The sequence below is a fragment of the Pedobacter zeae genome (assembly GCF_014196715.1).
Classification (GTDB): Bacteria; Bacteroidota; Bacteroidia; order Sphingobacteriales; family Sphingobacteriaceae; genus Pedobacter; species Pedobacter zeae.
In genome coordinates this window covers 173,015-230,685 of record NZ_JACIEF010000002.1, presented here as the reverse complement: position 1 = coordinate 230,685, position 57,671 = coordinate 173,015, and the positions used below count along the sequence as shown (strand labels likewise).

34 protein-coding genes and 1 pseudogene (1 of these 35 cut by a window edge) are annotated in these 57,671 nt (G+C 42.4%); 6 read left to right on the top strand and 29 right to left on the bottom strand.

What is annotated here, in order from left to right; translation table 11 throughout:
• The 25 genes and pseudogenes from GGQ60_RS07470 to GGQ60_RS07350 form a co-directional block, all read right to left on the bottom strand.
• Nucleotides 1-449 carry the 5' portion of a glycoside hydrolase family 9 protein gene (locus GGQ60_RS07470; RefSeq protein WP_183761799.1) on the bottom strand. Its footprint begins 1,312 nt before the window's first position, so 449 of the gene's 1,761 nt are visible here — the first part of the coding sequence; its start codon is at nt 447-449; its stop codon lies off the left edge, out of view.
• Nucleotide 450: 1 nt separating this feature from the next.
• Entirely contained in the window at nt 451-999 is a 549-nt protein-coding gene (locus tag GGQ60_RS07465) for a carbohydrate binding domain-containing protein (RefSeq protein ID WP_183761796.1), read from the bottom strand.
• A gap of 176 nt (nt 1,000-1,175) precedes the next feature.
• Complete coding sequence (locus GGQ60_RS07460; protein WP_183761793.1) at nt 1,176-2,288, bottom strand: IPT/TIG domain-containing protein; 1,113 nt, start codon at nt 2,286-2,288, stop codon at nt 1,176-1,178.
• 6 nt (nt 2,289-2,294) lie between these two features.
• Nucleotides 2,295-3,872, bottom strand: a complete 1,578-nt coding sequence (locus GGQ60_RS07455; protein WP_183761788.1) for a RagB/SusD family nutrient uptake outer membrane protein — start codon at nt 3,870-3,872, stop codon at nt 2,295-2,297.
• A gap of 22 nt (nt 3,873-3,894) precedes the next feature.
• Nucleotides 3,895-7,269, bottom strand: a complete 3,375-nt coding sequence (locus GGQ60_RS07450) for a TonB-dependent receptor (RefSeq protein ID WP_183761786.1) — start codon at nt 7,267-7,269, stop codon at nt 3,895-3,897.
• A 299-nt stretch (nt 7,270-7,568) separates the two neighbouring features.
• Nucleotides 7,569-8,732 carry a FecR family protein gene (locus GGQ60_RS07445; protein WP_183761782.1) on the bottom strand — a complete coding sequence of 388 codons (1,164 nt, stop codon included), beginning with the start codon at nt 8,730-8,732 and terminating at the stop codon, nt 7,569-7,571.
• Between the two features lie 368 nt (nt 8,733-9,100).
• Nucleotides 9,101-9,685 carry an RNA polymerase sigma-70 factor gene (locus tag GGQ60_RS07440; RefSeq protein ID WP_183761779.1) on the bottom strand — a complete coding sequence of 195 codons (585 nt, stop codon included), beginning with the start codon at nt 9,683-9,685 and terminating at the stop codon, nt 9,101-9,103.
• A gap of 580 nt (nt 9,686-10,265) precedes the next feature.
• Entirely contained in the window at nt 10,266-11,669 is a 1,404-nt protein-coding gene (locus GGQ60_RS07435) for an alkaline phosphatase (RefSeq protein ID WP_183761776.1), read from the bottom strand.
• Nucleotides 11,670-11,677: 8 nt separating this feature from the next.
• Nucleotides 11,678-12,742: a phosphatidylinositol-specific phospholipase C1-like protein gene (locus GGQ60_RS07430; RefSeq protein WP_183761774.1), complete on the bottom strand. Its 1,065-nt coding sequence runs from the start codon at nt 12,740-12,742 to the stop codon at nt 11,678-11,680.
• Between the two features lie 20 nt (nt 12,743-12,762).
• The gene (locus tag GGQ60_RS07425) at nt 12,763-14,352 is read right to left on the bottom strand and encodes a RagB/SusD family nutrient uptake outer membrane protein (RefSeq protein ID WP_183761771.1); all 1,590 of its coding nucleotides are present in this window, start codon (nt 14,350-14,352) and stop codon (nt 12,763-12,765) included.
• Between the two features lie 11 nt (nt 14,353-14,363).
• Complete coding sequence (locus tag GGQ60_RS07420) at nt 14,364-17,351, bottom strand: SusC/RagA family TonB-linked outer membrane protein (protein WP_183761768.1); 2,988 nt, start codon at nt 17,349-17,351, stop codon at nt 14,364-14,366.
• Between the two features lie 421 nt (nt 17,352-17,772).
• Nucleotides 17,773-18,399, bottom strand: coding sequence for a DUF5110 domain-containing protein (locus tag GGQ60_RS23165; protein WP_375781484.1), 627 nt, complete (start codon nt 18,397-18,399; stop codon nt 17,773-17,775).
• Nucleotides 18,400-18,444: 45 nt separating this feature from the next.
• Nucleotides 18,445-20,259, bottom strand: a pseudogene (locus tag GGQ60_RS22970) (TIM-barrel domain-containing protein); the annotation flags it as partial.
• Nucleotides 20,260-20,646: 387 nt separating this feature from the next.
• On the bottom strand, nt 20,647-23,100 hold the full coding sequence (locus GGQ60_RS07405) for a glycoside hydrolase family 95 protein (protein WP_183761760.1): 2,454 nt from the start codon (nt 23,098-23,100) through the stop codon (nt 20,647-20,649).
• A 222-nt stretch (nt 23,101-23,322) separates the two neighbouring features.
• Nucleotides 23,323-24,933, bottom strand: coding sequence for a glycoside hydrolase family 43 protein (locus GGQ60_RS07400; protein WP_183761757.1), 1,611 nt, complete (start codon nt 24,931-24,933; stop codon nt 23,323-23,325).
• 103 nt (nt 24,934-25,036) lie between these two features.
• Entirely contained in the window at nt 25,037-26,614 is a 1,578-nt protein-coding gene (locus tag GGQ60_RS07395) for a DUF5013 domain-containing protein (RefSeq protein ID WP_183761754.1), read from the bottom strand.
• Nucleotides 26,615-26,625: 11 nt separating this feature from the next.
• A complete protein-coding gene (locus GGQ60_RS07390) occupies nt 26,626-28,500 on the bottom strand; it encodes a LamG-like jellyroll fold domain-containing protein (protein WP_183761751.1) in 1,875 nt (624 codons plus the stop codon).
• Between the two features lie 18 nt (nt 28,501-28,518).
• Complete coding sequence (locus tag GGQ60_RS07385) at nt 28,519-30,168, bottom strand: DUF5008 domain-containing protein (protein WP_183761749.1); 1,650 nt, start codon at nt 30,166-30,168, stop codon at nt 28,519-28,521.
• A 10-nt stretch (nt 30,169-30,178) separates the two neighbouring features.
• Nucleotides 30,179-30,883 carry a hypothetical protein gene (locus GGQ60_RS07380; protein ID WP_183761746.1) on the bottom strand — a complete coding sequence of 235 codons (705 nt, stop codon included), beginning with the start codon at nt 30,881-30,883 and terminating at the stop codon, nt 30,179-30,181.
• Between the two features lie 17 nt (nt 30,884-30,900).
• Complete coding sequence (locus tag GGQ60_RS07375) at nt 30,901-32,469, bottom strand: RagB/SusD family nutrient uptake outer membrane protein (RefSeq protein ID WP_183761743.1); 1,569 nt, start codon at nt 32,467-32,469, stop codon at nt 30,901-30,903.
• A 10-nt stretch (nt 32,470-32,479) separates the two neighbouring features.
• Entirely contained in the window at nt 32,480-35,608 is a 3,129-nt protein-coding gene (locus GGQ60_RS07370; protein ID WP_183761740.1) for a SusC/RagA family TonB-linked outer membrane protein, read from the bottom strand.
• Nucleotides 35,609-35,657: 49 nt separating this feature from the next.
• A complete protein-coding gene (locus tag GGQ60_RS07365; protein ID WP_183761737.1) occupies nt 35,658-36,722 on the bottom strand; it encodes a DUF5007 domain-containing protein in 1,065 nt (354 codons plus the stop codon).
• Between the two features lie 32 nt (nt 36,723-36,754).
• Nucleotides 36,755-37,945: a fasciclin domain-containing protein gene (locus GGQ60_RS07360; RefSeq protein ID WP_183761734.1), complete on the bottom strand. Its 1,191-nt coding sequence runs from the start codon at nt 37,943-37,945 to the stop codon at nt 36,755-36,757.
• Between the two features lie 19 nt (nt 37,946-37,964).
• Entirely contained in the window at nt 37,965-39,536 is a 1,572-nt protein-coding gene (locus GGQ60_RS07355; protein WP_183761731.1) for a RagB/SusD family nutrient uptake outer membrane protein, read from the bottom strand.
• A 9-nt stretch (nt 39,537-39,545) separates the two neighbouring features.
• Complete coding sequence (locus GGQ60_RS07350; protein WP_183761727.1) at nt 39,546-42,437, bottom strand: SusC/RagA family TonB-linked outer membrane protein; 2,892 nt, start codon at nt 42,435-42,437, stop codon at nt 39,546-39,548.
• Nucleotides 42,438-43,084: 647 nt separating this feature from the next.
• Between GGQ60_RS07350 and GGQ60_RS07345 the strand changes: the two genes are divergently transcribed.
• The 6 genes from GGQ60_RS07345 (at nt 43,085) to GGQ60_RS07320 (ending at nt 51,525) form a co-directional block, all read left to right on the top strand.
• Nucleotides 43,085-44,929, top strand: coding sequence for a beta-L-arabinofuranosidase domain-containing protein (locus GGQ60_RS07345; protein ID WP_183761724.1), 1,845 nt, complete (start codon nt 43,085-43,087; stop codon nt 44,927-44,929).
• Between the two features lie 555 nt (nt 44,930-45,484).
• A complete protein-coding gene (locus GGQ60_RS07340; protein WP_183761721.1) occupies nt 45,485-45,934 on the top strand; it encodes a protein-disulfide reductase DsbD domain-containing protein in 450 nt (149 codons plus the stop codon).
• A gap of 8 nt (nt 45,935-45,942) precedes the next feature.
• Nucleotides 45,943-47,586: a protein-disulfide reductase DsbD family protein gene (locus GGQ60_RS07335; RefSeq protein ID WP_183761717.1), complete on the top strand. Its 1,644-nt coding sequence runs from the start codon at nt 45,943-45,945 to the stop codon at nt 47,584-47,586.
• 568 nt (nt 47,587-48,154) lie between these two features.
• Nucleotides 48,155-49,309, top strand: a complete 1,155-nt coding sequence (locus GGQ60_RS07330) for a cysteine desulfurase family protein (protein ID WP_183761714.1) — start codon at nt 48,155-48,157, stop codon at nt 49,307-49,309.
• Nucleotides 49,310-49,334: 25 nt separating this feature from the next.
• Nucleotides 49,335-50,114 carry a sulfite exporter TauE/SafE family protein gene (locus tag GGQ60_RS07325; protein ID WP_183761711.1) on the top strand — a complete coding sequence of 260 codons (780 nt, stop codon included), beginning with the start codon at nt 49,335-49,337 and terminating at the stop codon, nt 50,112-50,114.
• Between the two features lie 16 nt (nt 50,115-50,130).
• Nucleotides 50,131-51,525 carry an MBL fold metallo-hydrolase gene (locus GGQ60_RS07320; protein ID WP_183761708.1) on the top strand — a complete coding sequence of 465 codons (1,395 nt, stop codon included), beginning with the start codon at nt 50,131-50,133 and terminating at the stop codon, nt 51,523-51,525.
• A 60-nt stretch (nt 51,526-51,585) separates the two neighbouring features.
• Here the strand turns inward: GGQ60_RS07320 and GGQ60_RS07315 are convergent, their stop codons facing one another.
• The 4 genes from GGQ60_RS07315 to GGQ60_RS07300 form a co-directional block, all read right to left on the bottom strand.
• Nucleotides 51,586-52,059, bottom strand: a complete 474-nt coding sequence (locus GGQ60_RS07315) for an Lrp/AsnC family transcriptional regulator (RefSeq protein WP_183761705.1) — start codon at nt 52,057-52,059, stop codon at nt 51,586-51,588.
• 416 nt (nt 52,060-52,475) lie between these two features.
• On the bottom strand, nt 52,476-52,904 hold the full coding sequence (locus GGQ60_RS07310) for a hypothetical protein (RefSeq protein WP_183761702.1): 429 nt from the start codon (nt 52,902-52,904) through the stop codon (nt 52,476-52,478).
• Between the two features lie 14 nt (nt 52,905-52,918).
• Nucleotides 52,919-54,367 carry a RagB/SusD family nutrient uptake outer membrane protein gene (locus GGQ60_RS07305; RefSeq protein WP_183761699.1) on the bottom strand — a complete coding sequence of 483 codons (1,449 nt, stop codon included), beginning with the start codon at nt 54,365-54,367 and terminating at the stop codon, nt 52,919-52,921.
• Between the two features lie 11 nt (nt 54,368-54,378).
• Nucleotides 54,379-57,369 carry a SusC/RagA family TonB-linked outer membrane protein gene (locus tag GGQ60_RS07300; protein WP_183761696.1) on the bottom strand — a complete coding sequence of 997 codons (2,991 nt, stop codon included), beginning with the start codon at nt 57,367-57,369 and terminating at the stop codon, nt 54,379-54,381.
• Between the last annotated feature and the right edge of the window lie 302 nt (nt 57,370-57,671).

The window sequence follows — 57,671 nt, the reverse complement described above, 5'->3', positions numbered from 1 at the left end:
CGATACCATTTGCCTGCATAGTCAGCATCCAGAGCAGAAGAGGCACGCTGGTAATAAAATGCTTTTAACGCGGCCACCGCAAGATCGTGGTGCACACCATCTGCAATTTTAAAAACTGGGGATTCAGAAAGCCCGGCGATCCGGATAATATATTGGCCAGGCCGGTCGAAAGTGCTAAAATCTGCAATTCTTGTGTTAATTTTCGAGTAGCCGGTAGTTTTAGGTTCAGATAATACACCAGTGTACACCGCCTTCCGGTCTGGCATGGATAACAACTCGAATTTACTTTCTGAAACTGCCCGCAGCACGACTGCACTTTTCTCCAGCTTTGGGTAATACCCCGACTGGTTCAGCACAATATCAGGAACCTTCATTTCCTGGGCAGTTGCCACAGAGGCAATTAGCGATAACCATATTAAAACCGACCTGTACAAGATGCTATTTATCATACTATAAATATTTTTCGAACTCAGATTGCGTAATTACTTTCAGACTTACATCATCCACGAACATCGTTCCGGTGACATAACCCAATGCAAATAACAACTTTATTTTTGTAATACCTGGTGGAACAATATATGCTTTTTCATACAGTTTCCAATCGGCATCTCCCGTAACTGAAGCAATGTTGATTCCCTCGCCTATTTTAGCTTCCTGTTTATTAAGGGTCTCAAAAAGGAATAATGCACCGTTCCAAGGGTTTTTCCCGGTACTCACCGCATCCGCTTTAATCTTTGCGCTCATGAGTATATACTGCGTATTTTTAGGTAAAGATACAACCTGATGCATACCGGTCCATTTAGAAGAATCTGCAGAAAATATAGCACTGCTCATTTTCCCTGAATGGTAGATATAAGGTGTTACCTTAGCCGAATAATCAACCCATCCCTCTAACTCATCTTCAAAGCCGCCATTCATAACCAGGTTTTTTTGTGCCAAAGCATGGGTAGTGGCTGCCAGGATAAGTATTCCGGCAACCATATATTTTATCACTTTCATTAATCAATTATTTTAAATTATAAATCAAGAAGAGGTTGGAGCATTAAGGCTAAATGTCATCCTGAGCTTGTCGAAGGACCTGTTTTAAATTTCTTAAAGGCGTTTCGACAGGCTCAACGTGACAAATTCGATTGAATTATTATTTATAATACAACCTCATTAAAATATCCTTTTATTTAGTATACCCCAATATCATCCAGATAAATGGTTTCCGGTGCATTGCCACTCAGCTCCTGAAAGCCGATCCAATTCAGGCTTGTAGGTTTCCCAGGCTGACTGGCATTCTGAAAGCGATCTATCGGAACCACATAATTGGTCCACTTGCCGGCATGCAGTACGACGCTCACATTACGGTTGTCGAAATCATTTAGGGCAACCTTTACAATTTTACCTTCAGTACCCGTTGTACCATAAATTGAAAATTTAACGTAGGTTTTGTCGGTTAAATCGACAGGGGTATTACTGCCTACGGCATATCCTGCGTAATTTCCGGTATAGGTAAGCTTGATCGAATGCGTACCCCGTTTTACCATTTCTGTATTGTTCACATCAGCATTGGCACCGCCGAAGTTGAAATCGTAGCCCGCTGTTATCTGATCATCATAAAATAAATGTCTGAATCCAAAAGGCAACAATATCGGAACCACAACGCCATCGTAAGATACATATGGCCCAGTACCCGTACCTCCCGGGGTAGTCACACTTACCGCACCCAGCGCTCCTACCGGAACCGTTACTTTCAGTTCCGTACTGGTTGAAGAAATTACCTGGGCTGCTGTTGTACCAAATTTAACGCTCGATACCTGATCAAACCGCAAGCCGGTAATGGTAATTACATCACCCGGGTTACCGGCAAACTGACTCACATCGGTAATTGCCGGAGCAGGTTGTTTAATACTAAAATTAAAGCTGGTGCTACCGTATGAATTGGTGAGTGTTAATTTCCCTGTTTGATTAATCCACGTAGCGGTGGTTGGGATCATTACCACAATGCTTTTATCACTGAAAAGAGCCGTATTAAGGTAGGCTGATGCTCCATTGAATTCTACCCGGTTGGTCGATTTCAGATTTTCTCCTTCTATCACATAAGTAACACCAACATCGCCCGACGTAACTGTTGAATCGAGTGGGCTAAGCTGACTATCTCCGGGTCTTACCAGTGTGCGAACCCTGGTAATGCTTGGTGCACCCTGCCCCTCTTTGTCTTTTTTGCATGAGGTGGCAAAGATCAGCATGCAAAAGATGCCAGTCAGATAAAGGGCTATAGTATTTTTATATAACGTTTTCATAATAGCTTATTTAAAATTGTAAGGCACAGGAGGCAATAGTAATTTAGGATTTAAAATAGTTTCTGTTGTAGGATAAGGCAAACGGAAATTTGCATCGGTTGGGGTATACTTTTGCCCCCAGATTACAACCGGTGTGGTGTTGCTGTAAATTCCCCTTTCCTGGTTGGAAATAATGGCAATTGCTTTAGGATGCGAGGTTACATTAAAACCATCTAAACGGCCCAGATCAAACCAATAATCAGCCTCAAATACAAATTCCATACGGCGTTCCTGGTAAATATCTGCAATAGTGATGGAGGTTTTAGGAATGAGGCCTGCCCTTCTTCTGATCTTGTTAAAAGGGATAAGCGCAGCATCATCAGCAGTACGCTCAGCACCGGCAAGAACTGCCTCTGCTTCGATTAGCAATACATCGGCATAACGCATCAGGTAAGTATTATTGCCTGTGGAAAATGCAGCACCTTTACCGCCATTATCGGCAGGGGTACCCACAACATATTTTTTAATAAAAGCCGGCATTCCCTGGGCAACTGCTCCGGCGGGTAAAGTGTAACCGCCTTTGGCCTGGTTAATTTCCGGATAAACATCGCCCTGCATCATCACCGTTGGTTTTCTCCTTAAATCGCCGGGCTCGAAAGCGGTAAGCAAATCAATCGAAGGTGTAACGCTTCCATAACCGTCGCCGGTACCCGTAATTTCAGAGTTGAATGCCAGGAAAGATTGTAATGCATTGCCATGGCCATAGGAAGAGCCACCCAGCCACTGAATGGCAGCAACACTTTCTTCATTATTATTATTGGCTGTTTTAAACAAATCAGCATAAGTTTTACCCGCTATATCTATCCCATACAATTTAAACTCGCCACTGTTAATCACCTGCTCTGCTTTTAAACGGGCATTGGAATAATCGCGCATGTACAGGTAAACCTTAGCCAATAATGCAGAAGCTGATCCACTGGATACTTTACCCTGGGAAACAGAACCCGTTCTGATCATTTTATCGCAGTTTTGTTCTGCATATTTAAGGTCGTTGATAATAAACTTATACACATCGGTTACCGGATTGGTATTAATCTGATAATTGCCTACATAATCCAGGCTATTTTCGATAATCGGCACGTCTCCCCATATCCGTACCAGATAAAAATAGGCCATGGCCCTCATAAATCTGGCTTCGCCAATTGCATTGTTAACTACCGGCGCGGGCACACTGGCCGGCACTTTGGTCTTAAGGTTGTTAATCAACGTATTAGACTGAGCAATTACACTGTATAGGGAATTCCAGGCAGATAATAATTGGGTATTATCTCCCGTTACAGAAAAATTCCCAAAATTGATCACATCGGGAGAATAAGTATGTGCATTGCCACTCAGTAATTCCGAAATACACCACGAAGCTTTGGCATTCCAATCAAACCATGGCGAATTATACAAAGCAATGGTACTGGCCTGGACCTGTTCGGTATTTTGGTAAAAATTATCGGCACTGAGTGCATCTTGTGGAGGAATATTAAAAAAGTCCTTTTTACAGCCAGTGCTAACAAGGGCTATAAAAATAAAGCTGTATATTAAATATGATTTCATTTTGTTCAATAATTGTAGGTCACTAAAACTGTGCATTTATTCCAAAAGTGATGGTCCTGGCAATCGGGTATCTGCCCAGGTCGATATTATTTAAAATGGCACTCTGGTTCATCGCCCCTATTTCAGGATCGTAGCCCTTATATTTTGTAAACGTATACAGGTTTTGTACGCTTGAGTAAATTTTTAAATTAGAGAATTTATATTTCCTGATCCATGAAACAGGTACCCTGTAACCAAGGCTAACATTCTGTATACGTAAAAAAGATCCACTTTCCACATAGCGGTCAGATACAAACAGGTTGGGGTTATCAATACCGATTTTAGGTGCAGGAATATTCGAATCAGGATTTTGCGGCGACCAGAAATTACTGTATGCCGCATATTGATTCTGGTATACAGCCGCCAGGTTACCCATGGTGTTGTTTAACAGGTTCATGATTTTGGAACCATAAGACCCGTTCAGAAACAAGGTAAAATCGAAAGCTTTGTAACTAAATGTGTTGGTAATGCCATAGGTGAATTTAGGATTTGGATTTCCAATTGCCGTACGGTCTTTCTCATTGATTACCCCATCGCCGTTTACATCTTCATACTGCACATCGCCCAGCCAGGTGCTATTGCTGTTATTGGCAATACTGCGCCCGAATTGAACCGGGGCCGATTGAAGTTGTGCTTGCGTTTTAAATATCCCCTTTACTTTATAACCGTAAAATTCGCCTACCGATCTGCCTACCACGGTACGGGTAACAGGGGTTTGCAGGTAAGCGCTCGTTATGGTTCCGAAGAGTTCGGTAAGGCCGTTACCAAGCTCTTTAACCTCATTATTATAATGCGAAAGCACCACATTTGTATTCCATTTAAAATCGCCCTTATCCATATTACGCGAGTTGATGTTCAGATCGAAACCTACGTTATCAATCTTTCCGAGATTGACATATGGAGGATTAATACCGCCTAAATAATCAGGCCCGCCTACCAAATAGGCCGGAAGGGTAAGCTGGAACAAGAAGTCTTTTGAGGTTTTCTTATAAAAATCTATGCTGGTGCTGATTTTACCGTTTAAAAAGTTCATATCAAGACCCCCATTGTATTGGATAGAGGTTTGCCATTTCAACGATTTGTTGTCAATCCGTCCGGCAAGAAAACCCGTGCCTAAACCAGTTTGCGAAGATCTCAGCAACGAGCTGTACAGGTAATTGGGAACATCCTGGTTACCTACCTCTCCGTAACCCAGGCGGATCTTAAGCCCGTTTACCACCTTGTTGATCCCTTTCATAAATGGTTCTTCCGATAATTTCCAGGAAGCTGCAAATGAAGGGAAATAACCGGTTTGAGAGCCATCAGCGAATTTAGAAGTCTTATCTCTCCTGATGGTAGAAGTAAGGCTATACCTGGAGTTATAGGTGTAAATGGCCCGCGCATAGATTGACTCCTGGCGTTGTGTACCGATGTATTCGTCATTGGTTGCCGTAATGGCCTGTCCTAAATTTAACGATTGCACATCATTACTGTAAAAGCCCTGGCGTGTACCTTCAATCCCCCTCCAGTTTGACTGTTGAACCTCGTAACCCAAAATGGCACTTAGGTTATGCTTTTGGCCAAATGTCTGGTTGTAATTAAGGTACTCTTTCCAGATCAAAAATGTACTCTGCTGAAATCTTTCTTTAAGAGAAGCTGTAGGATTGGTGAAACGGCCCCACGAATAGCTTGGCGTAAACACATTATTATCAGAAAAATTAAAATCACCCCCAAGTTCCGACCTTAGCGACAATGATTTAATGAACTTAATTTCGTTATAAATATTGGTGTTAATGTTACTCCTGTTCAATTTATTTTTAATCTGCTGGGCCTGTGCAACCGGGTTTAATGCCGCTGCGGCAGCAAGGGGGTCAGACAAAGGAGGACCGGTATACGAACCATCCAGGTTGGTTACCGCTAAATCAGGCGCCTGCAGTAAAGCATTGTAAATAATCCCGTTATTATCGCTGGTCACAACATTTTCTGCCGAGCGGCTTCCGGTTAAGGTAATTCCAAGTTTAAACCATTCTTTTACCTGTGCATCGGCATTTACCCGGAGGCTGTAGCGGCGAAAATCAGAACCGATCACGGTACCGTCCTGCCCCAGGTATCCACCGGAAATGTAGTAGGTTAATCCTTCTTTACCACCTGAAACTGCTACCTGATGGCTCTGTTGGGGAGCAGTTCTGAATATTTCTTTTTGCCAGTTGGTACCCTCTCCCAATACTGAAGGATCGGCAAATTCGACCCTCCTTCCGGTGCCATAAATATCGCCCAATGAGTTTTGAAGCATGGCATACTGGCGAAGGTTCATCACATCCATATACTTTGCCACACGCTGGAAACCATAATAACCATCATAATTTATTGATGAATTACCGCTCTTTCCTCTTTTGGTGGTGATGATGATTACCCCGTTTGAAGCCCGGTTTCCGTATATTGCGGTTGCCGATGCATCTTTTAGCACATCGATAGATTCAATATCATTTGGATTGATCAATGATAAAGGACTTACAGTAGTTTGCGAATTGGCATTGGAAGATGAGGCCTGTAAAGGAGATCTCCCGCTGGTGCTCTGATTGCCTGCATCGCCCGAAATGGGCACACCATCTATTACATATAAAGGCTCATTACTGCCGCTTAAAGAAGTTACTCCCCTTACACGCACAGAGGTATTGCTGCCGGGTGCCCCAGAGTTTTGCGAAATGGTAAGTCCCGAAGCCCTGCCCTGCAGCATCTGATCGATGCTGGTTTGAGGCACATTGGCAATATCGGCAGCTTTTACCGACGAAACCGCCCCGTTAAGATCTGTACGTTTTTGAGTTCCATAACCAATTACCACCACATCAGAAAGTGAGGTGGTCTGTGCCTTAAGTACCACATTCAGTATACTCTTGTTACCCGGATTAATTTCCTGGGGCTCCATTCCAACAAAAGAAAATACAAGGGTGGTTGATCCCGCAGGCAGCGAAATCTTAAATTTACCATTGATATCGGTTACCGTTGATTGTTTGGTGCCTTTTACATTAACCACCACCCCGGGAAGCGTTACTCCTTTTTCATCGCTCACCGTACCGGAAATCTCCACATCACGAACCGACAAGGTTGTAAGTGGCAAATTGGGAACCTTTTTAAGGATAATGGTTTTCCTGATGATTTTGAAATCAAGATTGGTGTTTTTTAAAACCACACCCATTACCTGCTCAATGGGCATGTCGCTTACATTAAGGTTTATTTTATACTTATCGTCTATATCAGCACGCCTGAAAAGCAAGTGGTAACCACTCTGTTTCTCTATTTGCTTTAAGATGCTAATGATGTCAGAATTATTCTCTTTAAGCGTTAGATTCTGACTGAAGCTGCTAGCGCTAACCTGCATAAGGGTAAGCGTCAAAAAAAGCACTACGAGTCTCATTGTTAACAAGATTTGGTAAGAATCACGGCGCAATACCTGCCTGATCCTAAAAAATAAATTCATATCTTTATGGAGTTTTGGTTAAATTATAATGTTGTTTGAATCGGATTGTAAGTAACCTTTACTGTAACCGGATGTGCTGCGAACACGATCCGGTTTTTTTCGTAAAAAGCATGGTTACCCTTACATTATGCAGTGTTGTAGTAGTTTCTCATGTTGAAATATTTATTTGGTTAAATTTATTTTAATCGATGGTGTCTTCTTTAATCGATTATGGTGAGCAGGTGCCCGTTCAATTCATATTTTAATCCGGTAAACTGAAGCATACTCAACAACTCTGAAAGCTCTACGTCTTTAGATATTGTTCCAGTATAAGATATTTTTGAAGGCGTTCCCTTAAATACCACCTGAACATCGTACCAGCGGGTCAACTGCCGGGCAATTTCCTTGATCTCCATGTCTTTGAAGATAAAAAGGTCGTTTCTCCAGGCCATTACGGCTTCCATATCGCAATTGGTATTCACCTTTATGCCAGACGGATTTACCAGTGCCTGTTCCCCTGGTTTTAATAACTGTGAGAATTTACCTGATGATAAATGGATACTTCCTTCCAGCAAGGTTGTTTTTTGCTCTGCCTCATCGCCATAAGCCATTACGTTAAAATGCGTACCCAATACCTTAATTTCTGTTCCACCAGATTGTACCTTAAAGGGCTGCTTAGGATTCCTGGCCACTTCGAAATATACCTCACCGGTCATCTGTACAATTCTTTCAGCGCCGGTAAATGCAGTTGGAAACCGTAAGCTCGATTTTGCATTTAACCAGGCTTTACTTCCATCGGGCAGCACAACGCTGTATTTACCCCCGAGTGGTGTGGTAATTTTGTTATAGGTTATCTTAGAAAATGCAGCTCCGACATGGATTTTATAGCTGAGCTCGCCCTCTGCGGTTTTTACCACGCTAACATTCTGCTGGTTAGCCAGCGCGCCTATTTTGGCATCGGTCAACACCACTGATGATCCATCGTCTAATGTCAGCACCGCCCTGTTTCCACCAGGTTTGATATGAACCGTCTGATTTAATTTTACAATTTGATCTTGTTGGCGCTGCTGCGAATGGTATCTCCAGGTCAGCACTGCACCCAAAACCAGGAGGAGTGATGCAGCCGCCCACAGCAGTTTGTTTACACGTGCTGATTTTTTGTGAATGGATATGATTTTTTGGTCACTTTTTGCTTCGATATTGAGCAGGATGCGTTCAAAAATTCTATCCTCTACAAGTTTCCTCTGCTCATCAGAAAGGCCTGCAATATCTTCAGGTACCTCATCCATACTGTCAAACCATTGGTCTACCTGTTCTATTTCACTAACAGTACAATCACCGGAAAGATATTTTTTAAGTAAGGAAACGGCTATTGATCGGCCCATGTTGGTTTGTAGTTATATTTGGTTCGTTAATGGTATAGTCGGCCAACCTGGCCTTTGCCCCCAAAAAAAAAATAAAAAAAATTAATATGCGTTCCAGGAGAATTCAACAGTATGAACTTTTTGCCGGGATCGTCATTGCGAGAAGGCTTTTTCAGCCGGCGAAGCAATCTTTGAAGTAAAATCGCTAGCATGAAAGATTGCTTTGTCGTTCCTCCTCGCAATGACGACCATTCTAGTGGATGCTGTTAATGGTAGCCTCCGAAGGACTTACCTAATATTTATTATAGTGATGAGGATATTATGGAGGGGTCGTCATTTCGACCGTAGCGGAGAAATCTTCTGATACAGATCTATTAGAAGACCATAATTTATCGGAGTAACCAGGCAAAACCAGAAGCAATCAAAATCACCTTGTAATGCACCCTGAAATACTTTAAGGCATTGGTGATATGGTTTTCTACCGTCTTTTCAGATAACCCCAGTAATTCAGCTATTTCCTTATTGGATTTGTGCTCTTTCCTGCTGAGCTCAAATACTTTCCTGCATTTTGCAGGCAACTTAGCAATCACTCCGTTGATTCCCTTTTCCAGCTCATTGATAAAGATGGTTTCTTCGGTGGTATTCGCAGCCTCCTGGTAACTGAATGAAAGCAGCTCGAGATAATTGTTCCGGGTAGCCTCCTTCGCCATATAATCAATAATTGAATAGCGGATAGCAGAATGGAGATAGGCTTTTAAAGACCCTTTAATATTTATTTTTTCCCGGTTGATCCAGAACGTGGTGAAGAAATTCTGGATGATCTCTTCGGCAGCTTCTTTAGACCTCAATCTTTTATTGGTTATTACATAGAGCTCATACCAATACTTCGTATAAATTTTCCTGAAAGCAACCACATCGTTCTCCCTCAACATTACGATCAGTTCCTCATCAGTATGATTGTGCTGGTTGCTCATAGCCAGTAAAATTATAAAAAAAATTGAATCCAAAACGATCAACATGGCACCAATCATGGTGCGACATAAAGTGCTGATAGGTTCGTGGCGTCAGATGCCCACCTAACGTTGGTATAGCACTAAAGAAATTGTACAATCAGACAATTTAAAGTTGTGAATCTACTCAAGAAACCATCCTTGCGATAGCCTGCAGCAAATTTTGGGGAAGTATTTTTACTGCTATTAAGGGCCAATGAGTTTTTTGGAGTTGAGCTCAGCCTGTACTAGGCCTGACAAAGTATGAAAAGGCTTTAACTGCTGTTTTTTACTCAACAGGCTACCATTGACAGCGCTATAAAAGAATCGTCATTTCGGGTGGAGCCAGCCGGTTTTACCGGCAGAGAAATGGAGAACCACGAAGTGCTCAGCTAAGCTAAATCTATAAAGACAGATTTCTCGACTGCGTTGCACTCCGCTCGAAATGACGATGCCGGAGAAGGTTTTCCCTGATATTGATTTTTATAAAATAAATTACTCCTCAAGATGACATTTGGCATTTATGAGAAAGCCCCCTGGTTATTTGTTTAACGTGCTAATAAGATCAGGCTTTTACTAAAAAAGTTTCGGGCATTTCTGCCGCTTTAAGCATGAAATTATGTAACTCATAATTTTTAACAAAAGGTTTTAGATTTTCTGAACCCGGACCAAACACCGCTAGTTCAACATAATCTCCGGTATGGTTCATACCGGCCCATTGTACATCTGTATATTTACCTAAAATTTTACCGTATTCGTAAAATGGCAAGTTCGATTCGTTGTAAAGCTGCCCCTGAACAATATCTTTAAAATGAACCAATAGAGATTTTACATCTTCTTGTTTCATTTCAAAACCTTGGTTTTCTTTTATCAGATCGATTATTTTCTGCTCGCTGAATGATTGATTAAGCTGCCTCAAAAGCCAGGTATTACTGTGTTTAAAGTTTTGAAGGCTATCGAACTTTTTGTTGGCCTCATCAGCATAAAATAAACCAGGGTTCGAATTACCATGATCTGTAGTGATGATCACCAATGTTTCGCCATCTTTTTCGGCAAACGCCATTACTTTTCCAACAGCTTCATCAAAGGCAAGCTGATCGAAAATTAAACCGCTCAAATCATTTGAATGTGCTGCCCAATCTACTTTACCACCTTCAACCTGTAATGCAAAACCATCTTTATGATCTTTCATGAGTTCTATCGCTTTCATGGTCATCTCTGCCAAGCTTGGTGTAGATTTAATTAACTCCTGATCATGTAACCTGTCTACCTCGTAGGGCATTCCGTCTTCTGCAAACAATCCCAAAACCGGCTTTGATTTGTCTAACGCCAACATTTCAGCCCTGTTTTCAGCAACTTTGTATCCTTGGGTCAAATATTTTGGAATCAGGTTTCCGCCTGGCCTTTTCGCTCCGAAATATTGGTGTCCACCTCCCATCATCACATCAAATTTTAGCCCGAGATACATTTCTGCAATGATATCCTGTCCACCACGATTATCAATATTCACACAAAACCCTGCAGGAGTTGCATGCGTAATGGGCACCGTGGTAACACAACCTACCTTTTTGCCTCTCTCTTTAAATTTTTGAAAAATTGGCTGAGGTTTTTCACCGTTAATACCCACGTTTAAAGAACCGTTTTTAACGCGAATGCCACCGCCCCATGATGAACTAGCAGCGGCAGAATCGGTAACCAAAGAGCTCGCCGAAGCGGTATCCATCAGTGCCCTTGCCACTTTATTGTCCCTGTAAAGGCCCAACCACTTACTGCTTCTGCCCAATATGCGGTTAGAATAGATATCGGCCATGTTCAGCGTTCCGGTACTCATCCCATCACTCACCATCATAATGATATTTTTAGCCTTTTTTCGTCCAGCTGTTGGCGAAGCCATCACTTCTTTTATACCTACAAAAGGCAAACCTAAACCGGTTAATAAGCCTCCTTTTAATAACGACCTTCTATTCATACCTGTACTTAATTTTTAAACAAGGGATTTTCTCTAAAATATTTTCCATCGGCAAAACTGATGGCATAATCTGATTTAAAGTGCGTACTCTTTTTATAATAATCTGTTGTAATAACCTGAGCGCCCGATTTACAGGCAGCTTCGAAATCGCTCCGGTCATTCATCCTGGCTTGCTTCGTATCTGCATCTGCCCTGGTTCTGATGATATAACCTTTCTCTACCAATTCAGGAATTTGTTCATCTTTTGGATTATTTCTAATCATAAAACCTGCTTCAGGAGTTCCAGGTTCTGCATTGGCAAACATTACACGGCCTTTAAGTGAAGGATGCCCCTGGATATATGTTGAGCGTTTTCTGTCTTTAGCATCCAGAACAAAAAGAAATTTACCTTTTGCCACACTAAGTTTCGGCCAGTTTTTTGCCAGAACAGCCTCTTCCAGAGTTTTGTATTTGCCCCTTACCTCATCAGGGCTTAAAATGTGTCCCTTTCCTAAATTTCCGATAATGACAGCATCCAGCTCATCAAAAGTTTTACCGGTAAAAGCCTCAGGCTGCGTAAACCCTGTACGCCTTATCGAGTCATCTTTAGCTTCTAAAGTGATGAAGACTGGTGTATGCTCCGGATTGGCTTCCGACCATTTTCTTAGCTGCTGCAATGCCGTAACCAAAGTTAGTGCCGAAGACCTGAAATCTAAATCCGGAATATGAAAGACCTTGAAACCCGGTTTATCCATTTCGCCAGTTTTATCGAATGCAGGTTGACCTTTTACCTGCTCAAGTCCAAATGGATGCGCATACTTGCCACCTTTCTCATCTGCATAAACATCGATTTCGAGATTTCTTAAACCCATATCTAATTGTTCTGGCATGGGTATGTGTTCATAATCCAAACTGTTTGCTGCTGCCGGGTCTTTTAATCTGATCACATTTAGCAGCTCCGGGTTAATGGCTTGTTTATAGCTGTTATGCGAACCGATAACCTGTATCTGATTGATGGGCAAATCTTCCTTTTTAGCAATTAAAGCAATTACGGGCAGCGCCAATACTAAAACCAGTGAACTTGTTAATTTCATCAATACCTTGATTTATCTGGTTAATATCCAGGATTTTGCTTTAGATTGCTGTTAAGCTTTAATTCGTTGGCAGGAATCGGGTAGATTCTTCTGGTGATATCCTTATTCATGTTTAAGACATCATTTGGTAAAGGGTATTCTATTTCGAACTGGCCAAAACGGATCAGGTCATTCCTTCTCCAGGCCTCCCAACTAAATTCGCGTGCACGCTCATCAAGTAAATTCTGCAAACTCACCTCACTTGCGGTTTCTGCGCCTGCACGGGCCCTTATTTTATTTAACAATAAAAGTGGTGTTTGCAACTCGCCATTTACCGTAGTGGCAGATGCACCTCTCAAAATTGCTTCAGCTTTCATCAACATTACATCCGCTAAGCGTAATACAGGCATATCATTTCCATTAAGGCGGGTAGCCTGAATGGCATTTGGATCTGGCCAGTATTTTACTGAGCGGACACCTTTTGCCTGATCAGCAACTGTATTGCCTAAATCCATTGGTTTCCCCGGTTTTAAAATAAGATCGGGGGTAATCTCAATCTGCGTTGTTGTTCCCGCAATATAAACAGGCTTTGTTAAATCAGGTTTACGGTTTGCATCAGGCGCATACTGCTTGCCTACCAGCCAAAAAGTTGTGCGAACATCGTTGTTTAAATTGAAACGCTTGAAGTATTCGGGCGTGGTACTCATCGAAATACTGAAGCCCACATTGATACCATAGGCTGCAGCCAGCGCAGGATAGAAGCCAAATCTGGTCATTTGATTTCCTGGAATCTGCTGATCGTAAGGAATGGCAAATATCGTTTCATTGATCTGCGGACCATTATTTACATCAAAAATATCTGAATACTTGGCATCAAGAGCGTAGTTATTGTTTTTCAATATATTATCGGCCATTATTACAACATCAGTATACCTGGCGCGGCCGGTGTAAACCTCGGCGTTTAGGTACATTTTTGCAAGTAAGGCATAAGCCATTGCCTGCGTTGGACGTCCATAAACCGCTACTTTATTATTGTTATCTTTAACCGGTAACTGCCCAACAACTGCCAAAAGCTCTTTTTCAATAAATTCAAAAACCTTTTCCCTGGGCTGGTTACCCGGAAGAGTGCTTACAGGGAATGTATCAATAATTGGCACATTGCCATATAAATCCATCATGAAGAAATAGTACAATGCACGCATGGCCCTTACTTCTGCAATGCTGCTGTTTTTAGTAGCCTGAGGTACTGAAGACTCATTTGTGAGGTTGATTAAACGGTTGCAGTTATTAATCCCCCCAAACCCCCACTGCCAGATGTCCCTTACATTGGGGTGATCAATTGTCCAGGTATGGTAATGGAGCTGACGGTATTGTCCGCCATCATCGAAATTCCCATCGCGGGCCGGTAATATAGCCGCGTCGGTAGAGAGCTCCTGCATCCTCCAGTAAGGCACACCGAATGAAGAGGAAAGGTTGGAATACATAGTACCGAAAAGTGAAGCATAATCTGAATTGGTGTGTGGAAAGTTTTCCCTCACATATTGAGATTCCACATCTACATCGAGCTTGCTGCATGATTGAAAAACCAACAGAAAAGCTATTATATTGAACAGGATAATGTTTTTTTTCATCGTTATATTTTTTAGAATGATGCACTTACACCAAAACTGAACGTTCTTGTTTTTGGATAATAATTATTGTTATCAATACCTGGTGTTAAACCACCGATATTAATTTCAGGGTCTAATCCACTGTATTTTGTGATGACGAAAAGATTGTTTGCTGTAGCATATAACCGGATGGCTTTTATAGCAGGATTCTTAGGCTTTATGGTGTAGCCTAAGGTTGCATTATCTAAACGCAGGTAAGAACCACTTTCCAGGAACCTGTCAGAAATCAGATAAGCATTGATATCATTAAAAGATTCTCCCAAAGTAAACCTTGGAATATTCTGAAGTTTGGCATCTGCCGGATTATTCAATGAAGCTTTTGTTGCATTTAGTATTTTGTTGCCCAATACTCCCCTAACTAAAAAGTTGAAATCCCAGTTTTTATAGTTAAAACTGTTTGCCCATCCGTAAATTAATTTTGGCTGCGCATCTCCCGCAATCTTCGCATCTGTTGTTAAAGGCTGTGTAGCAATCGTTTGCCCGGCAGCATTAATATAAGTACTTACACCTGCAGCATTTTTACCGGCATAGTTCCAAAGATTAAAAGTTCCTAAAGCGTAACCCGGTTGAACAAGCTGGCTAAAATTACCCGACTGGCCTTTACCTCCGAGCTGAGCGGTCTGGATGGCTGCAATCTTATAAAAATCGTCAGACAAGGTTTCGACTTCATTTTTATTATGCGCCAGATTAGGAGAACTTACCCATTTAAAACTGTCAGATTTGATTAGGGTTGCATTCAATGAAAATTCTACCCCTGTATTTCTGATTTTACCAACATTAGCCGTTATGGTAGGTAAGAAAAACTGCGTAGTAGATACTTCATATCTGTCGTATATCAGGTCAGAAGTCTGTTTTACGTAAAAGTCAACAGAGCCGGTCAGCCTGTTATTAAAAAGTCCGAAATCCAGACCAATATTACTTGTTGCTGTACTTTCCCATTTCAGATTGGGGTTTTCATTACGAACAGGCCCAATGGCATTGCTAATGTTACCATTGTTAAGAAATTTATTGCTCCCAGAGAGTGTACCATAAATAAGCAGCGAGGAGAAAGCATCAAATCCTAAACTGTTACCTGAAACGCCATAACCTGCGCGGAGTTTTAAATCGCTGATTGCTGGCAATGATTTCATGAATTCCTCGCCTATAATTCTCCAGCCGGCAGAAACAGCCGGGAATAATCCCCAGCGGTTATTGCGGCCAAAAGCTGATGAACCATCATTTCTCAATGAAGCCTGAAACAGGTATTTTTCATTATAATTGTATTGTACCCTGCCATAATAGGAAATTAACCTCAGGGTGGAAATTGGAGCATTATTAAAAGCAATCTGCGAAAGTAAAGTCGGGTTTGATAAAAAAAGGTTATTATAACCTAAATTATCATTTGAAAAGTTCTGTGTTGTAACTCCAAAACCATCATTTGTTCTATCTTCCTGCCAAGAGTAACCTGCCAATAATTTTAAGCTATGCTTGCCTATCGATTTATCATAATTGAAATAACCTTCTAAAACCTGGCTTTTATTAAGTACATCAATTTTTTGCGCCTGTCCGTTTACACCACGTGCCAATCCCGATTGGCTGTTTAAATAGGTACTGTAGTTGTTTTGATCGCGCTGTGAAGATACACTGGCCGTAAATTTCAAGCCATCCAGAATGTCTAATTGGGCCATCCCGTTAATAAGGGTCTTGTTGTTAAGGTTATCAATTTTGTTGTTGTCTACAACTGATAGTGGATTTCTTGTTCCGCTTCCGGTACGGTTATAGTTTTCTTTGTAAGAACCATCTGCATTAAAGGGATTAACCGTTGGAAGATAAAAAAGCATATTTGGTAAAGCCGTCGATTGATAGATATCAGTGCTTTTTGAATTGCTATTGGTAATGGTTAAGCCTAGTTTTAACTTATCATTGAAAAATTTTTGATTTAAATAAGCCCTAACAATTGTTCTTTTTAGGGATGTATTTTTCAAAATACCTTTATTATCCAGGTAGTTTACGCTTGCACCATAGTCAGAAGATTGTCCGCCGCCTCCATAAGAAAGATTATGATTTGTGGAATACCCGGTTCTTTCGAGTAAAGATTGCCAATTGGTATCTGAGCCGTCATCATCAGCAGCATTCAATACCTGCTTATTATCAGCAAGGTACTGCCTCAGTTCAGGAGCAGAAAGCATATCGTATTTTCTGGATACTTTTTCAACAGCCGCATAACCGCTATAAGCCAGGCGTGCCTGGCCATTTTTTGAGCGTTTGGTTGTGACAATGATTACACCATTAGCTGCTCTTGAACCGTAAATAGCGGTCGAAGAAGCATCTTTTAAAATATCAATATTTTCGATATCGGAAGGTGCCAGTAAATCTATCGAGGCACCCGGCACACCATCAATTACATAAAATGGCTCTTGTGCAGCTCCTTCCCTCAATGTAGACGGACCACGCAGAATAGTAGATGGTTTGGCATTCGGATCGCCACTTTTAGTTACATTCAAACCCGAAACCTTTCCCTGTAGTAGTTGGGCAGGATTTACCATTACGCCCTGGTTAAACTCTTCAGATTTAATAGAGGTTACCGCACCGGTTACGTCTTTTTTATTTGCCGTACCGTAACCAATTACCACAACCTCTTTCAATTTTTGATTGTCTGGCAAAAGCGTTACGTTAATTCGCGTTTGATTACCAACAGGCACTTCCTTTGATATACAGCCCATCATAGAAAAAACCAACACATTGGATGGTTTTACAGAAATAGTATAGTCTCCATCCGTATTCGTAGAAGTTCCGCCGGCAGCACCTTTTATTCTTATGGTTACACCAGGCATCGGCTGGTTCTTCTCATCAACAACCCTACCGCTGATGTTCCGGGTGTTTTGTGCCATTACATTTATTGACAAAAGCATAAGCATAATCAATAAACAACGCAGCCTGCCTACCTCAGTGAAGTAAATCAGTTTGTAAATTTTTTTCATGAAAAATAATTTATAGTTGGTTTGTATTAGTGGGAACGGCTCGTAAATGGGCCAAAGTCTCCTGACTAATTTGCCACAAAGATGCGCCTGGTTAGTTAGGAATTTATGATGTAAAAAATACAGAATTGTTAAATTCGAGCCCGAAAAGGCCCTGGAATGTTAAGGGAACTACCATTAAACTTCATGTTGAAAATTTTTAATTTAACATGAAGTTTAACAATTACCTGCAGATCAAAATATTTCTATTTTTATAAGAATAGTTGGTTTATTAATATCCAACTTTTATTGTTGTACCATTTAAATCTGCCATTACCGGACTTTAGAAACCAGATGCATACACATAGAATGCACGGTATATTGGTAAACGGACAAACTTAAAAGCGTAAAATGTTGCTAAGAATACTGTATAACGATCGTTCTGCTATAAAGATATTACCAGCTCTTTCCCTTCATAAACCAACTGCTTTCCGGTAAATTCTCCATCGCCAAGGCCTTTATTCTTCTCTACCAGTACAATATTCATTTTCCTTGAAGTGATCATTCCGTCGTAAGATCCCCTGCGTTTGGAAATACGGAATTCACGGCGGGTATCATTCCATGACAGGTCATAGCTGCTTGTTTTACCTTTTTGATAATCATAAGTGGTACCATCATCATCATAAACGGTAAACGTACCATTTTTGCCCGGATAGATCCTGATTTCAAGCGGGGCATCCGGTTTTTCGCCCACATATTGCTGGTTCGGGCCTAACGGGACAATTGAACCCGCTTTAACGAAAACAGGAATGTAATCTAAGGGGCTGGCCGCATCAATAGATGTACCGCCTTTATATTTCCTCCCACTCCAGAAATCGGTCCACAATATCCCTTGAGGAAGGTATACTACCCTGCTTTTTATGCTCTTATCGTTTGGCGCTGGTGAGCCTTTTCCGGTATATTGAGGATCGGTTACCAGGCATATTAAAAAGGCATTACCGAACATGAACTCATCTTTGATATCTTTCACCTTTTTATCTTTACGAAAATCGAAAAGCAGTGTCCTGGTCATGGTATAATCTATTTTGTTCACCATTGCAGCTATTGAGTAGGTATATGGCAAAAGCCTGTACCTAAGTTTTATCTGTTTAAGTATAGCATCATAAAATACATTTCCAGGTTGGCCAAATTGCCATGGCTCCCTGGCAAAGTCGGTACCATGACTCCTCATCACTGGTAACCAGCAGGCATATTGTAAATTCCTGACATAAAATTCCCGGTACGCATCGTCTGATGGGCCGTTTGGAAAGTCGCCGTTCGAGAACCACGTTTTGCTTGGCCTAACAAAGAATGCCCCGGCATCTATCGTCCAGTAAGGAGAGCCCGTAGTCATATAGTTTAACCCACCGGAAATCCAGCTCTTAAAATCGTTCCAGGTTGCTTTGGTATCCCCATTCCATACAATTGTCCCTTACCGCTGCATTCCTGGATAGGATGCTCTTGTAAGGTTCACCACACGTTTGGTGCTTGAGGTTAATCTTTGGTTTTCATAGATACCCATTGCATGATGTAAAGAAAACAGATTTACCCTGAGGTCTCCAAGCAAATCGGCCATCACCTGAACGTTTTTTTGAAAACGGACGAGGGGATTGCCGGCAATATCATTAGCCTTGCCCGACCAATCGTAATCAACAGGTTCTGATGAATCAGCCCACCAGCAATCAACCCCTTTTGAGAATAAATTTTTGTTCACATACTGGTCCCAATACATCTTTCTCGCCGCCGGATTAAAGGCATCGTATATTTTTCGCCCCAGAACATAACCATTTGCCGACATCTCTTTTTCTTCCTCAGCAGCTACCTGTGGCCAGATGGACAGCATGAAATGTGCATTTTTTTCATGGATGTTACTGATCATTTTTTCCGGCTCAGGGAACTTGGCCTCATCAAATTTCTTATAGCCCCATAAATTTCCCTTCCAGTATTGCCAGTCTTGTACGATCACATCCAGGGGGATGTTATTATTTCTAAACCTGGTTAAAACACTATCCAGGTCATGAACATTTCTATAGCGTTCTTTAGACTGTATGTAACCGAACATGAATTTTGGAGGTATTTCTACCTTTCCGGTTAAAGTACGGAATTGGTGAATAACCTGGTCGAATTCAGGACCGTACATAAAATAATAATCGATCTGGTTTACAGCCAGCATTTCCATACCGTGCTTTTCAGGCTCATCCCTGAATATCATGGCCGAACCGGTATCGAACAATAATCCATACCCCATGTCAGACATTAAAACCGGCATGCTTTTCTTAAGGTTATGCTGGTAGAGATATTGCCTGGTCCCTCTCAAATTCATCAGGTTTTCCTGATGGGAACCCAAACCATATAAGGCCTCTCCAGGCTGCCAGCTAAAGTTCTGTTCAGCGTGCCATGCAGATCCTACCTTTTCCTTGTTGGTGATATTAGCCTGAACCTGGTCTCCGTTCGCAGTTTTCTCAACCTTACTCACCGCATCATTATAGTTTGATTTAAGCAATTCTACCTTCTCAAAACTGCGGGGTTTTTGCTGATCTTCTTTTAAAAGCGTGTTTCCTTTGCTGTCATAATATGCTATGCTTCCCGTGGCCAAAATTACCCTAACCTCGAGCTGTTTGGACTTAAGGCTTACAAAATTGCTACCGCCTGCGAAATCAAGTTTAACATTTCTTTCAGGCAATGGCATACATACATGGGTTTCATTACTTTTAAAGTCGCCATCCGGAACACTTCTTACCCTAACAATTGCGGGTTCTACAAACTCAACCTTAAGTATCTTACTTCCCGAACGCAGTACCAATCCGTTGGAGACCTTAGTAGCCTTAAAGGCTGATTGCGCAAAAGTGACTGTAGGCCCAAGAGAAAATGTCAACAGGCATATTATTGCCATTGCGGAAAATTTTAATCTGATGTTTATATTCATGTATTAATCTGTCTGTTTATGTGTTATGCTGAAAATATAATCGATTAAATATTAGTCTATTTTATTACCCTGTACCGGTTTATTGATATAAACTTTTTCCTTAACGTTTTTTGCCCACCCTTAAAAAACATCAGGAGGGGTTGTGCTTTGTGATTACGCTAAAGCCCCTTTAAACCAAGAAAAAAAATATTCCTATGAATATGTATCTTTTATATAACGCTATAAAAGAGATAAATTGAAAAAGATTTACCGACTGCACGTTACTACGAGATTAATTAAAAATTAAGTTTTAACTACGAGGTAAAAATTGGTCTGAAGATTTAACCAGTTGTTAAGGTCTTTTACCTGGTTTTTCTACACCAGGCCTTTTATTTTATAAATCTTTCCCTTGCTGGTTAAAAACGTTGTGAGGTACCCATTTGCTGATTTTACAACTTTGGTCTTAACCCCTTCTACCTGAACCTGGTTGCTGGTTCGGATTACACAATTACCACCATTTCCGGACTTAATTAATGCCGACTTTAATTTACCTGCATTCCATTCCATATCAACGGTAAAAGCACCCCTGGCCTTCAGTCCGGATATACTGCCATTTGCCCACGATGTCGGAAGCGCCGGCAAAAGATGTAACTCATCCAGCTGGCTTTGCAAAAGCATTTCTGTGATGCCGGATGTAGCGCCAAAATTTCCATCGATCTGAAATGGAGGATGGGCATCGAACAGGTTGGGATATAAACCACCTCCTTTTGAGACACTTAAATCGCGCATTAAATCACGAACCAATTTATAAGCATGGTTGCCATCAAGTAAACGGGCCCAGAAATTGATTTTCCAGGCGAGGCTCCAGCCGGTTCCTTCATCACCCCGTAATTCCAATGTTTTTTTACTTGCTGTAGCGATGTCGGCATTGATTAAAGGAGATATTTCACGCCCGGGATGTAAACCATAAAGATGACTTACATGACGGTGATGCGGTTCTACATCTCTCCAGTCTTTGTACCACTCCTGTAAGTTACCTGCCTTACCAATATGCAGGGGGTATAGCTTTTCTACTTTCGCTTTAAGCAACTTTCTGAATTCGGGATCAATTTTTAATGCTTCGGAAGCCTCGATGCAGTTGCGAAAATGGTCACGCACGATCGACATATCCATGGTTGTGGCGATAGAGGTATTGGCCTTTTTGCCTTTATCATCATAATATTCGTTTTCTGGTGAGAATGATGGAGCGGTAATCAGGTATCCATTTTTATCTTCTACCAGGTAATTCACTAAAAATTCTGCGGCACCTTTCATTACCGGATAAACCTTTTTCAAAAAGTCCTTATCCTGGGTAAAACGGTAGTGCTCATATAAATGCCGGCTTAGCCAAGGCGCAGCCATATACCAGTTTGCCCATTTCGGATCGCCTTTCCCTAAATTTCCTACCGGGTTACTTAAGGCCCATATATCGCTGTTATGATGGGCAACCCAGCCTTTCATGTGGTAAAAATCTTTCGCTGTATCTTTACCCGTAACAGCTAAATTGTTGATGAAGGCAAACAAGGGGTATTCCATTTCTTCCAAATTACTGATGGCAGCAGGCCAATAGTTCATTTGGGTGTTAATGTTGATGGTGTAATTTGAGCTCCATGGTGGTCTCATAGAGGCATTCCAGATGCCCTGGAGATTTGCCGGAGGGCCGCCGGGCCGCGAAGAACTGATCAGCAAGTACCTCCCATATTGATACAAAAGCGTTTCAAATGCCGGGTCGCTTACACCTTTACTAAATTCAATGAGGCGTTCATTTGTAGGAAGTTTCGCATTCGACGCCTCACCGGCTGAACCCAACTTAAATTTAACGCGGTTAAAATAATGCGAATAATCTGCCAGATGCTCAGCAAAAAGCACCTTCCATGGGCGCTTAATCGCAGCTGCCAGGTTGTTGCTGCAAATTTTTATTTCATCTTTCCCCTCGCTTACCGGACACTTATCGAAGCCGTTAAAACTGGTGGCGGCACAAATAAACAATAACACTTCATCGGCATTTGCAACCTTCACACCTGAAGTATCCGATTTCACGCTTCCACCCTTCAAAACAGCCCTCACCTGCGTGGCTACCCGCATACCACGGCAATCTGCATCGTCATAGTTTATAGGTTTCGGATTATAGTTCACATAATTCGGATCAACCTGCGAGGGGGCTTTCCCTTTAAAAATAATACCATTGCTTCCATCTGTTGTTATAGCTCCCTTAAGCTGACTGCTTACACTGGCCAAAAAACTGATCATACCGGGTTTATCTGCACTTAAGCGAATAACAATGGCTTTACCCGGGGCTGTGGCTATGATTTCGCGTTTGTAAGCCACTCCGTTTGCGCTGAACTTAACGGATGCCAAACTTTGATCAATGGATAAATCTCTTACGTAATTCTCAAACATACCGGGGCCAATATCCTGTTTCAATTTCAGGTCTGCCAAGGGTAGGTACGATTGAGAATAAACCCCCTGCATTTTCCTGATCTCGGTATTTGCCTCCTGGTAATTCTCATCTTTTAAAAGCAGCTCGCGCGTACGCATCACGTATTCAGGTGCTTTGGGGTTTACATTTGCTTTTACCGGGCCACCACTCCATAAGGTGGCTTCATTAAGCTGGAGTAATTCATTAGATGGATCGCCGTAAATCATCGCTCCCAGCATTCCATTTCCAACAGGCAAAGCTTCAGTCCATTTTTTTGCGGGCGCATTATACCAGAGTAAATCATTTTTCTGTCCAAAACATTGAAAGAACAGGCTAAAAAAAATTGTGAGGCAAAATAAAAAACGAATCATAGATAATATTTGTGTGTTTAATTTTAAAAACGGGCTTCAACGCCCGTGTCTTCTCTTCAATATTGGGTCAAAAACAATGAGTTACATTAACTGGCCTGGTTGATACATTGCTTCTGTTAATGAATTAAAATTGATGAATTTGGCAATCTTCAGGATAATGAAAACGGGCTAAAGCTTTAACTTTAAACCCGGGTTTATCATCCTGTTACCAATATCGATCTTTTATTTGGCATACTTGTAATTAAAATAATCGATATCCACAAAGCCTTTCTCTGCGAGTTTATTGTAATTAAAGATGCCGATGCGGTCGCCCCGGTAACTTCCCCAGGTTAACTGGGTAACATTGCCTATAGGCAAAAAATTCTTTCCATCTAAACTATAAAAGTAGCGGTTTTGGCCCTGGTAATCCCAGGTCGACCTTAACCAAACCACGTTTTCTTTTATTTTTATTCCAGGTGATTCCTGCCCATCTGTATGGTATACCATTAGCCTCTCCTCTCCTTGCTGTTTAATCCCGAGCATGCTCATCGTTGTTGTGGAGAAGTGCGTTAAACCTGCAAACTGTCCGTCGGCCATTCCGCTAATATCCAGTTTTACGGTAGCCTCGTTAGCGCTTGTTCGCATACTCCGTTGCGTAATGGTATTACCAGCCCTCAGTAATATTTTGTTCGGATCTTCAGGTTTTATCGGTTGAAAAGCCATCAGGCGAAGGAATCCTTTCCTTGCAGAAAGCGACCACCTGTCGTTTCTTGGCTGGTAGTTCCACTCCCATTGCGGACGCAGCACCGCAGCTGAAAAATCGTCGTCTGTCTGGATCTTTATAGCCGGTTGAAGGGGAAGAGGTGCTTTTCCTGACCATACCATGTTTCCAATATTATCTTTGCCAACCTTACCGATTATAGGCCAGCCATCTACCCAGGTTACCGGCAACAAACTTGCGGCCCTTCCTTCCCAATCGCCGGAACCATGATGGGTGAAAAACCACCATTGCCCATTTTTCAGCTGCATAAGTCCACCCTGGTTAGGCTCCCGGTCAATGTTCTTATTTACATGATTAATCTGTTTGATTTCCCACGGACCGGTAATCTTCTGCGCTCTTTCCATCATCATTACACGGCCTTCGGCTTTTACTTCGCTAAAAAAATGGTAGTAAAGGCCATTGATCTTGTATAGTTTATTTGCCTCACTACCTGAAGATTGATGAATAATAGTATCGGTATCCATACGCAGGCTCTTGCCATCCTGTGCCATCTTAAAAAGGTGGATGTTGTACTTTTTATTGTTTTTAGGATCCAGTTTAAAGTTGGTTGCTATAAAATAAAGCTGTCCGTCGTCATCGCAGAAAGAAGAACAATCGTCCCATCCCGATACATTCCAAACCTGGTGTAACGGTTCCCAGGGTCCTTTGGCATCCTTTGCCGAACTCATAAAAAATCCGTCGTCAGGACTACCGAAATAGACCCAAAACTTATTTTTATAATACCGGATGGAGCCCGCCCAGATCCCTTTGCCATAACTGTTCATTTTAGTCCAGTCCAAATTAGGACTGATCCGGGTGAGATCGGCAACCACATGGCCTGCAATTTCCCAGTTCACCAGATCTTTAGAGTGCAATACGACCATTCCGGGCGAAAACTGCATGGTTGACGATATGGCATAAAAATCATCCCCAACACGGATGGCATCTAAATCACTGTAATCGGCAGGTATAACAGGGTTGTAAAAGGTTCCATCCTTTTGCCCTCCCCAACTTTCTGTTTTCTGTGCGAAAACGGTGGCACTGAGCGTAACGAGCAAAAAGGTCTGGCATAAAAAATTAAGTCTCAATTTCATAAATATTCAAGGGTGATGAAGGATGCTTAAACTCATCTGGTTTTGAGCAATTTAACTAAGTTACCATTTTGACTTTCAGTTCAAGTATTTCTTCTAATAAACACTAAGGATTTAATGTACGCGTTAGCGTTACCCCCGATATGTTAACGGCCTGGTTACCGGAGAGCGTGGCAACAAAGCCCATTGATACCGTAGCGGCGGCATTGAGGGTAAAGGTAAACGATTTGCTCCCTGATCCGTTTATGGCTACCCTTCCTACAAAGTTTGCAGGAGTTGTTGAAGCAGCAATATCGGGAATGTTTGTACCTATAGCAGCAACACTGTAGGCTCCTTTGGTGTTATCGGTTGTCACACCGCCGCGAACGTTCGCATCAAATTTGTAGGTTCCTGCAGGCAATAACACGGTTTGATAAATCTTGCCATTTGTAATATTCGGCGATGTTGGTGCCCCTCCTGGCTTTCCATAATCTGCAGCTATATACCCAGATTCGAACGCAATCTGGGTACTGTTGTTGTTATCAAACGAACCATACGAGCCGTTTAGCTGGTTTGTCAGGCTGTACGATTGGCGCGTATTTCCCTGGGCGTTAAACAGCCAGCCCGAAAGCACTCCCCACCTGCCCTGATTTGGGTCTATTGTACTGGTTTTAAACGGCTGAGAAGTATTTTTCAGCACTTTTGTGATATCCGAAAATATGCGCAGCGGATCTATTAAGTAAACCAGCGTGCTTTTTGCGGCATTAACCTGGTATTTTTCGGGATTGGATAAGGTAAATGCCACTGCAACCTTCGATGGAAACCGAGCAAAGATACTATCGATGTTAATCCTCATTTCAACAACAGTCGAATTCTTATAATCACCCAGGTCAACATCATTAAGATCCATGGCGGCATTCGTAAGAATAGCGGTGCCAGCAGGAAGCAATCCTTTTGCAACCAATTTTTTTAGGGTATCTGCATTATAAGCAACGGATGTTTTAAAACCCCTGGAAGCTTTTCCGCCTAAATCTACCTGCGCTTTTATCAAGAAACCATTACTATCAAAGCTTGCATTGTTAGCGGTTAAATTAGGGGAAGTGAGTTGTGTTACTACCTGGTTTGGGTTGCTTGCCGCAGCCGTAAATGACAAAAAGTGTAACTCATCTATTTTAGCCACATCTGTAGTACTCAGTGTAAGCACTACAGATTTTTTACTTTCATCCAGTTTCTGCGATTTTGACGGGTTGGCAAGCGTTATGGCAAAAACCAAATTTTTACCATAATTCCGTTCAATAGCACTTGCAGAAACAGCTACATTAAAAGTTACGTATCTTGTCCCGAACCTCACTTCAACAGATTGAGGCATTGAAAAATCCGGAAAATTGATCACTGCACCATTGGCCACTGTTTGCGAAATTGCCAGTTGCGGCTCCGGCTGAAGATTAACCGTAAAAGTAGAATTTGCCGGGTTTTCCAGTGCTATGCGAACCGGAAAAGTAATTCTATCGTCTCCTTTCGTCACATCAGCAATATTCACGGCGTTAACCAGCGATGGATAGTCAAATTTAAGCACCCCGGGCGAGGAACTCACCTCGTCAACATACTCTTCCTGTTTACAGGAGTACAGAAAAGTAACTGTAAGTGCGAAAAAAGAACAAAAGAGGATTACTATTTTAATATGATTTTTATAAAACGTATTCATGTGGTTCAGGCTTAATTATTTAAAAACACTCTACCGTCTAAATTCCAGTTTTCTTTGATTGGAATACTTAGCCACGACAAGATCTGTGCGGTTATATCATCCGAGCCTGGTACTGTTGCCGATATATCGGGAAGTGAAATTGGGCAAACAATGTAAGTGCTTTTTTCCCACACGGTACTGTTTGCAAGTTCAGTACCCTTTACCAGGGGCGTGCCCCCCTTAAGTACTTTAAAATCGTAATTACCATTCTCCGTTAATATTTCATTCTTAAACCTCCCGCCAGCTCCATCTCGGCAAGGCCAGTAGCTTGCGAGATAACTGTAATCCGGGTGAGAACTACTCACATAGGTGTCGCACGCAAATTGTTTGATGGTCTCATCAGACAACGCTTTTCTCCAGATCCTGATATCAGACACATTTCCATCGAAGGGATCCCTGGTATCATCGGGAATATAACCTATAGTATAGGGTGCATTATAAGTATCTATAGATGGCCAGAGGGCCTCAGGAATTTCTGCCTTAGTATTAAAAACTCCATCGGTATACAGATAGACGAAGCGCTTAGCACCTTCCGTCCTGATTACTATAGCAAGGGCATGCCAGTTTCCATCCTGAATTTTAACTTTAGATGCATCGGCATTTACCCCAATTTCATTGGTTCCGTTAGCCCCGGTTCCTTTGGAGAGGACAAAACGCCAGGTAAGCTGTTCTAAAGATAATGTCCAGCCTGCACCACCCGAAGCGTTAAGCTTGGCAATCTTCCTGCCAAAGAAACAAGGCCATTGATAAATATAAGTGTTCTTATTAACCGATGGGGCATAAGTTCCTATTGTATTTAAATTCTTTCGCATCTTTAATTCAATAGTAAAATCACCGTTGCTACCGAAGTTAAGTGGATTTACCGTGGAAGATTTTAGGGCGTCATCAAACCTGAGTTCAGCCCTGATGGCATCACTCTGCTGACCAGCTTCGCTTGCTACACCTTTAGAGGAATAAAAGCGAACAAAGTTTCCGTCATACACATTACCGGTAAATGGTTTGTCTATGAGTTTGGATCGGTACTTATCGTTATAAAAAATTGTAAAGGTATTGACCTTTGGGTTTGAAAATATAGTATTATCGTTTACCACACTTGCTGCCGCCCCTCCGCGACTGGAAGTAATGATCACCATCCAGTTTTCCTTGCTATAGTTCTTTCTGCTTTGCAATGCTGCCATAGCCTGGCCTACATAAGTATCAAACTGAAGGATAGCATTTTTATACTGTTGATTTGAACTCTCGTAAGCATTGGTGCTACCTGCAGTGTTTACACTTTTATACATACCCACTACCACACCGGCATTATCATCGGCCAACTCTTTTAAAACAGCATTTTGAATTTCCGTATCACTATTATAGGTTACCCTAGAATCAACAGAAGCGTCGCTTGTAAAATTGTCTGTAAATGTATTGCTGTAAGAAAAGGTCGCTATTCTAACCTTTGCATTTGCCTCCTTAATCCGCTGAAATACTACCGGATACAAATTCAGTTTATTATTGCCCAGTGTGGCACTGGTTACCTCGTGCTTCGCTTTTGATACGCCGGTAAACAGGTCTGCCCATGTGGTCGCCTCATCATAACCTTCATCGCTTACGGAGTAGTATGAAAAGGTTGATTTTTTTAGCAGGTTGGTCATATTAGGAGGCGCCACTTCTTTTAAAGCCACTCCACGCAATCCATCCACAACCAAAACCAGCACTTTCCTTGCTTTCGGACTATTGAAAGTAGTATCGTTTATCACTAAAGGGGCTACCTTGTCAAAATCACTTTGGCAGGAACTTCCCAATATGACTATCAGCCAAAAGCAGAATAGCCTTACCATTACCGTTGTAAAATTCTTTTTCATAATTTAATCCATACTTAATTAATCTTCAAGCACTAAACCTTTGATATTCTGAACCGCCTGCGAGTCGAATTTTCTAAATGAGCCAAGCAAAACGATGCTCCGTTTATTATCTTTATTTCGCTCCTCTAATACGCGGTTAATCGTTCCCGTTAACTCGCCCAATGTATTGTAACCCTGAGCCAGGCTACCTTGTGGCGATAAAATCATAAATCCTGCGCGCCGCACATTGTTATATTTTTTAAAATTACCCGAAACAACGATCAAGCCGTTAGACAGCTGCTGTGCGAACGATGGATAACCGCTATCAAAGTTCCCTGAAACGAAAGTATCATCAATTGACCCGTCGGCTTTGAGCACCAACATGTTCTGAATGGGCTGGTTGTTAAAGGAACTAAAAACACCTGTAAGTACAAATCGTTGCGTAGTGCTGTTCCAGTTGATGCTGGTGATATAGCCGGCAGCACCTTTACCCACCTGGAAAGAATCGTCAACTGTTCCGTCTGCATTAAGCCTAACAATCCCCCCTGCTGCCTTATTGTCAAATTTTGAAAAAGCCCCTACCAGTACCAATTTGCCATCAGCCTGCATTACTGCATCTAAAATATTTCCATTACCTCCATCAAGGGTAGTCCCTCCGGAAAAATGGTAAGTGTTGTCGAGGCCCCCATCTAATTTAAACCGTACGACCTGCCTGATCGGAATAGAATCGCGGACAAGACTATCCCTATAACCGGTTAAAGTTGTATTTCCGGACGTATAGGTAAACGTTCTGCCCACATCGTACCGGTGGGAAACGTAATACTTGAATCCTCCAACGGCAATTATTCCGTTGTTAAAGTAAAAAATCCGCTTGATGGGGGCGTCTGTTCCACCATTGAAAACGGGAACAGTAAGTTTTGGATAAGTTGCACCTCCATTCTTTGATGAATAGGTTTCAACCTGCTTGAGGTCGATCGCCCCAAGGGCAGTAAGCCTTGTAATGTTTTTAACAGGTCCCCTCAGATCAAACGCAGACATATTTCCGGCGACGAAAATATTAGCATCGTTCGGGCTCGAGGTAACCGCACTGAGGTAACCGCTAACTACCCCGGTACCCAATTGCAAGGTTCGCTGAACCTCCCCTTCGTAGGTAGTCTCTGCTATTTTTTTGATGGCCAAAACAATTCCTTTATCATTAAAGTCGGTAAATTCTCCTACCATCAGGTATTTTCCGGTCTTCAATTTATAAGCATCATAAATGGTATTATTGGCACCTATTTTTGCCTTGAAATAAGGATCGTCTGATATTTTGCCAAAAACCTTAAACTGCGGACCAAAAAATATCTGATCGCCAATTTGGATAGACGTTGAGCCCGAACTCCCCGCAGCAGGGACTTTAACTTTTACTACATCGCCGGCAATCGAAACGATTTCGGCTTCTTCTCCACTAAACTGGAAACGAAGTTGTGTTTTATATTGTTCGGCACCGACAACGCTTACCGTTACCACGTCATTGGCACTGCCTTGCGTAGGCTCGATAAAACTCGCGGTGTTAAATTTTAGCCCCAAAGGCAATTTACCGCCCGAATAGGGGTTTTCAAATTCTTTAACTTCATCCTTGCAGCCAGCGAGCAACAACAACGAAAGGCTACAGGCAGTAAACCAAATTTTTATTTTAAAAACTGACATATTTTTTGAATTACTTGGTTAATAATACGTCCTGGATTAAATTTTGAGGATCGGCTCCAAATGGAAAATCTGTGCTCAGAACATGCACTACAGCATGCTTCGGCTGCACATCGGAAGAAGTGATGGGGATACTGACCCAATTATCTAAAGGTTGGGATATATTTGGTATATACGACAGTAATAATTGCCTGTAACCCGTGTATTTTACCCCGCCGGCATCGGCATACCTCACGCCAATATTAAATACATCTCCACTGTAGGCTACATAATTCTGGCCTGGAAATATGGCTTTTGCGCCAACATCTATCTGTGGATAATCGTTAAGCTTGTTCGCTCCCTTAAAAATATAGTTTGAAAGGTACCTGCGCCAAATCAGTCCATCTATATCGGTAAGGGTTTTCACCGTATCTTTTCCGTAGGTAAATAATGTTGAATTGACTTGTTTGATCAACAAAGCAACAGCATAATCCTGCGGGGCAAAAAAAGTAAGGGTATCTTCGTTAAACTGGCGTTCCATGCCGGCGATTTTAATGATGTTGACAATCGTGTCAAAGCTTCTCGGATTTGACTTCAGGTATTCCAAAGTGGTTCCAGGAAAAAAGGGATTGGATTTACCCCCATCAAAATAGTATTGATCTTTTTTGCAGGCAAAAAACACCAGGCAAGCAAATAATATTAACAGCCAGGGGATTGATATTTTTCTAAAATAGTTCATTGTGAAAATATAAATTGTTAGAACCAATAATCATTTAAGGTCATAAAAGGGTTTCTGTCACGGGCAGCCGGATCAATCGGCCATGTCCATGCGCCCCTGTTAAACTGATCAACCGATAGTGGATTTGAGCTCCATTTCGGATCTAGAATTCGCTTTGTCCGTACCAGATCGAAGAAACGGTACCCCTCACCGAGCAGTTCGCGCCCTCTTTCCTTAAATATCTCATCTTTCAGCTCCTGGCCTACCAAACCCGATAAAGCGGCCGCATTGGCCCTCATCCGCACCATATTCACTATAGAAGTGGCCTCTCCGTCCCTTCCCAGGTTGGCAAGGGCTTCAGCCTGGAGTAATACGGCATCTGCATACCTAAAAAGCACCAGCCCCCAATCGGGAAAGCCCAGCACCGATACCGGACCTTCAAATTTAGATAAGGCAAAACGCCCGTTTTCCTGGTCCCTGTTTTGAATCATATCTGCACGGTAATCGCTCACGCTACCGAACAGAAAATCGATATAGGCTTTTTTATAGTGCAAATGCGTTGTTGTTCCGTTTTCTTCATGCTTGGTTAAAACAACCGGCTCGCCCGGAAATGCCGATTTATAAAAAAGATTGGAACCCGATGCAAAGGCAGAACTTTCCTTTAATTCAATTAAACTTTCATTGGTTCCTCCAAGGAATATCCGGCTCGTTTCTTCAATGGGAATGAGCGTATGCTGGTTACTCTGAATCAGTTCGTTGCCTAAAGCCGCCGTTTTCTCATAATAGCCATTTTTGTTTGCCTCATCAAATCCGGCATTCCACATGTACATGTTCATGAGCAGTGAGATTGCCCCACCCCTGTTTGCCCGTACGCCATTTAACGCCGGATCCTCGTATTTCCATGGAAGGTTATTTTTTAACGGTTCCAGTTCGGCGATACATTTGTTGAGTACGCTGACAAATTTTTCCCTGCCCAATGGCGTGGAGTGATTTGCATCGGTATAATAGGCAACATCGCCATAAATTCTAACCATGATAAAGTAAGTGAGGCACCTGATAAATACAGCTTCGGCCAGGTACCGTTGTTTATCACTATCGCTTAAGCCCGGAATACCTTTGTTTACCTCCTCATACATGATATTGGCTTCCTGAATAACCCTGTAAAAATCCGTCCAGTTGGTATTCACCACGAAATTAAAAGCCAGCACCGTATTAAATGTTCTGGGCGACGCACCATTGGTTAGCCATGGTGAGTTAGGTGCTATTCCGTAAACCACCGCCTTCATATCATTTTTAGCCAGGTAATCATAAACCACCCTCCGGTTCTGGTCATTGGATTGAAAGCTTGTTACGCCTGCAACCGCGGTGTTTGATCTAATCTCTCCAAGCCTGAATTCGCCTGCAGCCGGCCAAAAGCAAGAATTAGACAGTTTATCCCAAAGCCTTGCATAAATATCAATGGTAAATGCTTCTACATCTGCACCCGTTTTCCAGTAGCGATTTCCGGAGAACCTTTCTATCGATTCAACCTCAAGAAACTTCTTGCAGCTTGTACCGGTCAACACCAGTAAAAGAATTAAATAAAATTGTATATTTTTAATCTTCATATTCATGACGTTATAGTTCCAAATTCAACCCTACGGTATACCTTCTTGCTAAAGGATATCCGCCAGAATTATCAAAACCAAGTGCTGTTACATTTTCCGGGTTAGGTCCGCTGTAGCGGGAAAAGGTTGCAAGGTTATCTCCGGTTAAATAGATCCTCAAATTATTAAGCCTAAGTTTATTCGCCAGTTCCTTCGGAAGCGTATAGCCCAATGTAACCGCGTTTATTTTAAAGTAAGAACCATCTTCCTGAAACAAGCTCTGGTTGGTTCTGAATGGAGCAACCAACACTGCCCTGGTGTAGTTGTACGGATTCGGATATTTTGCAATATCGCCTGGTTTAGTCCAATAATCTAGCCCGCTCAATGGTAAAACGGCTTGTGCCCCAAATGGATTTCCGGTCAACACCAATCTTTCGGCAATAGCCGTATTCATAATATCGCGGTCAATAGTGAATGAACCGTTCAATGAAAGAGAGAAATTTTTATAACTCACGGTGGTTGCAAATCCGCCTGTATATATAGGCTGCGAATTTCCGATTACCGTGCGGTCGTCCTGATCATTTATAACATAATCGCCATTACGGTCAACAAAAATTGGATCTCCCGCCTGGTAATAACCGCCACCTGAGCCTCCCTGGCGCAATGGAAGCCCGGTTACAGGATTTACAGGAACATCCGACTGTCTGGAATAAACACCTCTGTTTTCATAAATAAAATTTGAAAGCGAGTTACGTCCAACGTGCAGCACAGTACCGCCGATCACTATTTGCTGTACACCTCCGGGTAACCGGGTTAACATGTCCCTGTTCATTGCTCCGTTGACCGTGAAAGACCAATTTACCTTGCTGTTTAATGGAAGCGGGCGAAGGGTAAGTGAAATTTCGTTACCCCAGTTGCGGATCGACACCTCGTTGCTTAAAACATTGTCAAATCCTATCATATTTGCGAGGGCTAAGGTTCTGGCCTGGCGATCGATGGCACGATAGTAAGACTCAAAAGTCAATTGTACCTTATTATTAAACAAGCCCAAATCATAGCCCAGGTTATAGGTTGTTCCTACGGCCGAGCCGAGGTTTTTATTTGGAAGTAAAGCCTGGTCAATGGTGATTCTGGATTGACCATTATAGGTCCCATTCGGATTATAGGTTCCATAAACCGTAAAGATATTTCCTGTTGGCGTTATATTTTTACCCCAGGTTAATCGTAATGCACTATATGTTAACCACTTCCATCCACTAAAAATGGTTTCCCTTTCCATGTTCCACCTCAAACCGATAGAGGGGCTCCTGGTATATGGATCGTCGACACCACTGAAAGACGTGGCATCCATCCGGTAACTGGCATCAAAAACATATTTTCTTTTGAAATTATAGGAGAAACTTCCGGCAAAAGAGACTGCCCGTAAATTACTGTAGGCCCTTAACCCTGCCCCCCTTGTAGAAGAGGCGGCGCCGATAAAACCAAAAGGCCCCAGATAGTAATCTGAAGAAAGCCCGACCTGCTTCAGGTCGTTTGCCTGGTATTTTTTAAAGTAAACCTCGTTAAAACCAAATATGGTAAAGTCGTGCCCGCTTTTTAAACTTTTTGAAAAGGATATCAGATTCCGGTTATAAAGTGTCTTCCGGGTATCATTAAAATATTGTATCGCAGCCTGTTGGTTATTGGCAATAGCAGGCGTAAAAGTATAATCAATTGAGTTGACAATATCATAACTACCGGTAGTACGTAAGGTTAATCCCGGTATTGGATAATAGGTAAATTCAAGATTGGTCTTTAAATTCTTCGTTGGGTTACTGTTATCTACATTAAGATTGGCAAGGGCATCATTAGAGGCTAAAAATAATGAGGGGCCCGGCAATAGCGATGAAGCGGCCGCACTTCGTGCAACTCCTGTATTGAGCAGGCCAACGCCGTTACCCTTTTTCCGGTCCATGATACTCCCGTTAACTAACGCAAAAAGTGAAATCTTTGAATTTGGCTTATATTCAAAGTTGTTACTGAGTGTAAAACGGGTAACCCCCGTATTTACCTGGATACCGGTTTCTTTATAATAACCAAAATTGGTCTTGTAATTAAAACTTTTATCACCACCTTCTACACCGATATTATGCGTTTGGTTATAAGTAGTTCCATAATAGATTTCCTGCCAGTTTGTAGAGTTATTATAATAAGGATTTAAACTATCAACCAAAGCTGCATTCGAATTTAACAGCGAGTTAATATCCCTAAAACCTCCGTACTGGTAAATCTGTTGCAATTTTAAGTCGCGTTCTGCCTTACCTCCAATGGTAGCCCTTAGCTTCGGAGGAGTACTGATAAAAAAATTGGTGGTGTAGCGCAACCTGGGTATTGCCGACATTCCACGGCGCGTGGTAATCAGAATAACGCCATAAGCCCCACGCGATCCATATAACGAGGTTGCCTGTGCATCTTTAAGCACTTCTATGTTGGCAATATCTTCCTGGGGAATCAGCGACAGCGGGCTCGCGCCACCAAAAGAATTAAAACTATCGGCAGTAGCCGGATCCACATCGGTCGGTACACCATCAATGACATATAATGGTGAGGTTGGACTCAGAAAAGCGTCGGCATCATTACCGGTACTGGATGCGGTGACCTCCACATTCGAAAGGCCCCTCAGCAATACACTGCCCCGAAAACCCGGTGCCCCGGTATTTACCTGGATATTTAATCCTGCCACCTTACCCTGCAGCAACTGTTCGGCATTTGCAACCGGCACCTGCTGCAGATCGTCGCCAGAAATCTTCACTGAAGAACCCGAGCTTAAATCGCGGGTTTTAGTAACGAATCCACGTATAACCAGGTCGTTTAAGGTGCTTACATCAGGATTAAGTACAATGTTAAGTGTCCTGGCAGCATTAACTTCACGGGTCTCAAAGCCTATTATACTAAATTTCAATCTCGAGTTTACTGGTACGGTTACCGTAAAGCTACCGTCAGCTTTTGTTGAACCAAGCGCCCTGTCAGGAGATCCTTTCAGTGTGATATTTACTCCGGGCAGGCCATCATCAGTCCCTTTTTCTTTAACGATACCGCTCACAGTCAAGGTACCCTGAGCTGAAAGGTCCTTTATCGAGAACAAACAGATAAATGTGAGTACGGAAAAAAATAGTTTCATTTGAGTAAAATCTAAACCAGATAATAATTGATTTTTAAGTTGCGTGCCCTTATTCATCTTCAAACTTTGGATTCTCGTTATGAAAGAAAAACACAATTTCCCAATCACCGGCCTGATAGATGTTAAATGGCAAGGTCATGGTTGCGATTACCCTGAGGCCACTAAAACCAATTCTGTTGTAGCTAAAGGTCAGTTGTGCCTGCGACCCATCAGCGGTGGTATAAGGTGTAGGTAAGTTGGTCAAGGGAATAGGATAGGCTACATCATACTTCACCGAGGTTGGGCTAATTACCGGGTTAAATCCGTGAATAAGCTTCTGCCAGTTTGTACCATTAAATTTTAAAGGATTAATGGCGATCGAATCTTTGTCAAAAAATTTGATAGTGAGAGTATTTCCATCGCCTTTACGCTTAAAATATACCCAAACATCCTGCTTCAATGCGGTGGTTCCCGCACCGGTTTCACGAACCAGCGGGTTACCGGTAGTTACGCCAACCATGTTTACCAGCGTTGCAGGGATCAGCCGTTTAACAGCACCAGAAACTTCTTTTCGCGGAACCGCAGTGATTTCATTAAGATGATACGATGGTTCGTACGGTCGCGAAGCTAAAGGTGCCAGGAACAAGGGACCCAGAACTCTTTCGCCGCCGCCATTACTGATCTTTACGTTAAAGCGGTAAGCAGTATCAGGCTGTGGTTTGCGAAAATCTGCATCATTGGCAGACGACCACATGATAAACTCACCGGCCGAATTAACCTCAAAAAGCGGCCGTTCTTCTATACTCCGTTTGGCATTGATTTCATCGACGCTTTTCTCATTACCCGTATAAGCCTGTTTCCAAACGTAGACATTACGCTTCAGGTTTAACTTATCGGAAGGGGACCGATCGAGATTAGTAAAATCGGTGATTTCAAACTTAATCGGAAAATTTGAATTATCCGATTTGAAATAGCTGAATAAGGTATTACGCCCCAGAATTGGTCTGAGTATAGGTGCTGAAGTATAATTCGCATCCGGACTAAGATAGGGCCTGTCTTCCGGTAAATTAAATATTTTTTTACATGAAGAAAGGAAAAAAACTACTATCGCTACAAATAAGATAATTTTTTTCATTATCAATGAGGTCTTTATATTGGTTTGGTTCATTAGTTAACACGTTTAAATACGAAAGCATCGAAACTTAAATCAGGTACAGAAGTCATGGTACAAAAAGTCAGGTAATGGGTTCCCTTGGTTAAATAAAAGGTACCGGCTTTCAATTCATCCATCTTTCCTCCGGTTATCGGTAGTGCAACACGCCTGGCCAATAGCTTCCAGTCTAGCCGGAGGTCGCAGTATGCAGGAGGATTGCCCGTACTGTTTTGAACACTGTAGTGTAATTTGATTTCGTAATTACCATCTGCAGGTACCTCAATAGAATAGTTGGTCCATTCGCCGGTTCTCATGGCAGCAACCCTATACCCCTGCCGGTAAAAAATACCTTTATTGTATGCTGCGGGTTGTCCCCATAGGTCCACCCCTTCAGCAGTTCTGTACTGCCCGCCATCATTCCAGTATCGTCCGTCAATCTCGTTGCAAGGGCTTCTGGTATCGTGATAGGCTACACCGCAGCCTCCGTTATCGTAATCTTCTGCCTCTAAAGGCTCCGAATCGATATCGAATGTTTCAGGCAACCTGAATGCAAAATCGCGGAAAGGTGTTGAAGGTTGTTTGCTGTAGTAGCCAAAACCAAAAAAGTGCTTATCGTCGATTACATGTACCAGGCCGTTCCTGGTTGGTATATCTATAGAATAGGCTATGGCTGATGACCAGTTCGCTTTAAACTCCGTCCTGTTTTTACTGCTGTAAACGATTGATGAGGGTCCTGCACCTACCTGCCCCATTGCCGACGAAGCGGTTGCCTTAGCGTTCAATTCATATCCGTATTTGTAGGCAAAAACAGTTATTCCGTTAAGAACCGATAATTTTTTAGAAGAAAAAGTGCCTTTGAGTATATAACGGCACATCAGGCTATCCAGTTGATCCAGGCGGTAATCTTTCAGGTAGATAGGCTTTTTGCCTGTACGCAATCGCTGTGCATTTAAGTCGTCGGAAGCCAGTCTGAAACTGGTATTGGTAACGGCAAAAAGGGTTACTGAATCTGATTTTAGCACATCGGCTAATTTCAGCCGGTCGACCACAAATAATAACGAATCGAAGATTCCGGGTTTGCTCTTGAGATAATCGTAAGTATTACCAGAAAAACCCCTCCCGGTTTCTGAAAGACCGCTTTTTAATTCATTCTTTTGACAGGATGTTAATAATGCCCCTGCTACCAAGCCGAGTATCATTATCATAAAACTAAATCGTTTCATATTATTTCCAATAGGGATATTGTGTTAACATTGGATTTTGACTGATCAACGTACGGGAAACCGGCCAGTAGATACCGCCACTTTGGATGAGCTGGTTAAATTTTGGATCGTTATTTTTGATTTTCTTAAATCTGACATAATCATACCATCGCCAGCCTTCACCAATCAACTCACGCCTTCTTTCTTTGAAGATGGCATCAACCAGCGGACCGTTATCCCGCTCGCTTACATAGGCTGGTACGCTGTTATTAACCCTTACCTGGTTCAGGATCGTTATAGCACCTTCCTTATCATTCAAGGCTGCCTTACATTCGGCTAAGAGTAGTCCCATTTCTGTAAACCGGCTAAAAACGATTGGGCTGGCAAAAACACCTAAGTCTGAGGGTACATTAATACCTTGCTTATTTGGAAAACTAAACCATGGCACAAATATTTTCCTGAAAACAGGATAGGGTTTATCAAATCCTGTAAAAAAGCCATCGGCCGACCTCACAATCTTTGTGACACTGTCTACAGCGAAACGGGCATCCGTCCCCTCATTATAAATGGAGAATAAACTGTCTTTAGGTACATAAATTGCCGGGATTCTTCGGTTTGGTACAATGGGATCAGCGGCAGTTAATTCTTCTATTACATCGGATGTCGCCAATTCGCCCCGGGCTACGGCAAACAGTACTGCAGGGTGATTTGCGCCCCACATGTAGCCGATGTAACGTACGTTTACTGTTAGTCCGTCATTTACATTACGGAATGTTCCGGCTAATGCTGCTCCGGATCCTGATGGCCTCACGGTTTTATCAACTATCTTCTGCGCATAAATGGCAGCGTTAACATAATCGCCTCTCCAGGCATACATGTGAGCAAGCATGGTCCAGACCGCCTGTTTGCTAACCAGGTAACCGTAGCCGTAGTAAGTTGCGATGTTCTGTCCATAATACAATCCGGTTTGTTCAGGATCAAAGCCATCATAAGCATAAGGCAATTTGGGTTCTGCCTCGAGCAAATCCTGTTCTATTGCAGCAAAAATCTTGTCCTGTGGATCACGTGGCTTATTGGTAAAACTTCCCTCGTGCGAAGAAAGGATAAGCGGCACATCGCCCCATATCCTGCACATGTAAAAATAAGTGAAGGCCCTTAAAGCTTTTACCTGCGCCCGGTCTAAATTATAGGTTTGCTCTACAAATCTTTTGTCCTTTTCATACACTTCGTGAATTCTTTCCAAGTATAAATTTGCGGCATTGATAGTAGCATAAAACGGGCGCCAATCCGAGAGGTCATTAATTAGCTTATAATCGGCATTCAGCATGTTATTGTGGATGGCCTTAAGATCAAGCCTTGAGGTAGGCTCAAAATCGGCCAATCGAACATCGCCGTAAATCACATGCCGGTTATTATCCGACATTGCAGCCCTGTTAAGCGCATAAACCCCGAACAATGCGGCTCTGGCATCTTCTAAAGTACTCCACATGTTTACTTCTCCGACAGCACGTGTAGAGCCTGTATCTAAAATCTTCTTGCAACCTAATAAGGGAAGCAACAGGCTAATGAGCATTATATAACTTAATCTTCTCATTTCTAAAAACTATTTAAAATCAACTTTTAATCCGGCAGCAAACATCATGGGCAAGGAAAGTCCATAGCCGGTATCAATACCGCTTGTATTAACCAGTTCAGGATCACGGCCAGAATAGGAGGTTATAGTGAATAAATTACTCGCAGAAGCAAAAACATAGAAAGATTTAAATCTTGTTGCCTTATTAGACTTGAGCAACTTATCGGTCAGGTCGAAACCAAGGCTAATGCTCCTAAGTTTAAAAAATGAGGCGTTTTCCAAAAACAGGTCCTGCTCTGACCGGTAGGGGATAACCGGGCTCCATGGGTTATAGATAGGATATAAAGCCGCGTTACCCTGCTCCTGCCAAAACGTAAACTCTTTTACCGAATTGATACTGTTCTCGGCTTCGCGGTTAATGAAATTGAAACGGTCAGCCATGGTCTGATTCAGCACTTTTCTACCTAAATTAAAATAGAAACTGGTTTGTAAATCCCATTTTTTATATCTCAGGCTGTTGTTCCAGCCACCTGAAACTACGGGTAAGATATGGCCTGTTAGTATCTTGTCTTTATCGTCAACATTATAATCACCATTGATGTCTGCCCATTTCGGGTCCCCTGCTTTTAATTCGGTGCCTTTATAGGTCATTTTATTTCCCGTAGATGGATTTACAGGAACCTCGTCATCAGCATTGTAAACGCCATTATTCTTTAATACCCAAAACTGATCTGCGGCGTGGCCAACCTGTAGTTTTCTATCACCAATAATGATTTCGGATATGCCGCCCGGCAAAGCTTTTAAAGTATTGCGATTAAAATTCAGATTGATAGAAGAGTTCCAATTAAAACTTTTCTTTGCAGCAGATTTTAAAATATCTGCTGATAAAAATAAATCGACACCTTTATTATTAATGTCCATACCCGGCTGAAACAACCCGGTATAGCCATATTCTGCAGCCCCCGGAATGTTAATCAGCTGTTTTTTTGTGGTTGTTGAATAGAAGCTCAATTCTCCTACGATCCTGTTTTTAAAAAAACCAAAACTTGCTCCGGCACTTAACTGCTCGTTATAGCTCCATGGGATGTCATAACCCAGGTATCCGTATAAGTAAGACCTCATTAACGTTGCGGTATTCAGGTAAGAGGGAATTCTGAGATCATTTGACCAGCCAGCTTCTGATGCGTACTGCGTTCCCAATGAAATGCGATCGGTTAATTGAGCAATGCCAATACGCCCCACACTCGCTTTAAGCGTTAATGCCGAAATGACCGGGGATTTAGCGAGTTTGTGATTTTTGATGTCCCAGGCGCCTGAAAGAACCGGAGAAAAGAACCAGCGGTGAACCGGCTGCATATTGGATGCCCCATCTGTCCTGAGTAATAAACTTGCACTGTAAAAATCTTTAAACTTATAGGTTCCGGATGTGTAAAAAGATAGAATGTTCGTAGCAGTCTGGTCAAGGAATTTGAAGGTTAACTGGTCTCTGAAAGCCCCATTAGAGTTAAAATTGCCCGCCTTGAGCAAATTTACCTTTAAATAGTCACTTACTCCTTTATAGGCATAAGAATAGCTGTACTGGTCTTGATCCCATTGTATAGAACTGCCAACTGTAAAATCAAAAGAATGCTTCGATTTCAGGTCAATTTTGTAGTTGAGTGAATTATCATACACCAGGCGCTGGCTAAGACCAAAGTAGTTGGATGCATAGTTCGAATTATCTAATAATGTACTCGGATAAAACAGGTCTCTACCGCCTTCATTGTAACTCACCCCAAAACGGGTATTGTAACTGATATCTAAAGGCAGCTTTATGGCCACATTTAAAAAACCGTTCGCAATATTGTTATAGTTCTTATCGAATCCTTTATTAAACTCATTGATGAACGAATTATAACTGTCGATATTGGGTGCCGGAGCTTCTGCCAGGTCTGGTAAATAGCCTACCTCTGCCAGGCGGTCCCTGTTATATTTATTCCGGCTCCGGTCTAACCTTGTACCTTTTATATTAGCACTCACCGTGATCCAGCTTCTCGGGATAATATTCAGGTCAATAGATGTATAATATTTATTCAGCGCCGTCTCGTCTGCGTTACCGGCACTTTTTTGTGTTCCTACGTTGAACTTAAAGGTGGCCCTTTTAGAGCCTCCTGACATTAATGCATCAGCATTATACATCAGTGCATTTTTATAATAAGCATCCGCCCAGGATGACTCGCCATAATATTTGGTCGTAATGGAATCCCGCAAAAAACCAGGATAAGACTGTAACTGCACCGGGGTGGCATACCTGCTATAAAAGCGTTGCCTGAAACTATCTTCGTATCCCCCGTTTAAGGTGGTAACTGATGGTTTTGCGGCAACACCAAAAGAAGTGTTAAAACTCATGTTTGATGTTGTTGACCCAGCCCTTGTGCGGATATAAATTACACCATTCGCTCCACGGGCGCCATAGATGGCTGTTTTAGACAAATCTTTTAATACTTCTACCGACTCTATATCCGCAACATTGAGCCCTGCAAGCAAATTGGTAGAAGGGCCAATTCTATTAAAACTATAATCGGGTCTTTGTATATCATATACAAAAGGGCTTTCGTTTGAAAGAACAGGCAATCCATCAATAACCACTAAGGGTTGGGTTTTTAATACGTCTTCCTGGGTGATCAAAGGAGTAGATGTACCACGGATAAACATATACTGGTAAGTTCCCGGCTCACCACTGGCCTCGGTAGCATATAATCCTGCAACATTTCCTTTTAGGTATTGTTGTATGCTGTTTGCAGGAAATTTAGATTTTATAGGTACTGCAACACTCTGAAGACCTTTTAACTTGGCTGGCTGCTTTTTGATCAGGACTTTCGAAGTATCTTCTGAAGGCTTCTTATTCAAAAGTGAATCAGATTGAACTTTCTGAACTGCCATTGCTGCACTCAAAAAATTCAACAAAAAAACACACAAAACAACAATAATACGCATAGTTTGTTCGTTGATAATAAAGTTTTTAGGACTGTTAGTTCTAAAAATATTGATGAACATTTTAGATTTAACGGGTCTATATTGGTTAGTTTGTTTGGAGGGAAGTTAAGCCTCCATGCGATGAATTGTTCCTGAATTAATCTACTTCCAATTTCGATCGGTTTTTATTCGTTTCCACCCTGTTTAATTTGCTAATGCAAATGTTATCCACAGCAACATGAAATTTTAAATTTTCATTCCTTAATCTATCCGGTCGTAAGGATGAAGCTAAACTCTTCCACAACTCATCTATAGTTTTTTAAACTATTTACCAATAGACACTGCTTATCAGATTTAATACTCTATTTATTTTTAAAAAAGTAAATGTAAAGGCGAAAACATCGACCGAAGATTTGGAATTAGCGAACAGCTCGTCCCATAAAATTTTGTTATAATCGCTGCAAAGGAATTGTTGGTATACTTAGTTTACTTTACCAAAAAGTTTATTTTTCAGTCCCCTTTCCAGGAAAAAGGATGAAGGCTTTATTGATTAAATGCAGTTAAAGAGTATTCATTCTGTTATTTATTGTCTGTATTTACAATTATTCAACAAGATGTTTCAAAAATTAGTTATCACATTCCTTTTTATCCTGGTCGCCTTAAACTGCTTTTCTCAGCGCCCTCCGGTTTTAAACATCGCCGTATCGCCTTTCAACGAGAAGGAGGTGAGCCTGGGTATTTCGGAGGTTAAACACCGGGAAGAACTGGATATTTCCTTTCTAAATGCCCAGGAACCCGACAGGTTATTGCATAATTTCAGGCTTACTGCAGGTCTTCCCTCTACTGCCAAACCGCTTGCAGGATGGGAAGCCCCCGGCATTGGCCTCCGCGGGCATTTTGTGGGCCACTATCTTTCTGCCGTTTCCCACCTTGCAGAAAAGTACCACCAGCCTGGGCTTACATCGAAGTTAAAATACATGATCGATGAACTTTACAAATGCCAGAAAGCTTTCGGAAACGGCTATCTGAGTGCTTTTCCAGACAAGGACTTTAACACCCTTGAAACTAAATTCACCGGGGTTTGGGCGCCCTACTATACTTATCAAAAGATGATGCAGGGCATGCTCGATGTTTACCTCCATACGCAAAATAAAAAGGCTTATGAAATCCTGTTGGGCATGGCTTCCTATGTAGATAAGCGGATGGCTGTACTGCCCAAAGAAACCCAGGAAAAAATGATGTACACCGTGGAGGCAAACCCTCAGAACGAGATGGGTGCAATGAATGAAATTTTGTACAAACTCTACGCCATTTCCAAAGATCCAAAACACCTGGCCCTGGCCAAAATTTTCGATCCTCAATGGTTTTTCAATCCACTTCTGCAGAACCGTGATATCCTTTCCGGGCTTCATTCCAATACGCACCTGGTATTGGTGAACGGATTTTCTAAAGGTTATACGGCTACCGGTGATACCCGCTACCGTGAAGCCGCTACAAATTTTTGGGAGATACTGATGAAAGACCACGCCTATGTTAATGGCTCCAGCAGCGGCCCCAGGCCAAATGCCACCACCAAAACTTCCCTTACCGCTGAACACTGGGGTGAGCCAGGACATCTTTTTACCCTTTCAAAAGAAATTGCAGAAAGTTGCGTTTCGCATAATACGCAAAAACTGACTTCCGATCTTTTTACCTGGACTGCAGATGCCAAATATGCAGATGCTTATATGAACATGTTTTATAATGCAGTATTGCCTGTACAAAGCAAAAATACCGGGGCATTTATTTATCATTTGCCACTGGGATCGCCCCGAAACAAAAAATACCTTAAGGAAAATGACTATGCCTGCTGTACCGGTTCCTGCGCTGAAGCCTTCGCCCAGCTCAATACCGGTATTTACTATCATAACGATTCGGCACTTTATGTTAATCTTTACCTGCCCTCAAAGGTTAACTGGAAAGGAAAACATATTAGCCTGGAACAAAAAGGAGAATTGCCAAAAGATTCTCTTGTAAACTTCCTGGTAAAAACAAAAAAGAGTACTGGTTTTTCGCTTAAGCTCTTTATCCCATCCTGGGCTCAAGGTACAGAAGTATACCTTAACCAAAAGAAGTTATCCATTAACCCAAAACCCGGATCGTATCTTAGCCTGAACAGAACCTGGATGGATAACGACCAGGTGCAACTTAAATTTCACTATAGTTTCCAGGTCAAACAAATGCCCAATAGCCCTCAGGTAATATCCATTTCTTATGGTCCGGCTTTACTGGCCTTTGAAACGGGCAACGAAGTGATTTTGAAAGGTGAGGCAAATGATCTGCTGAAAAACCTCACGGTATTAGATCACAGCAATGCTACTTTCCAAATTAAAAACTTTAAGAAGAATTATATACTCAGGCCATTATATGATATAGATACCCAATCTTATGGTGTATATGCTACCTTAAGTGATTTTTAAACCTGTTACCATGGATAACAGGGAATTTTCCTAAAGCCAACATAGGGCAAGCCATCGGCTTTAAAAGCCTCCAACCAAACATCTTTTTCCCAGGCTGTTCAATGACGCCTAGGTATTTTTGGCAGTAGAATAAGAAACCCGCACCAACTCCACGATAATAGCCGCAGCGGTTATCCCGGCCTATACCAAAACCCAGACGATTTTCTTTCTGTATTATCAAGCGTAGCCAACATCGCCTTATGCTTGGCAATTCGGAATTGTGATGTGAATAAACATACACAGTAGATTCAGGATTGAAAAAAAACACCATAAGACAAGAGATATCGGTACAAAATCCGAAACAAATCATAAAAAAATCGCAAAAAACCATAAAAAATACGAAAATATAGACGCTGATTGTTTCAGATTGCGGAGATGTAGAGATTTGTCATAAGTACCACTACTTAACTTCGTGCTGCTAGGCCATTGAGGTTTCACTTTTGAGATTTCCCCGGGCCTTTCTTCTGCAAAAAAGAACTGTACGGTACCGACCAAACACAACAACCTAAATCTGAGATGAAAAAAACCTTGTTAACCTTAGCCACAGTACTATTGATCAGCATTAATAGTTTTGGGCAGATTATGAAACCTGTTACCTGGAGTTATGCCGCAAAACGCATCAATGCCAGTGAGGCCATTATTTATATGAAGGCAACGATTGATAAAGGCTGGCACCTTTACTCCCAATTTGTAAAAGAAGGCGGGCCGGTAAAAACCACCTTTACGTTCAATCCCGCTCCGGGTTATAGCCTTATCGGCAAAACAACTGAGCCTAAACCGGTAACCAGGCACGAGCCGACATTTAAGATGGATGTGAGCTTTTTTGAACAAAGTGCCATTTTTCAGCAAAAAATAAAGTTAAAGGGAAAGTCAACCACTGTAAAGGGCAAAGTAGAATTCATGGTCTGTAATGATACCCAATGCCTTCCACCGGACGAGGTTGAGTTTAATGTTCCAGTTAAATAAACGCAGAAATGAACAACCTGAGAAAAATTCTTCCTGCCCTGCTTCTGTTTCTCCTTTTGGGTTTTCAGTCCCACAGCCAGGATAGCACAGCGGCTGACGATCTGGTTTTCACTGAAATTAAACCCGATAGCCAGGTAAGCGACACGACTGCGGTATCAGCTATTCAACAACCACAAAAAGAAAAGGGCAGTGTTAAAACTACCCCCGTACCAAAGGATGATACCACATTGATGGGAATATTTGCAGCAGGTTTTATTGGCGGGCTTGCAGCGTTACTGATGCCGTGTATCTTCCCTATGCTGCCCCTCACGGTAAGCTTTTTCACTAAAGGATCCGAAAAAGGAAGGGCCTTCCAGCGGGCATCCCTTTACGGCCTGTTCATCATCCTCATTTATGTGATCCTGGGGCTGATTATTACGGTAATTTTTGGTGCAGATGCACTGAACAATTTATCAACCAATGGAATATTTAACTTTATGTTCTTTTTGTTACTGGTTGTATTTGCCGCTTCGTTCCTCGGTGCATTTGAAATTACCCTCCCCTCATCATGGGTAAATAAGATGGATGCCAATTCAGACAGGGGCGGTATTTCAGGCTTATTTTTTATGGCCGGAACATTGGCATTGGTTTCCTTTTCCTGCACCGGACCGATCATCGGAACACTTTTGGTCCAGGCTGCAACCACAGGAGCCTTATTAGGGCCAGCGGTGGGCATGTTCGGTTTCTCTCTGGCATTGGCCATTCCCTTTGCCCTATTTGCACTGTTTCCTTCAGCCATGAACAAACTCCCGAAATCGGGCGGTTGGCTTAACAGTGTAAAAGTGGTTCTCGGATTGCTTGAACTGGCTTTTGCTTTAAAATTCTTAAGTAATGTGGATCTGGCTTATCACTGGGAGTGGTTCGACAGGGAATTATTCCTTTCATTGTGGATTGTCATCTTTGGTCTTATGGGATTTTATTTACTCGGAAAGCTTCGTTTTTCGCACGATAGCCCGTTGGCTTATCTATCGGTACCGAGAGTGTTCCTTGCCACAATTGTACTGGCCTTCACCATATACCTTATTCCGGGAATGTGGGGTGCTCCGCTAAAATCGGTATCTGCATTTCTCCCTCCCCAGGAAACCCAGGATTTTGATTTATATACAAATGCGCTGGTGGGCCATACCGGCAATCAGCATTCAGATAGTAAACCCCATAAATATGCAGATAAATTTCATGCACCGCTAAAGCTTAATGTTTATTTCGATTATGCCGAGGGGCTTGCTGCCGCGAAACAGCAGAACAAACCGGTGTTAATCGATTTTACAGGACATGCCTGTGTAAACTGCAGAAAAATGGAAGCAAATGTATGGCCGGATAAACAGGTGTATCAGCTGTTAAATGAGGATTATGTAATCATCCAGTTGTACGTAGATGATAAATCGGAACTCTCACCGGAAGACAAAGTAATAACCCCTGAAGGCAAAACGCTGAGCACGATCGGAAAGAAATGGAGTGATCTTCAGGCGAGAAAATTCGCATCCAACTCACAACCATTTTATGTGATACTCGATCCTAATACCGAAGAAAAACTAGTTGCTCCACAGGGAGCAGACTACGATGCGGCCAATTACCGGAAATTTCTGGCGGCAGGGCTTGCCGCTTATAAATAAAATCATTTTACGGAGGGGATAGAAGCCCGTAAAATTAGTTAGTGATGTAAGAGGGCTTACGCCGGATGGCAAGCACCTTTTTCAGGCCAGCAATTAAATTCTTTGAAAGTCCTCTACCAGGGAACGCATAACTATCCAGGTATTGTTCTTGGTTTCAAAGCATTATTGAGGAGAGAACATGCCTGTAGCAACTTCTCTCGAATACTTTAATGAATCGAAAGAGGACAACATTGAAGGAGATAAAGCTGGTCTTCAGTTTTAGTTAATAGCTAAACGGGCGGTAGTTATACTGCCCGTTTTGTTTACCATTTAAATAAAATTCTGAGTTGGGCACCTCAGAAAAAAGTTCTGCCACTATCCCGGGATTGGTTAGGAACGACAGCCGGTTTAACATCCAGAAAAATTACGGGTTCTGATGCGCATATAACCAAAATGACAACGAATAAAATAAAAAAAAACACACAAATACGTAAAAAATATGGATTTTTCAGGAATGCTTGAAGGATATACGGTTATCAGCGATTTTTGTAATAAATATTTTGGTTCTACTACTTATAATTCGAAATAAATGAAAAAATACATCTATCTGGACAATGCAGCCACAACAGCACTGGACGCTGAAGTTCTTTCGGCAATGTTACCTTACCTCACTGAGCATTATGGTAATCCGTCTTCTTCTTATGCGCTGGGCAGAGAGGCTAAGGCCGCAATAGAGGCAAACCGAAAATCGGTTGCCCTTGCGTTGGGCGTAAGCCCCCTGAATATCTATTTTACCAGCGGAGGTACTGAAAGTAACAACACAGCTATTGCATGCGCGGTTAACGAACTGGGTTGCAAGCATATCATCACCTCCTCAATAGAGCACCATGCAGTACTCAATACGGTAAAGCGTTATTGTGAAAGAAGTGCTATTGATTGCACCATTCTAACTCCCTCCACACAAGGTTTTCTGAACTTGCAGGAGCTGGAAGATAAACTCATCGAGAAAAATAAGGAAGGGATCAAATGCCTGGTTTCCCTTATGCATGCCAATAACGAAATAGGCGTATTGCTGGATATCGAAAAAGTAGGTAATCTCTGTGAAAAATACAATGCAATCTTCCACTCCGACTGTGTTCAGACCATCGGCCATTTAGAGATGGACCTCAAAAAATACAAACTGCATTTTGCTTCAGCTTCGGGCCATAAGTTTCATGGACCTAAAGGTACCGGCATTTTGTATGCTTCAGAACGGGTAAAATTATCCCCATTAATCATAGGTGGCGGACAAGAACGTCAATCAAGGGCCGGAACAGAGAATGTGGCCGGAATTGTAGGTTTTGGGAAAGCGCTGGAGCTGAGTATGAGAAATCACCCGGAGGAGAGCACCTATATCCGTTCGTTAAACGAGTTGATGAGAAATGCCCTTAGCCAGAGCATTCCGGACGTTAGCTTTAACAGTCCTATCGATGGCCTATATACAGTTTTGAGTGTAAACTTCCTAAATGCGATGCCAGGAAGTCTTTTACTGGCTCACCTCGACCGGGCCGGAATCTGTGCATCGGGAGGCAGTGCATGCAGCAGCGGAAGTGATGGCGGCTCACATGTGATCAATGCCCTTGGGCTATCGTCATCGGGGTCAACAGTCAGGTTCTCATTTAGCAAGCTGACCAGCGCTACCGATGTTGACGAGGCAGTTAGGGCCTTATCGGCCATTTTCCAGTCAACAGTACCGGTGGCCTAAGATGGAAATAGCTGGCTACTTTCTCATGGCCATAATAGGGGTATCATTGGGCATGATCGGTGCAGGCGGCAGTATCCTAACGGTTCCTGTACTGGTGTACTTTTTCTCGTTAAGTCCTTTTGTTGCCCAGCGACATGCCATGTTTGTGGTTGGTGCCTGCAGCTTTATTTCAACCGGCCCGAAATGGGCAGCGAAAGAAGTATTGCCGGCTATTGCCTTACCTTTCTCGCTAATTTCGGGCCTGGCTATCTACCTGGTTAAAATTTTAATCCAGCCACATATGCCCACAGTGCTTGGGCACCTGGGCGCCTGTACGATAAGGTATGAGTGGCTAAGCATGGTTGTTTTTGCTGTAATAATGATCTGGGCGTCGAACCAGATGATCCTGGAGCAACAAAAAAGCACCAGGATCAGCAATCCGGATGCGGCTACATTCCGGTTAACGCTTTGTGCCGCCGTTACAGGCATGATTACCGGTTTTTTGGGCGTAGGTGGTGGTTTTTTAGTGATACCGGCACTAACGCTTTACCTGGGTATTGACATTAAAAAAGCCGTTGGGACTTCCCTGCTGATCATTACCATCAATACGCTCATCGGATTTGGGCTGGAAGCCTCTCAGGCAGAAGTGAACTGGCAGATGCTGATCATATTTTCAATGATCGCCATCGCCGGCAGCTTTGTTGGAAACCTGCTTGCGAAAAAAGTAAACGCTGCATCCTTAAAGAAAATATTTGGATGGACGGTTATGTTTTTAGGTTTTATGATTCTCCTTGGGCAGTTTATTAAACTTTTCGGGATGGGTTAACATACTAAAGAAAAAAATGAAAATTGAGCAATTTTATGAGAAATGCCTTTCGCAGGCATCGTATTACATCGAAGATAATGGCATAGCGGTTATTGTTGACCCGCTCCGGGATATCCAGCAGTACCTCGATCTGGCAGAGAAAAACCAGGCCAGGATCAGCTACATCTTTGAAACCCATTTCCATGCAGATTTTATAAGCGGCCACCTCGAACTGGCCAGAAAAACCGGAGCAGAGATTGTGTTTGGCCCGGGAGCAAATACGGAGTTCGATTCTTACAGTGCGAAAGATGGCGAGATCTTTAAAATCGGTTCAGCGAGTATCGAACTCTTACATACTCCCGGGCATACCCTTGAAAGCGTATGCCTTCTGCTCAGGGATTCTGATCAAAAAGAACTTGCCCTGTTTACCGGAGATACACTCTTTTTAGGAGATGTTGGCCGTCCTGACCTTGCGCAATCTTCCGATAAGCAGATTAGCAGCCAAGATCTTGCAGGAAAGCTTTACGATTCCCTCAGGGAGAAAATCCTGCCCATACCCGGCGAAACTATCGTATATCCCGGACATGGGGCCGGAAGTGCCTGTGGAAAGAACATGAGCAAGGAAACCTCCGGAACGCTTGCAGCACAGAAAACAGACAATTACGCGCTCAATACCCAACTTTCAAGGGAAGAGTTTATAAACCTGCTCTGCGAAGGACTTGACAATCCTCCGGCTTATTTTCCCGAAAATGTAAAGATCAATGCATCCGGATACCCTAATCTTGATCATTTAATGGATACAGGGCTGCGCGCCATGAATCCTGCAGCGTTTTTGGAACGAAGCCGTAGAATGGGAACACTAATACTGGATACACGAATGCCCTCTGCTTACGCCGCCGGACATATATCTGGTGCCATTAATATTGGGTTAAATGGAAATTTTGCCCCATGGGCCGGAGAACTGCTGCAGCTATCGCAACGGGAAATCATCTTTTTAGCCGAACCAGGTAAAGAAGCCGAAGTTGTTAAAAGACTGGCCAGGGTAGGTTTTCACCAGGTTAGCGGATACCTAGAAGGGGGTATAGATGAGTGGATTAATCAGGGGCATGAGGTATGCCTGATCAAAGAGGTGGATGGTGATCAACTCCCTGCTTATGTAGCTGAAAAAAACATGGGCCTCATCGATGTAAGAAAGCCATCAGAATATGAACTTGGCCATGTAAGGGATGCCGTATTGCTCCCATTAGACCAGGTTTATCGATCAGCAGAAAGAATTGACAAGGAAAAAGTTCATTTGGTTTACTGTGCCGGCGGTTACAGATCGATGATGTTTATTTCAATTCTCAGAAGCCTCGGAATATTTAACCTGATCAATGTGCGAGGTGGCTTTGCGGCCATTCCAAAAGACGACGCTGCAGCGGTGTCCCAATAAGGTAATATGCCTGCCTTATTGAGGACTCTATCCCTCAAAACCAGAAATGGGTTTAAAAGTTTAAATCGGGTACGCTGTTTCGCTCTTCGTCTCAGAAAGCACAAAAAAACTTTGCACCGTTGTAATATTCGGTAAAATGGCCAGCTTGTTGCGATAGAAGTCGTGATAAGCTTCCATGTCGCTGGTTGCTACACGAAGAACGAAGTCAAAGGAGCCGGTCATCTGAAAACATTCCATCACTTCGGGGTATTTGGCCACCGCATCCTCGAAACCTTTAAGGGTTTCGGCGGTATGATCGTTCAGCAGTACCTGGCTGAAGGCTATTAAATTACGGTTGATCTTTTTTCTGTCGAGAATGGCAACAGTTTTAAGGATATAGCCCAGGTTCTTTAACTTGCGGATACGCTCGTGAATGGTGGCTATCGATTTATGAAGCTTATCGGAGAGCTGTTTATGCGTGATGGATGCATCATGCTGAAGAATCCTCAAAATCTCCTGGTCTGTAGGGTCAAGATCCCTGATCGTTTCGTTCATATAAGTTAGCCTTGGTTCCGGAGGTAGTGCATACTACCAGATTTAATTCTTTAAAAATAAAAATAATTCAGCAAACTGAAAATACTGCTGAAATAAAATCGACATTCTTTTCAATAACAAAAAAATAAACCAGAAAAACAAACAAAATACGAAAATTAATCGACAGATAAAGCTATTATATCCATAGTCCTGATAGACTAACTCCTATTGAAAACCCAGTGAACAGGAATGCCGTGCAGGCAATTCCGATTATCACTTTTCACCTGATATCCCTTTGCCATTTATATCCTGTACAGTTGGGCAAAGAGCATGATCGTGCAATCACACATGTTAATTAAAATTAAGAGAATAGCCTTTAAACTCTTTTCATGAGGCAAATTATAAAGCCGGCAACATTGCCTGCTGCCGGCATATAGTTATTGAAGCGTTATAGTAGAAGTTTTATAATTTGGACTTACCGGTAAAGCGCCGTCTTTAAGCGTTAATATTAACTTTTTAGCTATTGTCAGGTTAGCCGGAATTGCCGTGAGCACAATCTGGGCCGAACTGCTGTGGGCCGGTATGGTAATTTTCCCGGCCGCACCGGATGTGGTATAATGGGTACCTGAAACAGCCGTACTGGCCGGATCTACTACATACTCTACATTTACATCGGCATCCCTTTGCGGCCCAACCAACTGCACCAGGATGGTTACACTGCCAGGAGCAGCCACTGTTCCTTTTGCCAGGGTGGCGGTAATGGGCTTAAATTCTACCTGCGAAGGCTGATCGTATTCAACCCGGTATTTCTTGCAGCTAAACAGAAAAAGCAGCATTAAAATGGCCGGAACTTGTATTCTTTTCATATTGATAATCGTTTTTAATAACCTGGATTTTTAATAAGATTTGGGTTAACGCTTAGGTCTGATTGTGGTATTGGCGCAAGGATCCGGTAATCGGTATTGTAGGCGATGGGTGCAATTGAACCTAATGCGCTCGATTTGGGCACATCGAGACCAAGCCGCACCAGATCAAACCAGCGGTCGCCTTCAAAAGCAAGTTCAATTCTACGTTCTTTTAAAATTGCAGCGATCGAAACCGGCACACTGGTTAAACCTGCCCTGTTGCGGATTTTATCCAAATCGCTCTGTGCAGTTGCACCTATAGCGGTGCCCGCCCTGAAATTCGCTTCTGCCCGGATGAGGTATAACTCCGAAATCCGTAACAACGGAATATTCTGCAAAAAATTAACGCCATTGGTGGGTACCCATTTACGTACATAATTAACAGTTACATTACTTTTCTTCCCTGTAGTAATGGTTCCCCTTCTTACATCGTCATTTTCGTATAAAGCCAGCAACTCAGGTGTTGGTGTAAAATCGCCGTAACCCACTTTCGGTTCGCTATTGTTATCAAAAGCTGCCTGATCCTGGCGTTTACTGTAATCGGCCGGAAACTGGGCATAGTACGATTGTAAAGATTCGTTAATGTTCGATTGTTCTGAAGTGATTACAATATTGAATATAGCCTCCGGATTATTGTCGGCATAAAAGCTCGAAGTATAAGCTGCCCCCGTAACAAAAGTAGAGCCTGCCGCAGCAATAGCCTTATCGGCATAAGTTGCAGATTCGGTATATTTACCCCAGTATAAATAAACTTTTGATAAAATAGCCTGAGCCACGGTTTTGGTTACGTAACGGTTTCCTGCCGAATTATCGAGCAGGTTTTCTGCCGCCAAAAGATCGGTTTCGACCTGTTTATAAACTTCTTCAACTGTGTTCCTGGCCGGAAAAGCTACATCGGCCAATGTTGCCGTAGGTTTTAAAACCAGCGGAACCCCTTTGTTAAATCCGTTAACAATAAATTGAGGGTTATAACCGTAAAGTTTTACCAGGTCCCAGTAAAACAAGGCCCGGAGGCCATAAGCCTGACCTAAAATTTTATTCTTGTCTGCCTGGCTCCCGGCAACATTGCCCACTGCCTGGATCACCAGGTTTGCCTGATTAATGCCCGAGGTATATAAGCCCCACAGGCTCATGTGGGCACCCGGTGCATTTATCGAATTGGTGATCAGGCGATTGGAATTAAGCCCCGGAATCGGATAAATGTTGTCGGCCATAATATCCGGATTAATTTTAAACGACTGCCCATAATAACCGGTTCCCCTTAGGTTACTGTAAACGGTATTGAGTAAACTGCTTACACCGGTTAAATTGGTTAGCGCCTGCGATGAGGCTATGGAATCTTTCGGAGCAGTTTCGAGCGTTTTTTTACAACCCGAAAACCCCAAAAGTGTTAAGAAGATAAATATATATATGTATGTTTTCATTTTGATATTTTTTACAGTCCAATTTGGAAGCCAAGGGTATAGGTTCTTGCCTGCGGTACACCTCCATTATCAGATAATACCGTTTCAGGATCAATACCGGTATACTTGGTCCAGGTTAACAGATTGGTTCCGGTTGCATAAAGCAGTACATTATTTAACCTGGCTTTAGTAATTAAAGCTTTAGGCAGTTGGTAAGATAACCTTACCTCTTTTAACCTGAGGTAATCGCCGGGTTTATACCACTGTGTTGAGGAGGTGCTGTAAGCACTCGAAGCCACTCCGCCACTCACATAATTACCTCCTGTATAGGCCTGCGGAACATCAGTAATCTGCCCGGGGCTTGTCCATCTTCTAAATACATCAGTACTGCGGTTCGATGCATTGGCATAACTATCAAGGAAGTTTTTGTTCTGATCGAACAGTAAGAAACCGGTAGCATACTGGAAGAAAATATCGAGGCCAATACCCTCGTAAGAAAAGTTATTGGTAAAACCACCAAAATATTTCTGCTGGGTATCTCCGATTATCCTCCTGTCGTTAGCCGTTAAGTTATAGGTAAGGTTATTATTGGCATCTAACCAAAGTGGCCTTCCATCAGCCGGATTCACCCCGGCATACTGGTAAGATAAAACCCTGCTTACCGAATTTCCAACCAATTGGAACCTCGGGTCAAGATCATCCGTAATGAGCTGAAGAACTTTATTTTTATTGTAGGAAATATTGAATGAGGTATTCCATTTAAATTTTCCGGTTAAATTTTGGGAGTTGAGCTGGAATTCGAAACCCCGGTTCTGCATTTTGCCGGCATTATCACTTACCCCGCTGTAACCACTTGTACTGGGCAATGTGCGGGTTAAGAGCAGGTTTTTATTCAGTTTATTATAGAATTCTGCTGTAAAACTCAACCGGTTGTTAAATAACGAAACATCAGTTCCTAAATTAAGGGTGTAACTATCTTCCCAGGTCAGCTCCACATTAGGTAAACCGCCGGGCGAAATACCACCGATCCCGTTGTAACCGGAGTTGGAACCAAAGGTAGAAAGGGAGGCAAAATTACCAATACCAGAGTTACCCACTTTTCCGTAGCTGGTTCTGATTTTCCAGTCGCTAAGCCATCTCACCTCTTTCAGGAAATTTTCTCTCGACAGTCTCCAGGTTAATGAACCCGAACCAAAGAGCCCGAATTTCCGATTTTCGCCAAAGCGGGAGTTTCCGTCGTAACGGATGGTTCCGTTAACAATATACTTATCGTCAAAAGCATATTCGCCCCTTGCAAAATAACCCAGATTTTTAAACTCGGTAAAGCCCGATGATATAGATGCCAGAACAGTACCTCCGTTCAGGGTCCGGAATAAATAGTTAGGGAAGCCGGTTTTTTGGGTGGTAACGGTATTATTAACCTGGTGGCGATACTCGAAACCTACCAGACCGGAAACTTTATGTTTGGCGCCAAATAAATGGCTGTAGTTTAATGTGGCATTGGTTTGATAATTTTTAAACTCGGTATCGAGAAAGGTATAACGGCCATTGGGTGCCGCCCCATCCCTGGTTCTCGGATCCTGGAAACGGTCTTCTTTGATATCGCCATAATCTATCGAACCGGTAACCCTGAATTTGAGGTCATCGATAATCTTATAATTTAAAGCAAAAATCCCCTGCAGCTGGTTAGTGGTACCTTTATTGATATCGTAATTAGCCGATTTGATGGGGTTAGTGGCTACCGCCCCGAGCAGGGGCTCATTATAATCTCCGCTGGCTGTGTAAACCGCCTGGGTAGGAATAAGGAAATTGGCCCCAAATGATGGATTAGCAAATGTAGAACCGCTGAGTGTACCGTTCTGGGTAAAGGTACTTAAGTTGATATTGGCTTCGAGCGAAAGCTTGTTGTTTACATGATGCTCGAGATTGGTTTTAAATGTACCCCTTTTAAAATCCTGTTGTATTTGCTGACCTTTTTGGTCAAATAAACCTGCCGAGATATAAAATTTGGTTTTGGCATCGCCTCCCCGGGCGGTAAGCTGATAGTTTTGGGTATGGCCTTTACGGTATGCAGCATCGTACCAGCTATAGGTTGGGGCTGCGGCCGGATCTGCGCCAAAAACAGTTTTAACGCCTGAGGTACCCACAACCTGCGAACTGTTGGCACCATAACGGTTAACGTTTTCTTCGGTATAAACCGATAACCATTCCGGTCCGTTTAATACATCTAAACGATCTACCTCTTCGGCATAACCAAAATAGCTGCTGAAATCGAATTCGGTCCTACCCGCTTTACCCCGTTTGGTAGTAATAATAACCACACCATTTGCGGCTTGCGAGCCATAAATGGACGCTGACGAAGCATCTTTTAACACATCGATGGTTTCAATATCATCAGGGTTAAGGTTACTGAGAATATTGGACGTGGATAAGCTTCGGGTTAAATCGCCTGAGTTAACCTGGATACCATCAACAATATATAATGGAGCCGTGCTGGCATTAAATGAACCCGTACCACGGATTAAAACACTTACCGACGAACCAGGTGTACCTGAATTGGTATTTACGCGCACGCCAGGCAACGTACCTTGCATGGCCCTGTCGAAGCTTACCAGGGGCACTTTTTCAATTTCTTTTGAAGAAATACTCGATACAGCTCCGGTAATATCCCTTTTTTTTGTGGTTTGCCCAAATCCGGTTACCACCACTTCATCCAAACCCGTTGCGTCTGATTTTAAAGAGATGTTGATTACCCTTCTGGCATTGATCGTTTCGCGGACAGTAATGAAGCCCAGAAAGCTGAATTCGATTGATCTGGCAGATGGCGGAAGAGCGATGGAATAGTTACCATTTGCGTCAGTTTGTGTCCCGGCTTTTGTTCCCGGAATCCGGATAGATACAGCGGGGATGGGAAGACCATCTTCTGCTGCTACAACTTTTCCGGTAATCACTTTATTTTGTGAAAATACCGGAAAGGTTACGACAAGGCATAGTATAACAAGCGAAAGTATTTTTCGTTTCATTTCATTTATGAAGATTAATATGATTAGTGATGCCAAACGGCATTTATGTATTCGCCAAAGCCGGTTTTAACACGTTTGGTTAAACCTTTAACCTTAAAATATGTCAAAAAAAATGCAGTGGCATAAATAGATCTAGCGCATGTTGCCAATGATTGGGCACATAGTTTCGCTAATAAGTTGCAGGAGCAACTAAATAATTAGGATATTTTCATTATATTAGATTTTAAGTGGTTAAATATTAATTCAGCATTAGTAGTCACATACCGTGATCGATCACTTATTCAGGGGCGGCCTCAATCGCC

What these genes read in the sequence shown, in the direction of transcription:
- GGQ60_RS07420 (WP_183761768.1), bottom strand. Translation starts at nt 17,351, where the DNA reads ATGAAAAAAATTTACAAACTGATTTACTTCACTGAGGTAGGCAGGCTG.
- GGQ60_RS07440 (WP_183761779.1), bottom strand. Translation starts at nt 9,685, where the DNA reads ATGAGCAACCAGCACAATCATACTGATGAGGAACTGATCGTAATGTTG.
- GGQ60_RS07380 (WP_183761746.1), bottom strand. Translation starts at nt 30,883, where the DNA reads ATGAACTATTTTAGAAAAATATCAATCCCCTGGCTGTTAATATTATTT.
- GGQ60_RS07425 (WP_183761771.1), bottom strand. Translation starts at nt 14,352, where the DNA reads ATGAAAAAAAACATTATCCTGTTCAATATAATAGCTTTTCTGTTGGTT.
- GGQ60_RS07340 (WP_183761721.1), top strand. Translation starts at nt 45,485, where the DNA reads ATGAAAAAAACCTTGTTAACCTTAGCCACAGTACTATTGATCAGCATT.
- GGQ60_RS07350 (WP_183761727.1), bottom strand. Translation starts at nt 42,437, where the DNA reads ATGGCAGTTCAGAAAGTTCAATCTGATTCACTTTTGAATAAGAAGCCT.
- GGQ60_RS07460 (WP_183761793.1), bottom strand. Translation starts at nt 2,288, where the DNA reads ATGAAAACGTTATATAAAAATACTATAGCCCTTTATCTGACTGGCATC.
- GGQ60_RS07375 (WP_183761743.1), bottom strand. Translation starts at nt 32,469, where the DNA reads ATGAAGATTAAAAATATACAATTTTATTTAATTCTTTTACTGGTGTTG.
- GGQ60_RS07385 (WP_183761749.1), bottom strand. Translation starts at nt 30,168, where the DNA reads ATGTCAGTTTTTAAAATAAAAATTTGGTTTACTGCCTGTAGCCTTTCG.
- GGQ60_RS07325 (WP_183761711.1), top strand. Translation starts at nt 49,335, where the DNA reads ATGGCCATAATAGGGGTATCATTGGGCATGATCGGTGCAGGCGGCAGT.
- GGQ60_RS07390 (WP_183761751.1), bottom strand. Translation starts at nt 28,500, where the DNA reads ATGAAAAAGAATTTTACAACGGTAATGGTAAGGCTATTCTGCTTTTGG.
- GGQ60_RS07465 (WP_183761796.1), bottom strand. Translation starts at nt 999, where the DNA reads ATGAAAGTGATAAAATATATGGTTGCCGGAATACTTATCCTGGCAGCC.
- GGQ60_RS07300 (WP_183761696.1), bottom strand. Translation starts at nt 57,369, where the DNA reads ATGAAACGAAAAATACTTTCGCTTGTTATACTATGCCTTGTCGTAACC.
- GGQ60_RS07430 (WP_183761774.1), bottom strand. Translation starts at nt 12,742, where the DNA reads ATGAAATTAACAAGTTCACTGGTTTTAGTATTGGCGCTGCCCGTAATT.
- GGQ60_RS07355 (WP_183761731.1), bottom strand. Translation starts at nt 39,536, where the DNA reads ATGAGAAGATTAAGTTATATAATGCTCATTAGCCTGTTGCTTCCCTTA.
- GGQ60_RS07320 (WP_183761708.1), top strand. Translation starts at nt 50,131, where the DNA reads ATGAAAATTGAGCAATTTTATGAGAAATGCCTTTCGCAGGCATCGTAT.
- GGQ60_RS07405 (WP_183761760.1), bottom strand. Translation starts at nt 23,100, where the DNA reads ATGATTCGTTTTTTATTTTGCCTCACAATTTTTTTTAGCCTGTTCTTT.
- GGQ60_RS07445 (WP_183761782.1), bottom strand. Translation starts at nt 8,732, where the DNA reads ATGGGCCGATCAATAGCCGTTTCCTTACTTAAAAAATATCTTTCCGGT.
- GGQ60_RS07450 (WP_183761786.1), bottom strand. Translation starts at nt 7,269, where the DNA reads ATGCAGGTTAGCGCTAGCAGCTTCAGTCAGAATCTAACGCTTAAAGAG.
- GGQ60_RS07400 (WP_183761757.1), bottom strand. Translation starts at nt 24,933, where the DNA reads ATGAAATTGAGACTTAATTTTTTATGCCAGACCTTTTTGCTCGTTACG.
- GGQ60_RS07455 (WP_183761788.1), bottom strand. Translation starts at nt 3,872, where the DNA reads ATGAAATCATATTTAATATACAGCTTTATTTTTATAGCCCTTGTTAGC.
- GGQ60_RS07370 (WP_183761740.1), bottom strand. Translation starts at nt 35,608, where the DNA reads ATGAAACTATTTTTTTCCGTACTCACATTTATCTGTTTGTTCTCGATA.
- GGQ60_RS07345 (WP_183761724.1), top strand. Translation starts at nt 43,085, where the DNA reads ATGTTTCAAAAATTAGTTATCACATTCCTTTTTATCCTGGTCGCCTTA.
- GGQ60_RS07310 (WP_183761702.1), bottom strand. Translation starts at nt 52,904, where the DNA reads ATGAAAAGAATACAAGTTCCGGCCATTTTAATGCTGCTTTTTCTGTTT.
- GGQ60_RS07305 (WP_183761699.1), bottom strand. Translation starts at nt 54,367, where the DNA reads ATGAAAACATACATATATATATTTATCTTCTTAACACTTTTGGGGTTT.
- GGQ60_RS07360 (WP_183761734.1), bottom strand. Translation starts at nt 37,945, where the DNA reads ATGATAATGATACTCGGCTTGGTAGCAGGGGCATTATTAACATCCTGT.
- GGQ60_RS07330 (WP_183761714.1), top strand. Translation starts at nt 48,155, where the DNA reads ATGAAAAAATACATCTATCTGGACAATGCAGCCACAACAGCACTGGAC.
- GGQ60_RS07395 (WP_183761754.1), bottom strand. Translation starts at nt 26,614, where the DNA reads ATGAATACGTTTTATAAAAATCATATTAAAATAGTAATCCTCTTTTGT.
- GGQ60_RS07435 (WP_183761776.1), bottom strand. Translation starts at nt 11,669, where the DNA reads ATGAATAGAAGGTCGTTATTAAAAGGAGGCTTATTAACCGGTTTAGGT.
- GGQ60_RS23165 (WP_375781484.1), bottom strand. Translation starts at nt 18,399, where the DNA reads ATGACCAGGACACTGCTTTTCGATTTTCGTAAAGATAAAAAGGTGAAA.
- GGQ60_RS07315 (WP_183761705.1), bottom strand. Translation starts at nt 52,059, where the DNA reads ATGAACGAAACGATCAGGGATCTTGACCCTACAGACCAGGAGATTTTG.
- GGQ60_RS07365 (WP_183761737.1), bottom strand. Translation starts at nt 36,722, where the DNA reads ATGAAAAAAATTATCTTATTTGTAGCGATAGTAGTTTTTTTCCTTTCT.
- GGQ60_RS07335 (WP_183761717.1), top strand. Translation starts at nt 45,943, where the DNA reads ATGAACAACCTGAGAAAAATTCTTCCTGCCCTGCTTCTGTTTCTCCTT.